Origin of the sequence: Paracoccus maritimus (assembly GCF_025195095.1) — a bacterium.
Classification (GTDB): domain Bacteria; phylum Pseudomonadota; class Alphaproteobacteria; order Rhodobacterales; family Rhodobacteraceae; genus Paracoccus; species Paracoccus maritimus.
The window spans coordinates 1-56,614 of the sequence record NZ_JANAVZ010000009.1 but is presented as its reverse complement, the minus strand read 5'-3'; the positions used below and the strand labels follow the sequence as shown (position 1 = coordinate 56,614).

Below are 56,614 nucleotides of genomic sequence, written 5' to 3'. Positions count from 1 at the left end.
CGGACGACGCGGCACCGCACCACCACCGCGGGCTGCACGTGGGACGGGCTTGCCAGGTCTGGCAGCGGCACCCGGTTTGCCCTTGTTCTTGCCCTTTGATCCCTTTGGCTTGTCGCCTTGGGTTGCGGCGTCCTTGCGAGGTGCATGGACCTTCTTCGACGGATCGCGCGGCGCAGGCGCAGGCTTTTTCGTCGTACGGGGCTTTGGTGCCTCGGACTTTGCAGGCTTTGGCGCGGCAGGTTTGGCCTGATCGCGATCCTCCGCGGCCTTCGCGGGGATTGGCGCAGGTTTCGCGCGCGCGGGCTTTCCGGTGCGTGGCTTGGCGGTGGGCGACCGGCGTTCAAGATCCGGCTCGGTCGCCAGACGCGTCATCGACAGGCCGGGTTCGACCTCCAACCCGTCGCCAAAGCGGGATGCCTCGCCGGTGGCGATCTGGACATAGGTTTCGTTTTCGCGAACGCGGATGGCGCCGATGGCATCACGGGTGATGCCGCCCGCCTCGCACAGCTTGGGCAGCAGCCAGCGCGCCTCGGCCCGACCGGTATGACCGACCGAAAGCGCGAACCAGACCGCCGCGCCGAATTCGCGGGGTGCGCGGGGCGCGGCGCTGGACGGCGGCGGGGCATCGGTCAGTTCCTCGGGCGGCGGACGACCCTCGCGCCACAATTGCACGAAGGCTGCCGCGACCTGCTCGGCCCCGACCCGCGCCAGCAGGTCCTGCGCGATCACCGTATCTTCCAGCGTCGCGCTGAGGGCCGGATGATCAAGCATGCGCAGATCGTCGCGCGCCCTGACCTCGTCGGCGGACGGCGCCTTGCCCCAGTCCGCCGTGACCTTGGCCCCCTGCAGAAGACGCTGCGCCTTCTTGTAATCCGCAGGCGTAACAATCAGCGCCGACACACCCTTCGCCCCCGCACGACCGGTTCGACCGGACCGATGCAGCAGCGTTTCGGAATTGCTGGGTAGATCCGCGTGGATCACCAGTTCAAGCCCCGGCAGGTCGATCCCGCGCGCGGCAACGTCGGTCGCGATACAGACCCGCGCGCGTCCGTCACGCAGCGCCTGCAGGGCATGGGTCCGTTCCTGCTGGGACAATTCGCCCGACAGGGACACGACGCGAAAGCCGCGATTGCCCATGCGCGCCAGAAGATGGTTCACATTGGCACGTGTCTTGCAGAACACGATGGCGGTGCGCGCCTCGTAGAAACGCAGCAGGTTGAAGATTGCGTTCTCGCGGTCGCGTGCGGTCACCGACAAGGCGCGATAGGCGATGTCGCCATGCTGCCGTGCCTCGCCCATCGCGGCGACCCGCAGGCCGTCACGCTGAAAATCACGGGCCAGCTTCTCGATCGCGGGGGGCACCGTCGCGGAAAACATCAGGGTGCGGCGACTTTGCGGTGCCGATTGCAAAATGAATTCCAGGTCCTCGCGGAAGCCGAGGTCCAGCATCTCGTCGGCCTCGTCCAGAACCGCGACGCGCAGCACGGACAAATCCAGGCTTCCACGTTCGATATGATCGCGCAGACGGCCGGGCGTGCCGACCACGATCCGCGCACCGCGGGCAAGCGCGCGCCGTTCGGTGCGAAAATCCATACCGCCCACGCAGGTCGCGATGCGCGCACCGGTGGCGGCATACAGCCAATCCAGTTCCGACGCGACCTGCAGCGCAAGTTCGCGCGTCGGCGCGATCGCAAGGGCCAGCGGTGCATCGCCTTCGGGCAGCACGTCGCCGCCATCCAGAAGGTCGGGGGCTGCCGCGATGCCGAATGCCACGGTCTTCCCCGACCCGGTCTGTGCGGACACCAGAAGATCCCGCCCCCGCGCATCCGGCGCCAGCACTGCCTGCTGCACCGCGGTCAAGGTCGTGTAACCCCTCTCGGCCAGGGCTGTGGCAAGCGGGGCGGCTATGTCGTTCTGGGTCATCAATTCTGCCTGCTGAGGGGCCCTTGGGCCGGGATCGGGGCGCGGTGCCGTCGATACGGCGATGCCGGCCAGCGCCCCGAGACGGCCGATCCGTCGCAGTATCGTCCCGCGCGGTCAGAGTCAAAGCAAGTTCGTCCGGATCGACAAGCCGATCGCCCGCACCGCGACAGCAGAAGGCCGGGCATGTCCGGTCATGGTGTCAACGGCCGCGAGGGCTCGCGGCCGTTGACATGCAGGTGACAGATCTTCCTAAGGCATCGCCGCCTCGGGTCAGCGGCACGAGATCACGACGCGTAGATCGGGAAGCGGTCGCAGAGCGCCTTTACCTCGGCACGCGTCGCGGCCTCGGTTTCCGCATCGCCGTCTGCATTGTCGGCCAGCGCGCGCAGCACCCGCAGGATCATCGCGCCGATCTGGCGGAACTCGGCCTCTCCGAAGCCGCGCGTGGTGCCGGCCGAACTGCCAAGCCGGATGCCCGAGGTCACGAAGGGCTTTTCCGGATCGAAAGGGATGGCGTTCTTGTTGCAGGTCAGGCCGGCACGCTCCAGCGCGATTTCGGCAGTCTTGCCGGTCACGCCCAACGGACGCAGGTCGCACAGTACCATGTGGCAGTCGGTGCCGCCCGATACGATCCCGACGCCGCCTTCGGTCAGCGTATCGGCCAGCGCGCGGGCATTTGCGATGACCTGACGGGCATAATCCTTGAAATCTGGGCGCAGGGCCTCGCCGAAGGCGACGGCCTTGGCGGCAATCACATGCATCAGCGGGCCGCCCTGATTGCCGGGGAACACCGCCGAGTTCAGTTTTTTCGCCAACGCCTCGTCATTGGTCAGGATGATGCCACCGCGAGGGCCGCGCAGGGTCTTGTGCGTGGTCGATGTAGTGACATGGGCATGCGGGATCGGGTCGGGGTATTCGCCCGCCGCAATCAGCCCCGCGTAATGAGCCATGTCCACCATCAGCCAGGCACCGACCTCGTCTGCGATCGCGCGGAAGGCGGCAAAGTCGATCTGGCGCGGATAGGCCGAGGCGCCGGCGACGATCAGTTTCGGACGCTCGGCCAGCGCCTTTTCACGGACCTTTGCCATGTCGATCAGGTGGCTGTCCTCTTCGACCTCATAGGACACCACCTCGAACCATTTGCCCGACATGGTGACCGGCGATCCATGCGTCAGATGCCCACCATGGGCCAGCGACAGGCCCATGATCTTGTCGCCGGGATTCAGCAGGGCCAGGAACACCGCCTGGTTGGCCTGCGCGCCGGAATGCGGCTGGACGTTCACGAAGCCCGCGCCGAACAGCTGTTTCAGGCGGTCGCGGGCGATATCCTCGACCTCGTCCACGAATTCGCAGCCACCGTAATAGCGCTTGCCGGGATAGCCTTCGGCATATTTGTTCGTCAGCACCGAGCCTTGCGCGGCCAGCACATCGCGGCTGACGATGTTTTCGGATGCGATCAGTTCGATCTGGTCCTGCTGCCGGCCCAGTTCGCGGCCGATGGCGGCGGCGATGGCGGCGTCGGAAATGGCGGGCGTCTTCGTGTCAAGCATCGGGGAACTCCGTTGAATTTGGGTGCGGATCACAGTCCGGTGGCCAGTTCGGCCTCGGCCAGCGCCATCAGGTTGCGGACATGAGGCAGGAAGCTGCGCCAGACATCCATGCGGAACACGGCCGGGCCATCACGCCACAGGGTCACGGTCGCGCTGTCAAAAACGGTGCGGCAGCCGCGCCCCACGGCCAGCGCCCCGACATCGCGGGGGCAGCAGGTCGCCAGCAGGTCCAGCACCGATGGACCGGAAAGATGCAGGGTGATCTCGCGATCGCTGATCTCGGTCAGGCTGTGCGGCGCGGTCGGATAGACAGCAGCGGCCGCGGCGATCAGGTCGGCAGCCTCGGGGGCAAGGATCAGCCATTCGTCGGGGCCGAGGCACAGCGCCTCGCGTCCGTCCGATGCCGCCCGATCGCCGATCCGCGCGGGCAGGTCCAACCCAAGCGCATCGGCCAATACGGCGCGATGATCCGGGCGGACGCGCAGCGAAAGCCGTGCGGCAGGCGCCAGTTCCTCGATCTGGACCGGGGCGGCGAAGTCGTGTTTCTGTGTCGTCATCGGTCTCTCCTTACGCCTTCAGCCGTTCGCCCGTCGGGTCATAGAACACGGTCGAGGTGATCCGCGCACGCCGCACGCCGTCGGGCATCGGGATGTGGACGACCTCGCCCATCCGGTCATGGCCGCCCTCGATCACCGCCATGGCGATGGGATGGCCCAACGCAGCAGAGTCATACGACGAGGTGACGTGGCCAACCATCTTCATCGGCAAGGGCTGGTTCGGGTCCAGCACGATCTGCGCGCCTTCTTCCAGCTTGCTGCCATCCTCGGTCAGCAACCCGACCAGCTGCTTGCGGCCCTTGGCGACGATATCGGGACGCGACAAGGACCGCTTGCCCACGAAATCGGGCTTGGCCTTGCCGATCGCCCAGTCCAGCCCCGCATCCTGCGGCGTGACGGTGCCATCGGTGTCCTGACCCACGATGATATAGCCCTTTTCGGCGCGCAGGACATGCATCGCCTCGGTGCCATAGGGGCAGATGTCATAGGGCTTGCCGGCCTCGATCAGCGCCGTCCACAGCGCCAGCCCGTGACGTGCGGGCACGTTGACCTCGAACCCCACCTCGCCGGTGAAGGACAGCCGAAACAGCCGCGCGGGCAGACCCGCCACGCTGCACTCGGCAACGGACATGTGCGGGAAATCGTCCCAGTCCACGCCTTCGACCAGCGGCTTCAGCAGCGCCAGCGCGTTCGGCCCGTTCAGGGCAACGGTCGCCCACTGCTCGGTCGTCGAGGTCAGCCAGACATTCAGATCGGGCCATTCTGTCTGAAGGTAATCCTCCATCATGTTCAGAACCCGCGCGGCGCCGCCCGTCGTGGTGGTGACGTGGAACAGATCGCTGGACAGCCGCCCGATGACGCCGTCATCGCGGATGAAGCCGTCCTCGCCCAGAAGCAGGCCATAGCGGCAACGGCCCGGCGCCAGCTTGGTCCAGGGGTTGGTGTACATGCGGTTCATGAATTCGACGGCATCGGGCCCCGCGACCTCGATCTTGCCAAGCGTCGAGGCGTCGAAGATCCCGACCGAGGCGCGCGTCGCGCGACATTCGCGGGCCACGGCCGCGTGCATGTCCTCGCCGGGCTTCGGGAAATACCAGCCGCGCCGCCACTGCGCGACAGGTTCGAAGACCGCGCCATTCGCCTCGGCCCAGGGGTCGATCGGCGTCGTGCGGGTCAGCTGGAATGTCTGGCCGCGCAGATATCCCGCGAAGGCGCCGAAGCTGGTCGGCGTATAGGGCGGCCGGAACGTCGTCAGACCGACCTGCGGCGGCTGTTTTGCCAGTGCGTCGGCGGCGATCATCAAGCCGTTGATGTTCGACATCTTGCCCTGATCGGTCGCCATGCCGTTGGTGGTATAACGCTTGACATGTTCGATCGAGCGCATGCCCTCGCGCACCGCCAGCCGCAGATCCTTGGCGGTCACGTCGTTCTGGAAATCGACAAAGGCCTTGGCCTTGCCGGCCGACAGATCGGTCGGCAGTTCCGTGTGGCTGACACCTGTGCCGAGGCGATCATTCTGTACAGGCAGATCGCGCGGATTGCCGCTGCGCGACAGTGCCTCGATGGCGGCCAGACCGGCGTTCACCCCGTCTTCAAGAACCGGGCCAAAGCCCCACAACCCGCGTCCGGCGCCGGCGATCTGGCAGGCCTCGGTCCTGCGGTCGGGCAGGAAGGTGTTGCTGTCGGCATCCCAGGCCAGCGAACCCTTGGTATGCGAGAAGAGATGCAGCGACGGTGTCCAGCCGCCCGACATCAACAGCGCGTCGCAGGCGATCTCGACCGGCTTGCCGACCGCGTCGTCCTGCACCGGATTGACCCGCACCGACTTGATGCGCAGCCGGCCCTTGGTGCCGGTCGCCGTGTGGCCCTGCATCACGCGGATGCCGCGCTGCGCGGCTGCATCCGTCAGGTCGGGACGAACATCGCGGCGCGTATCGATGATGGCCGCGATCCTGCTGCCCGCATCGGCCAGATCGAAGGCGGCATGATACGCGCTGTCATGGCAGGTCAGCACGGCCGGATTGTCGCCCACGCGCACGCCATAGCGGTTCAGATAGGTCTGGGCAGATCCGGCCAGCATGACGCCCGGACGATCATTGCCGTCGAACACAAGCGGCTTTTCCAGCGCGCCCTGCGCCAGAACCACCTGATCGGCACGCACGCGCCACATGCGTTCTCGCGGCGCATCCGCAGGCGGCGTGTCGAGGTGGTCGGTCAGGCGTTCGCACAGACCCACGAAGTTCTGGTGATAATATCCGATGGCCGTGGTGCGGGTCATCAGCCTGACGCCCGCCGCGCGCAGTTCGGTCAGGCTGGTGTCCAGCCATTCCCATGCGGGCGCCCCGTCGATCATCACCGAGGGATCGGACAGCAACGCGCCGCCCATCTCCGGGTTCTCGTCGACCAGCACGACGCGCGCGCCCGATTTCGCCGCGACCAGCGCCGACGCGATCCCGGCCGGACCGCCGCCGACGATCAGCAGATCAGTGTGCAGATAGCGCGCGGCATAGCGGTCGGGGTCGTTCTCGGTCGGCGATTTTCCCAGTCCGGCGGCGCTGCGGATGAACGGCTCGTAGACCTTGTCCCAGAAGGATTTCGGCCACATGAAGGTCTTGTAGTAGAACCCGGCCGAAAACAGCATATAGGCACGGTCATTGATCGCGCCGATGTCAAAGGACAGGCGCGGCCATTTGTTCTGGCTTTCGGTGACCAGCCCCTTGCGCAATTCCTGCACGGTGGCACGGGTATTGGGCTCGAACCGACCGGGACCGCGCGACGTGCCGATCAGCGCGTTGGGTTCTTCCGAACCCGCCGTCACCGTGCCACGCGGGCGATGATACTTGAACGACCGACCCATCAGATGCACGCCATTGGCCAGCAGTGCCGACGCCACCGTATCGCCGCGCAGACCCTGATAGGTCTTGCCGTCGAAGATAAAGCTGACCGGCGCACCGTGATCGACGCGTCCATGTCCGGGGATGCGGTAGCGGCTCATTCTGCGGACTCCTTCACGGTCAGGTCGGGGCGGGACTCGCCCGCCTTGTAGGTCACGAGGAAGCGGTCTGTGACAGTATCCCGCGCCGCATTGAAGAACCGCGCGCAGCCATGGATATGGCGCCAGCGTTCGAAATGCGTGCCGCGTGCATTGGTGCGGATGAACAGGAAGTCGCGCCATTCCTCGTCGGACAGCGCCGAGGGATCGACCGGGCGGGCGATATGCGCCTCGCCGGCATAAGCGAATTCCAGTTCGGGCAGGGTTTCGTCACAATAGGGGCAGTGGATCAGCAGCATGTCTCTTGCTCCTCAATGCGCGACGGCGGCGGCGGCGGCTTCGTCGATCAGCCGGCCGGTGGTGAAACGTTCCAGGGTGAATGGCGCGTTGATCGGATGCGGCTCGTCCTTGGCGACGGTCCAGGCCAGCGTATGCGCGGCGCCGGGCGTCGCCTTGAAGCCGCCGGTGCCCCAGCCGCAGTTGACGTAAAGCCCCTTGACCGGCGTCTTGCCGAGGATAGCGGACCGGTCCGGCGTCACATCGACGATGCCGCCCCATTTGCGCAGCATCCGCATGCGGGTGAAGATCGGGAACACCTCGCAGATTGCGGCGACGGTATGTTCGATCAGCGGCAATCCGCCACGCTGGCTGTAGCTGGTATACTGGTCGGTGCCCGATCCAATCACCAACTCGCCCTTGTCAGACTGGCTGATATAGGCGTGGACGGTGTTGGACATCACCACGCAGGGGAAGATCGGCTTCACCGGCTCACTGACCAGTGCCTGCAGCGGATAGCTTTCCAACGGCATCCGGACGCCCGCTGTGTCCATCACCACGCTGGTATGACCGGCCGCCGAGACGGCCACCTTCTTGGCTCTGATAAAGCCCTTGGCGGTCTCGACCCCGATCACCGCGCCGTCGGGGCCGCGACGGATCGAGGTGACCGGGCAGTTCTGGATGATGTCCACGCCCCGCGCCGCTGCCGCACGGGCATAGCCCCAGGCCACCGCGTCGTGGCGTGCCGTGCCAGCGCGCATCTGAAGTGCCGCGCCCATGACCGGGTAACGGGCATCGGGGCTGATGTTCAGCGGCGGACAGAAGGCCTTCGCCTCTTCCTTGGTCAGCCAGCGGTTGTCGACGCCGTTCAGACGGTTGGCATGGATGTGGCGCTGAAAGGACTGCACGTCATGGACGTTATGCGCCAGCATCATCACGCCGCGCTTGGAATACATGACGTTGTAGTTCAGTTCCTGGGACAGGTTGTCCCACAGATCCAGCGCGTGATCGAACAGCCGTGCGCTTTCATCATAAAGATAGTTCGATCTGATGATGGTCGTGTTCCGCCCGGTATTGCCGCCACCCAGCCAGCCTTTGTCGATCACCGCGACATTGGTGATGCCGTGTTCCTTGGCCAGGTAATAGGCCGCGCCCAGACCGTGTCCGCCCGCACCCACGATCACCACGTCATACTCGGCCTTGGGCTGACTGTCGGGCCATTGCTCGCGCCAGTTCTTGTGGCCGGTCAGCGCGTTCTTCAGCAGCGACATGGCGGAAAAATGGGTCATGGCACCTGTCCTTGCTTGGCGATTCCTGTGATCGATGGAAAATGCAGGATGCGACCAGGTCAGAACTGGATGGTTGCGTCTTTTTGATGTTACATTTGCGCCATGCGCGACGCGACCGCCCCACCTGACACTCCCCGATTGCGGGTCGGCTTTCTGCTGGCCCGAAGGTTCACCCTGTCCGCCTTTGCAAATTTCGTGGATGTGCTTCGTTTGGCTGCGGACGAGGGCGACAGATCGCGCCCGATTCGCTGCACGTGGCAGGTCATCGGGACCAACCGCGATCCGGTCCGCTCTAGCTGCGGCGTGGCGATCAGCGCCGACGAGAGGCTGGGCGATCCCTCGCGCTTCGACTACATCGTGGTGGTCGGCGGGTTGATGGACGAAATCGCCCGTATCCCGCCAGATTACGCGGCATTCCTGCATGAGGCGGCAAGACAGGGCGTGCCCCTGGTCGGCGTCTGCACAGGCGCGTTCATCCTGCACCGCGCAGGGCTGATGCAGGGCTATCGATGCTGCGTCAGCTGGTTCCACCACGACGACTTCCTGGAACAGTTCGACGGGCTGCATCCGGTGTCTGACCGCATCTTCGTGGTGGACCGCGACAGGCTGACCTGTTCGGGCGGTGCAAGTTCGGCGCATCTGGCCGCATTTCTGGTCGATCGCCATATCGGCAAGGCGGCTGCACAGAAAAGCCTGCACATCATGATCATCGATGAGGCAATGGCAGCCGACGATCCGCAACCCGGACTGCCGTTGGAGCTGAAATCGGACGATCCGCTGGTACGGCGGGCGCTGCTGATCCTGCAGCAGAACATGGACGTCCCGCCAAGTGTCGCCCAGGTCGTTGACCGGCTAGGGGTCAGCCGACGCAAGCTGGAACGGCACTTCAACAATTCTCTGGGACTGCCGCCGGCCGAAGCGTTCCTGTTGGTCCGCCTGTCTCAGGTCCGATTGCTTCTGATGCGGGACGACCGCACGATCAGTCAGATCGCCGCCGAAACCGGTTTTTGCGATGCCTCGCATCTAATCCGCATCTTCAAGGACCGAACCAGCACGACACCCGAAGCATGGCGGCGCGGCCATTTGTCCGATCCCATTCAGGCCCAGCCTCTCGACCTGAACACCTAGGATCGGCAAGGGCTCCTCGATCCACGCATCATCAGCCCGACCCGGATCGGTCGCAGGGCGCGGTGGGCCGCCCAGCTAAGCCCTTGGGTAACGTCACATTCTCGGCAGCAGCGAATCTTTTGCCATGCGAGAGGCCCATTGACGGCAGCACCAGAAAACGTTTGCGAACGCCCTGACCCTGCGAATAGCTACTGCACGATCAGGTCGGCATGAAGCGCACCGGCGGCATGAATCGACTTCAGAATATCAATCATGTCCCTCGGCCTTACTCCCAGGGCGTTCAGCCCTTCGACAAGATCGCTCAGCGATGTGTTTCCGGCAACTTCCGCAAATCCGATCCCTGGTTCCTCGCGCAGTTCGGCGAAGGTGCGGGGCACGGTCACCGTCTCGCCTTCCGCGAACGGATTGGGCTGCGACACCTCCGGCGCTTCGCTGACACGCAACGTCAGGCTGCCCTGCGATACCGCGACGCGAGAAATACGAACCCGCTCTCCCATCACGATCGTCCCGGCCTTGTGATCGATCACAACCTTCGCACGGTCCTCTGGTTCGATCAGCAGGTTTTCGATCCGGCCGACAACCCGCGCGGGATTGACGTCGCCCAGTTCACGAAATTCGACCACGACGGTGCCGCTGTCCTGAGTGATCGCCAAACGCCGATTGAAATCACGATTTATCGCATCCTCGATGCGCGTTGCGGTGGTGAAATCGGCATTGCGCAGCGCGATGCGAATGTTCTGCACCTCTGCAAAGTCGAACTCGACCTCGCGCTCGACCCGGGCGCCAACCGGGATCGATCCAGCCGTTGGAACACCCTGGACGACCCGCGCTGCCTCGCCCGAAATCGACACGCCGCCAGCAATGATCGACCCTTGCGCGACAGCGTAAATATTTCCGTCCGCAGCCTTCAGGGGGGTCATCACCAATGTACCGCCAAGCAGGCTTTTGGCATCGCCGATCGTCGACACACTCACATCGATCCGACTGCCCGAACGGGCAAAGGGCGGCAACGTCGCCGTGACGACAACGGCGGCGACGTTTTTTGAACGCAACGCGTCGTCGGTCACGTTGACACCCAGCCGTTCCAGCAGGCTCGCCAGCATTTCCTCGGTGAAAGGTGCGTTCCGAAACCCGTCGCCGGTCCCATCCAGGCCTACCACCAGGCCATAGCCGACAAGGTCATTTCCCCGGACGCCATCAAAATCGGCAAGATCCTTGACCCGAACCGGTGCCGCCGCAAGATTTGCGGGCAGCAGAAGCATCAGCAAGATGACAAAAATTCTGTTCACCGCAGGAAATCCACAAGTTTGAGAGAGGAAAGCCGGGCGGTGACGGCATAAAGCGCCTCGAGCTGCGCCTCGACCTGCTTCAGGGCACCCGCTGTCTCGTAGGGGTCCGCCGCACGCAGGTCATTCCTCGCGATCCGCAGCGTCGCAAGGGCTGATGCGCTTTCGGTCTGCGCGCGATCGACGATTTGCTGCCCAAGGCCGATGCGCCCCATCTCGCTCAGCAGGTTGCTGTTGTTGTCCAGCAGGATCTGCCCACCGATCTGCATCAGGTCACGTCGCTCTTGATGCTGGCCGGCCAGGACCCCGCGCTCCACCAAGGCGGCGGTCGCAAGCCCCTTGAGGACATCCCGCAAAGCCGGAGTTGCAGCGCTTGTGGATAGACCAATCGCCTCGCCCTCTCCGATCTCGATCCTCTGTGGTTGGCCAAGTGTCCCCTGATAGGCCACATCCAGAAAACCACCGCCCCCCTGAGGCGCGTCGAACCAGTTCGATACCGCCTGTGCGATATCAGCAGCGTTCGTCAGGCCCGTCGTTGCCAGTTCAAGCGCGTCCATTATGTCGGAGGCCTGCGCCAAGGCAGGCATATCGCTGTTCAATCCAGAAAACAGGAAGCGATCTCCGACCGACCGGCTGAAGCGGGCCACCGCCGTCTCGAAGGCTCCGCCGACCTCTCCGGCCCGCATCTCCAGAAGCGATTCGGTCTCGTTGAAAGGTTCTGCGACCAGCGACAAGCCCAACGCGCCCGCGTCCGACTGAACCGACACCAGCACATCCTGCATGCCCTGGACGATCAAGGCAGCTTCCGTCGCATTGCGCCTGAACTGGTCCAGACCAGTGATCCGCGCCTCGATGTGCCCCAGGACCTGGGTGTTTCCGTTCAGCCGCTGACCGAGATCAGCGACCTCGCCGCTTGCCATTTCATCGGTCAGCGTCGCCAGTGTCGTCTTGATACGATAGGACGCCGCCTGAAGCGCGAAGGCACGCGCCTGATCGCCTATGGAGTGAACGCTCATTGTCAAAGCCTCAGTATCTGATCCATCATCTCTTCGATCGCCTGGATAACCCGGGCGTTCGCGGCGTATGCCTGTTCGTATTGCAGCAGCCGCTGCATTTCGGCGTCACTGTCCACGCCATCCGCCATCAGGCGGCCCGAAATGGTTTCCGACCGGCTGTTTCGCACCGAACTTTCCGACTCGGCAGCGACCCGTCGAAGGGCGACGCGCGCTTCCAGTTCTGAGAACCGTGATGACAGTGAGCCATTTCCCTCGAAACCCGCGCCACCGGCGAACGCGGTCGACGCACTCAGCGCGTCCGCCATGGCAAGCAACAATGCCGAATCCGCGACGGGACCTGAGAACGCGGTTCCCAGCCCGTCACGGACACGAAAAAGCTCTCCTCCCGCGTCAGGATTCACAAGCGGGTTGAGCGTGATCCGCGCCGAAAGCCCCGCGATCGTCGGAAGAGACGCACGCGTGCCACCGTCCGCGAACAGGCCGGCTGCGGTTGCGGGATAACTCGCATCGACCGCCGGATCCACCAGTCGTTCGTGAAGATCGAAGGCTAAGGCGTCCAGTTCCTGTTGTATCTGCGGGGCCAGCTGATCACGCACCGCGAAATGCGCCTCCAGCGAGCCCCCCTCGAATAACTGCATCTGTGCAGCGGACAATTCGACCCCGTTCTGCACAAGCCGCATGACCGGTGGGATTCCGACCGAAAGGTCAGGCGTCATCTGTCCGACCGCCGAGAACTCGAACCGACTTGGTCGGCTGCCGTCCAGAAGAACGGCACCACCCGTCGTGAAAAGCGCGACCATCCCGCGGTCGCGCGCCACTTCCTGAACAGGAATGATTTCCGCGATCGCGTCGATCGCCGCCTGGCGCTGATCGAGAAGAGACGACGGATCGTTGCCTTCGCTTTCGATGATTGCGATGCGGCGGTTGAGATATGCCACCTGCTCAAGCTTGGCATTGATGGTTGCCACCTCGGATTCAATGGCCTTGTCGGCGGCGGCACGCGCATCCTGGACCGCACCGGACGCCGCATTCAGCCTTTCAGCAAGCCGTTCAGCGGCATCCACGACCCCGGCCAGCCGCAATTCGTCATCCGGGCGCGTCGCGGCCGCTTGGAGGGCATTCGTGAACTCGCCGAGGATTGTCGAAAGGGCACCCTCCTCGCCAGGCAATCCGACGATGTCACCCATCTGCAACAGAAAATCGAGCCGCGTCCGGGCGTCTGCGCTGCCTGACTGGGCAAGACGGGATTCGGCCACCAAAGTCGCGTTGACAACACGCGAAATGCCGTCGATCCTGACCCCACCGCCATAGCCCCCAAGGGTCTGCGCGCTCTGCGCAACCTCGCGTCTGGCGTAGCCTGGGGTCATGATATTGGCCAGATTAGACGCCACAGTCTCGGTTCCCCGCGCTGTTGCGGTCAAACCCGACACGGCGTTGTTCAGCGCCTTCGCAATACTCATCCCGGCTCTCCTGGGCTGGTGATCTTAGGATCCTCAGCGTTTGATATTGGTAGTTTCCTGCAGCATCTCATCGACGGTCTGAATGATCTTGGCATTCGACGAATAGGCGCGCTGCGTCTGGATCAGATGGGTCAGTTCGGCAGCAACGTCAGTGGTCGATGCCTCGCGTGCGAAACCAAGGATCGTCCCAGTCGGCCCGTCGCCCGCATCCCACAAGAAGAAGCTGCCCGAATCCTGCGACACCTTGAAAGCCTGAGCATCCAGTGAGATCAGGCCATTCGGGTTGGGCACATCGACCAGCGGAATCTGGTAGAGGGTCTTCACGAACCCGGTGTCGTATGTTGCCTTGATAAAGCCGTCCTCGTCGATCTCGACGCTGGACAGTTGTCCGACAGGTGACCCGTTCTTGGCGATGTTCGTCGGCGAGAAGCTGGCAGAAAGCTGTCGCAGGCCTGACGCGCCAAGGGGCGTGCCGATGAACATGTCGATGCTGCCGCCACCGGCCACAGCAATCGGCAGAACCCCCTCGACCGGATCGTAGGCGGCACCGGTGATCGTGGTCACGGCGGCAATACTGCCACCGTTGGTCGGCGTATCGTCGAAAGTGATTTCATAGCTGCCGGCCAGCGTCACCGGGTCGGTCGCCGTGTCGTGGACACTCATCGTCCAGGTATTCGCGGCACCGGCCACCGGGGTGAAATCTATGTTCAAGGCTTCGGACGTGCCAAGATTGCCGAAATATTCGACGCTCAGCGTTGGCAGCGGATCGCCCGTTCCGGTCGGGTTGGCCTGGGCGGCGGGCAGGTTGACGCCAAGATGGATCTCGGTGGTCGGATCGCCAGCCGTCTGATGGTCCGGAACCCGCACCGGTTCCAGCGATGCCATCGTGTCACGTCCGACAACGGGGACGGTCCCATCCTGCATCGCGGGCCAGCCCAACAGCACTAGACCGGATTCGGTTCGCAGCACCCCGTCCTCGTCCGTACGGAACGCGCCGGTCCGGGTCATCATGAACGGCAACTGCTCGAACCCGTTATCCAAATCTACGGACGATGTGACCGGCAGCATTCCACGCCCGCTGACCGCGATGTCCAACGGATGCGACGTCGTTTCCAGCGCGCCTCCGTCCATGATGTCGCGGTAGGTCGAGGCACGAACGCCACCGGCCGAATGCAATCCACCGACCTGGTTCTGGTTCAGAACGAAGGCGTTGAATTCCGTTTCCATCCGCTTGTAGCCATAGGTGCCCGAGTTCGCGATATTGTCCGAAATCGTGGCCAGGCGGGTTGAATTCGCCGCCAGGCCGGACACACCGGCGCTCATCGCGGAAGACATCGACATGGGCGTAGATCCTTTTCACATCAGCTTTGATGCCGACTATCGGCCAGACAGCTTAAGATTCGCCTAATCGCACCGGCGGGCGGCCGGTCATCTAAGTAAAATCACCTCGATCCGGTTGTTCGCCGGATCCATCGGGTTGGCCGACCGGTTCTTGCGGTCCGCGTAGCCGGTCACACGATGAATGCGACGTTCATCAAGGTCGGTGCGTTCCAGCAGATTGCGCACCGCGTGCGCGCGGGCATCGGACAATGCCCAGACGGGCGAGGCCACCAGCATCTCGGGATAGGATCGGACATGGCCGGCGATCGCCAGGTCATTGCGCACGCGACCAAGAACGCGCGCCAGGATCCTGGACAGCTCGACCAACGCGGGCTGGGGCTGGGCGGTGTCGTCAACGAACAGCGGCTCTCCGGTGAGGTCGGTCAGCTCGATCACCAGCCCCTCGTCAGTCATGCGGGTGACGACGTGTCGCAGAAGGTTCGACAGTTGCATGGATTCGGCCCCAGTGCCGGTCAGCTGCTGCTGGACATGCTGGGCAAGCTGGTCGAAATCGGCAGACTTCTCGCTGTCGGGCACCTGTTCGAGGATGGCATGGCGGACACCCTCCTCAATCCCGTCGCCCGCAGCGCCGGGCGTGTGGACGATGGTCGGGTTGAAATAATCGGCAAGCCCCGCCCGCTGTTTTTCGGTCGTCGCGTTCAACAGCCACATCAGCAAAAAGAACGCCATCATCGCGGTGACGAAGTCGGCATAGGCCACCTTCCACGCGCCACCGTGATGCCCGGCATCTGCCGCGGCGACACCCCGCTTTATGATGATCGTGGGTCCGTTCGGACCTTTTGCCGCCGCCATGTCGCCACCCGTTTCCAAGACTTCGGAAACCAATGTTGCTGCGGCGCGGCGGCCAAACAAGTTAACGGATCAAATGCATTTCATTCAATCATAGCTGCGGCGATCCTCGATGACCTTGCCATCATTGGGCAGGCTGCCCGGCGCGACGATCTGCACCCGGCCCTTCATCTTTAATGTATCCACGACCGAGGCCGCATAGTTGTCGGCCGAATCGGCAGGCGATTCCAACTGCACCGTCATGATGTCCATCTCGCCCTCTCGGTCGGCGATGACGCGGGCGCGCGCGATCTCGGGGTGGCGCGACACCAGTGCAGCAACCTGTTCCGGGCGCACGAACATGCCCTTGATCTTGGTGGTCTGGTCAGCGCGCCCCATCCATCCCTTGATTCTCATATTCGTGCGACCACAAGGGCTTGTGCCCGGCAGGACCGCCGAAAGATCACCGGTCGCGAATCTGACCAGCGGATAGTCGGGGTTCAGCGTGGTCACCAGCACCTCGCCGACCTCGCCCTCCGGCACAGGATCGCCGGTGCCGGGGCGCACGATCTCGACGATCACGCCCTCATCGACGATCAGCCCTTCGACCGCCTCGCTTTCATAGGCGATGTTGCCAAGATCGGCGGTGGCATAGCACTGCCGCGTGACGATCCCGCGATCCGCATAGCCCTGGCGCAGCGACGGAAAAAGCGCCCCGCCGCCGACAACGGCGCACGTGATCGCCAGCCGCTCGCCCATTTCATCGGCGCGGTCCAGGATGACTTTCAGGAAATCGGGCGTCCCGGCATAGCAGGTGGTCCCGATATCGACGGCCGCCCTGACCTGCAGATCGGTCTGCCCGGTGCCGGCGGGCAGCACCGCCGCATCGACGGCCCGCGCGGCACTGTCGAACATCATGCCCGCAGGCGTCAGGTGATAGCCGAAGCAGTTCTGGACGATATCGCCACGCCCGATACCCGAGGCGTGCAGGAACCTTCCCAGCCGCCACCAGTCGCCCTCGCGTCGGCCCGGTTCATAGATCGGGCCGGGGCTTTGAAAGATATGGTCAAACTCCGCTGCCAGACGGGTGGTATAGCCGCCGAAGGGTGGCGATTTCTTCTGCGCCTCGGACAGTTCCGCCTTGCGCACCACCGGCAGGCGCGCCAGCGTCGCCCGGTCCCTCACCTTGTCCGGATCGACCTCGCGCAGCAGCCTGGCCAGCGCGGGCGCTGTCTTGGCTCGCGCCAGCGTCGCAGGCAATTCCCGCGCCAGCGCCTCTTGCCGCTCGGCGTCATCGCGGGTTTCCAGATCATCGTAATGGGATGGCATCGCGATCTCCTCAGGCCAGCCAGCGTTTGCGGCGGCGATAGCTGCGCACGTCGCGGAAGGATTTTCGGCCCTCGTCCGACATGCCCAGATAGAATTCCTTGACGTCCGGGTTCTCGCGCAGTGCCGCCGCCGGCCCGTCCATCACGATGCGACCGTTTTCCAGGATGTATCCGTAATGGGCATAGCGCAGCGCGACATTGGTGTTCTGTTCGGCCAGCAGGAAGGTAACGCCCTCGCCCTCGTTCACGGCCTTCACGATCTGGAAGATCTGCTCGACCAGCTGCGGCGCCAGCCCCATCGACGGCTCGTCCAGCAGGATCATCTCGGGGCGCGACATCAGTGCGCGGCCCATGGCGACCATCTGCTGCTCACCACCCGATGTGTAACCCGCCTGACTTTTGCGACGTTCCCGCAGACGCGGAAAATAGTCATAGACCATCTCAAGGTCGCGCTTGATCGCGGCCGTGCCATCCGCACGAGTATAGGCGCCGGTCAGCAGATTTTCCTCGACGGTCAGATGTTCGAAGCAGTGGCGCCCCTCCATCACCTGAATGACCCCACGCTTGACCAGCGCAGCCGGGTTCCGGTCGGCGACCCGTTCGCCGCGATAGACGATCGACCCCTTGGTGACCTCGCCCCTCTCGCTTGCCAGAAGGTTCGAGATCGCTTTCAGTGTCGTGGTCTTGCCAGCACCGTTGCCGCCAAGCAGCGCGGTAATTCCGCCCTTGGGCACCGACAGGCTGACACCCTTCAGCACCAGGATGACGTGGTTGTAGATCACCTCGATATTGTTGACTTCCAGCAGCGTCTCTGGCGTGTCGGCATCGAACATGGCGGCCTCCGGATTGCGGTGCCCCGGCGGCGCAAGGCCGCCGGGGACGGTGATCAGTTACACTCGCGCGGGGTGATCCCGGCTTCCTTGGCATAGGCCTCGGAATCGGCGGCAATCAGCGGATCCAGAACCTCGTTGTCGGGCTCGGTGAACTCGGTGATCAGGTTCCAGGTCTTGGCCGAGGCGTCCCATTGCTGGATCCGAGCCATACCGCTGCCACCGTGATTGGAACAGCTCAGCGCGATCTCGGGACCGAAATCGGGCAGGCCGATTTCGGCCAGGCGCTCGGTGCTGATCTCAAGATTCTCGAACCCCTCACGCAGCTGCTCGGGATTGATCTGCGCCGTTCCGGCCAGTTCCTGCGCCTTGCGGATCGCCTCGGCGATGACGACAGCGGCATACATGCCGCGCGAATAGACGGCCGAGCCGACATGTTCGCCGCCCTGGCTGGCCTTGCCCGTATCCAGAACATGGGTCTTCAGATCGTCATACAGCGGGTAGTCCATGCCGACCCCGTTGAAGGTCAGCGACTTGTAGCCATCGGCCCCCGCACCCGCCGGTCCGACATCGATTTCCGAACCCGCCCACCAGATGCCGATGAAATTCTCCATCGGGAACCGGATATTGGCGGCTTCCTGGATCGCGACCTGGTTCATCACGCCCCAGCCCCACATCAGGACATAGTCCGGCTTGTCGCGACGGATCTGCAGCCACTGGGATTTCTGCTCCTGCCCGGGCGCCTCGACGGGGATCGCGTTCAGTTCGAACCCGTGCTTGGCGGCAAGTTCTTCCAGCGTGCGGATCGGCTCCTTGCCATAGGCGCTGTTGTGATAGACCAGCGCGATCTTCTTGCCCGACAGGTCTCCGCCGTTCTCCTCCAGCAGATACTTGATCGCGACCGAGGCACCGTCCCAGTAGTTCGCAGGGGCATTGAAGACCCACTCGAACACCTTGCCGTTCTTCGCCGAGGTGCGCCCGTAGCCCGGCGTGTAAAGAACCTTCTTGTCCACGCCAACCTTGGGGATCAGCTGATATGTGATGCCGGTGGACAGCGGGTTATAGACCAGCGCGCCCGTATCCTTTGTGGCCTCGTAACACTCGACGCCCTTTTCGGTGTTATAGGCGGTCTCGCATTCGGGCACCTGGATGATCTCGCCGCCGATGCCGCCATCGCGTTCGTTCAGCAGCGTGAAATAGTCGTTGAAACCATCGGCATATTGCGTCCCGTTCGCCCCATAGGGACCGGTCCGATAGCTGAGATTGGGCACGACAAGGTCGGCCAGCGCGGGCGCGGCGGTCACCATGCCGGCCAACACGAAAGCGGTCAGTTTGGTCTTCATTCGGGTCTCCTCCCAATTTTGTCTTCTGCCGGTTGCCCGGTCTTGTTCAGGTCAGTGCGGGAACGGCCACAGCCGCAGCTTTTCCTTGGTCAACGACCACAGCCGTGCCAGTCCGTGCGGCTCGACGATCAGGAACATCACGATCAGCGCGCCGACGATCATCAATTCGATATGAGCGGCCAGATCGGTGGGCCACCCCAGCGAGCCGACCAGAACGTTCTTCAGGAAGACCGGCATCATCACCATGAATGCGGCGCCGGCGAAACTTCCGAAAATGCTGCCCAGCCCGCCGATGATGACCATGAAAAGAACCAGAAAGCTTTTGTTGATGCCAAAGGCCTCGCCGACCTCGGCCGCGCCCAGATAGACCGCAAATAGCAGCGCCCCAGCGATGCCGATGAAGAAGCTGCTGACGGCAAAGGCCGACAGCTTGGCGGTCAGGGGGTTCACGCCGATGATCTCGGCCGCGATGTCCATGTCGCGGATCGCCATCCACTTGCGCCCCAGCGTGCCGCGCGTCAGGTTGCGCGCGATCCAGGCCAGCGCGAAGACGAAGACCAGACAGATCAGATATTTCGCCGATGCCGTGCTGGCCGGTCCCGTCACCGCCTGTCCCAGGATCGTCCGCTCGGGCGCGGTGATCTGGCCCGAGGCCGAATAATTGTAGAACCACGGCACCTTGTTGAACAGCCAGACCAGAAAGAACTGCGCGGCCAGCGTCGCGACGGCCAGGTAGAATCCCTTGATGCGCAGGCTGGGCAGGCCGAACAGCACCCCGACCATGGCGGTGATCCCGCCGGCAAGCAGGATGTGGATGACGATGCTGATGTCGGGGAACGCAGTCATCAGCTTGTAGACCGCATAGGCACCGACCGCCATAAATCCGCCCGTGCCAAGGCTGACCTGTCCGGCATAGCCCGTCAGGATGTTCAGCCCCAGTGCCGCGATCGCGTAGATCAGGAACGGCACGAAAACCGCGCTGGCCCAGTAATCGTTGATGACGAAGGGGATGATGCCGAACGCCACAGCCAGCGTGACATAGTATCCCCAGCGATCCAGCCGGATCGGAAAGGTCTGGCCATCGTCGCGATAGGTCGTCTTGAAATCGCCCGCCTCACGATACAGCATCGAAGCCTCCCGCCACATCCGTCATGTCATTGGTGTATTCATGCGAAGAAGCTGTCGGCTTCGTCGTTGTCCAAATACCGGTTCTTCCATCAGCCTCGCGCGCCATCTTCAGACCCTCTCGATGATGCGTTCGCCGAACAGGCCCTGTGGCCGGAAGACGAGGAAGATCAGCGCCAGCACATAGGCGAACCAGTTCTCGGTCGCGCCGCCGACCATCGGACCGATGAAGAATTCGAACAGCTTTTCGCCCACGCCGATGATCAGCCCACCGACGATGGCACCGGGGATCGAGGTGAAGCCACCCAGCATCAGCACCGGCAGCGCCTTCAGCGCGATCAGCGACAGGCTGAACTGCACGCCCGACTTGGTGCCCCACATGATGCCCGCGACCAGCGCGACGAAGCCCGCGATCGACCAGACCATCACCCAGATGAAGCGCAGGCTGATGCCCACCGACAGCGCCGCCTGGTGATCGTCGGCCACGGCCCGCATCGCCCGGCCTTGCTTGGTGTATTGCGCGAACGCGACCAGCGCCGCGACCAGCAACGCCGCGATCACGGTGGCCCAGATATCCAGCCGGTCGATGAAGAAACCATAGCCGAACCACTCGGCCGTCGCGCCCTCAATGCTGTCCGAGATGCCTTGCGGCAGCCCGACATCCAGCGTCTTGATGTCCGCGCCCCACATCACGTCGCCCAGGCCTTCCAAGAAATAGGCCAGCCCGATCGTGGCCATGAACAGGATGATCGGTTCCTGTCCGACCAAATGCTGCAGAACCAGCTTTTCGATCAGGAAGGCCAGAGCCACCATCACCCCGGCGGTCAGCGCGATGGCCAGCACCGCAGGCACCGTCCAGCCGAAATGATGCAGACTTGTGCCGAAGGCCGCGTTGATCAGATGCGCAAAGGGGATCTGCCCCTGCTGGATACCGACCAGCGTCAGCGCCGCAAACAGTGCCAGAACACCCTGCGCATAGTTGAACACGCCCGACGCCTTGAAGATCAGCACGAAGCCAAGGGCCACCAGCGCATACATGACCCCTGTCATCAGCCCGTTCGCCAGCACCTCGGCGGCAAAGAAGAACTGGTCCATCATTCGGTCCCTCGCTTGGTGTCGTCAGTCATGTGCCACCCCCAGATAGGCGTCGATCACGTCCTGATTGCGCCGCACCTCGTCCGGGTTGCCGTCACCGATCTTTCGGCCGTAATCCATCACCACCACCCTGTCGGACAGGTCCATGACCACGCCCATGTCGTGTTCGATCAGCGCGATGGTGGTGCCGAATTCGTCGTTCACGTCCAGGATGAAGCGGGACATGTCCTCTTTCTCCTCGACATTCATGCCGGCCATCGGCTCGTCCAACAGAAGGATCTGCGGCTCGGCGGCCAGCGCGCGCGCAAGTTCTACCCGCTTCTTCAGGCCATAGGGCAAACGCCCGACCGGCGTCTTGCGAATGTTCTGGATTTCCAGAAAGTCGATGATCTTCTCGACCTGCTCGCGGTTCTCGTTTTCCTCGCGCTCGGCGGCGCCCCACCACAGCGCCTGGCTGAGAAGCCCCGATTTCATCCGGTTCAGGCGGCCGGTCATGATGTTGTCCAGCACGCTCATTCCGTCAAACAGCGCGATGTTCTGGAAGGTGCGCGCAATGCCAAGCCGCGCAACCTCATAGGGTTTCATCGGCCCACGGCGATAGCCCTTGAACCAGACCTCGCCCTCTTGCGGATGATAAAAGCCCGAGATCACGTTCAGCATCGACGACTTGCCGGCGCCGTTCGGGCCGATGATCGCGCGGATCTCGCCCTGCCGGATGTCGAAGCTGATATCCTTGATCGCGACCACACCGCCAAAGCGCAGCGTGATGTTCTTCATTTCCATCAGCACGCCACCGATCTGGCGGCCATCGGCGGTGCTGTAGCCTTCGGTCTTGTCCAACATCGGCTCAGCTCCCCGCGATAAGGCCGATGATGACGCCGTAAAGCGCCACGGCAGGGCCGTACTGGATCATCTGTTTCAGCGGCAGTCCCGGCCACAGCCGGCTGGCGGCGGCCACGCCGAAGCCGCCGGTCAGCGCGCCGGCGACAAGATCGCTCATCCAGGCCGGAAGGAAGCCCGGCAGCAACCAGGCCAGGACCAGACCCGCCAGCGCGATCAGGCCGCCGCTGACATAGCTGGGTTTGTAGGTGATCACCGCCCTGTTCATTCCGCCGCCACCTTCTGCCCCTGCGCATCGCCGAAGACCTGCGCATCCTCGATCTTCAGCGTCGCGGTGATCTTGCCCTTGCGGCCATCCTCGTAGGTGACCTCGGTTTCGGTATAGATGCTGTCCGACCCGTCATAGAGCGCGGCGACAAGATCGGCGAACTTGTCGTTGATGACCGCGCGGCGGACCTTGCGCGTCCGCGTCATTTCGCCGTCGTCGGGGTCCAGTTCCTTGTGCAGCACCAGGAACCGGTGGACCTGGCAGCCCGACAGCATCGGATCCTCGGCGACGGATCTGTTCACCGCCTCCACATGCTCCCTGATCGTCGCATAGACCTGCGGATGTCCGGCCAGTTCCTGATAGCTGGCATAGGCGATATTGTTGCGCTCGGCCCAGTTGCCGACCGCGTTCAGGTCGATATTGATCATCGCCGTGCAGTAATCGCGACCATTGCCGATCACGACCGCTTCCAGGATGTTGGGATAGAACTTCAGCTTGTTCTCGACATATTTGGGCGCGAACATGTTGCCGTCGGCCATCTTCCCGACATCCTTGGCGCGGTCGATGATCCGCAGGTGCCCGGTCGCATCCTCGAAGAACCCCGCATCGCCGGTCGCCACCCAGCCCTGCGCGTCCTTGGTCGAGGCGGTGCTGTCGGCATTCTTGTAGTATTCGACGAAGGTGCCGGGGCTGCGATAGAAGACTTCGCCATTCTCGGCGATCCTGACCTCGACGCCCGGGCTGGGCACCCCGACCGTGTCGGACCGCACCTGCCCGTCTGGCTGCTGGGTGATGAAGACCGATGCCTCGGTCTGGCCATAAAGCTGCTTCAGGTTGATGCCCAGGCTGCGATAGAAATCGAAGATCTCGGGTCCGATCGCTTCGCCCGCTGTGTAGCCGACCCGAACGCGCGACAGGCCCAGGGTATTCTTCAGCGGACCATAGACGAACAGATTGCCCAACGCATAGGACAGCCTGTCGCCTGTCCCGACCTGCTTGCCGTCCAGCAGCGCCGGACCAACGCGGCGCGCGACGTCCATGAAATGCCGGAACAGCCAGCGTTTGACGCGTCCGGCATCCTCCATGCGGATCATCACCGTAGTCAGCTGGTTCTCGAAAACGCGCGGCGGCGCGAAGAAATAGGTCGGCCCGATCTCGCGCATGTCGGTCATCATCGTATGCGCGCCTTCGGGGCAGTTCACCGTGAACCCCGCCCACAGCGCCTGCCCGACCGAAAAGATGAAATCGCCCACCCAGGCCATCGGCAGATAGGCGACGATTTCTTCGCGCTGGCTCAGATGATCGAACTGGGCGCTGTTCTTCGAGGTCTCGATGATATTGCGGTTCGACAGCACCACGCCCTTGGGCTTGCCGGTGGTTCCGCTGGTATACAGCATCACGCAGGTGCTGTCGTAATCCAGCGCCGCGATCCGTGCGTCCAATTCGGCGCCCAGACGCTGCGCCGCAGCCCGACCTTCGTCCTGCACATCGGACAGCGCGTTCATGCGCGCATGGTCGTATTTCCGCATCCCGCGCTTGTCGGTGTAGATGATCTGTTCGATGCCGGTCACGGTCTCTTCGACCTCAAGCACCTTGTCGACCTGTTCCTGATCGCCGCACAGAACAAAGCGCGCGCCGCAATGATCCATCACATAGGCCATCTCTTCGGCGACGGCGTCCTGATACAGCGGCACCGGAATGGCCCCGCACATCTGTGCCGCGATCATGCCCCAGTAATGGGCGGGCCGGTTGCGCCCGATGATCGCCACATAGTCACCCGGCTTCAGGCCCAGGACAAGCAGCCCCAGCGCCAGGGCGCGGATCTCATCGGCTGCCTCGGCCCAGGTCCAGCTTTGCCAGATGCCGAATTCCTTTTCGCGATAGGCCGGCCGATTGCCGAAACGGCCCACGTTCCGCGCCAGCAGCGCAGGAATCGAATGCAATTCGCCGGTCGGCGCCTGCGGGTCCGTCATGTTTCCTCCCTTGTCGCGGTCTCTTGCCGCGTTGTCCCGGACACCTCCTCCGTGCCCCGGACGCGCCCACTGTTGCCGCCAATCATTGCCGCAGTTTTTCGGAAATCCAACGAAATGTTACGGCGCTTTTGCGGATCGCGCCGCAGTGCTATCGCTGCGCAGGGGAGGATCCGACGTGACACGCGAAAGCATGGGGCAGCGCCCTGAAACCAGCGGACGGCATCGATGACATCGGAACGGCTGCGCGCCGATCTGACCCGGTCCGGGCTGAACCTGATCGGTCAGGCGCTGTCGATCTTCGACGCCGATCTGAGGCTGGCCGTCGCCAATGATCAGTATCAGGCCATGTTCGACCTGCCCGAACCGCTGACCCGCCCCGGCACCAGCTTCGAGGATACGATCCGTTTTCTGGTCGAACGCGGCGAATACGGCCCACAGGACGATCCGGACGCCGCCGTGGCGTTCCGCGTGGAACAGGCCCGGACCTTTCAGCCGCATTATTTCGAACGGATGCGCGCGAATGGCCGCTGGGTCGCGGTCGAGGGCGCGCCGTTGTCGCAGGGCGGCTGGGTGACGGTCTATACTGACATCACCGACATGAAGCGGCAGGAAGCATTGCTGCGCGCCCGGTCCGAGGAACTTAGCGAACAGGTTCTGGATCACGCCGAACGCCTGGCCGCTGCCAACCGCGAACTGGCCGCCACCAACGCCGCCCTGCAAGAGGCGCAGCGTGTCCTGACCCGGACCGAGGCGCGGACCCGTCAGGTGACGGAAATGGTTCCGGCCCACATCGCGCATGTCGATGCAGATTACCGCTACACCTTCTCGAACCGCCGCCTCCCGTCGATCTTTCCCGGTGCGGCGGGCGAGATCGTCGGTCAGACCGTCAGGGACGCGCTGGGAACGGAGACGTTCGCCACGTTGCAGCCTTGGCTGGACAAGGCGCTGGCCGGTGATCCGCAGGTGTTCGAGATCACGCACCCGACCTCGGGCCGCCGCATCCGCATCGCGTTGACCCCCGACAGGGCGGGGCAAGGCGTCTATATCCTGTCGACCGATGTCAGCGCCGAGGTGCAGGCCCGCGAGGCGCTGGCCCATGCCGGCAAGCGCAGTCTGGCCGCGCAGCTGACCTCGGGGATGGCGCATGATTTCGGCAATCTTCTTACCATCATCCTGGGGCTGCAGGGCCGGCTGGCGGCGCTGAACCTGCCCGCCGCCGCCGCGCAGGACGTGCAGGCGACGCTGGCCGCCGCCCGGCGTGGCGCGACCTTGCTGGACCGGCTGGCCAAAATCAGCGGCCAGCGCGAATTGTCGCTGCAGCCCGTCGATCTTCCCGCGCTGCTGCGCGATCTTGGCACGCTGGCGCGCCCCTCGCTGACCAAGGGCACCACCTTGATCCTGCGTCTGGACCTGCCCAAGGACCAGGTGCTGCTGGACCCCGGCGCGCTGCAGGATTCGCTGCTGAACCTGATCCTGAACGCCAACGCGGCGATCAACGGGCCGGGCTGCATCACCCTGACCGCCCGCGTCAGTGGCGAATGGATCGAACTGGGTGTCACCGACACCGGGCCGGGCTTCTCGGACGAGGCGCTGACCCGCGCGACCGAGCCGTTCTTCTCGACCAAGAAGGGCCAGGGTTCGGGGCTTGGCCTGTCGATGGTCTATGACCAGACAAAGCTGGTCGGCGGCACGATGCGGCTGGACAACACCGACAGCGGCGCGCGTGTCACGCTGCGCCTGCCGCTGCGCCCTGTCGCGCGCCAGATGGTGCTGCTGGTCGAGGATGACGACACGATTCGCGCCGATATCCGCGAGATGCTGACAGGGCTGGGCCACGCCGTGCTGGAAGCCGCCAGCCTTGACGAAGCGCGCAGCATGACCGACCTGCCCGGCCTGACGATGATCCTGTCGGACATCCAGCTTGGCGACGGGCTGGGCCTTGATCTGGTTTCGGGTCTGCCGGTCGTGCTGATGACCTCGCTGCCCGCCACGGACCCGCTTCGCGCCGGTGCCACCGTGCCGGTGCTGACCAAACCCTTCACGCCCGCCCGGCTTGCTACGGCGCTGGCAGATGCAAGGATGCCCGCATGACCGACACCCCGCTGATCGCCATTCTGGATGACGAGCCCGAGATTCGCAGGCTTCTGTCGGCGGCGCTGGAAGATGCCGGTTTCCGCACCCAAAGCTTTGCCCGCGCCACCGAATTCGAGGCCGCACTGCGCCGCATCACCCCCGATGCCTGCCTGATCGACCTTGGCCTGCCCGACCGCGATGGGCTGGCGCTGGTCCACCGGCTGGCCACCGAATCGGGTGCGGCGATCATCATCATCTCGGGACGTGCCCAGGTGCAGGATCGGGTAACCGGGCTGGAACTGGGCGCAGATGACTACATCATCAAGCCGTTCGAGCCGGCCGAGGTCGTGGCGCGCATCCGCGCCCGCCTGCGCCGCCCCGCACAGACCCCGCGCGGCAGCAGCAGCACGGTGCGGTTTGCGGGCTGGACGGCGGATTTCGACCGCTACCTGCTGATCGCGCCCGACGGGCGCGAAACCCCGCTCAGCCATGCCGAGGCCGAGGTTCTGAGGATGTTCACCGACAATCCCCGCCGGCTAATCACCCGCAGCCAGATGCTGGAAACCCTTGGCGGAGCGGCGGGCGACAGCTTCGATCGCGCGATGGATGTGCGGATCTCGCGGCTGCGCACCAAGCTGGGCGAAGACCCGAAGAACCCGCGCCTGATCAAGACGATCTACGGCGCGGGCTACATCTTTCTGGCCGAAACAGGATGAGCGGGGATCAGTCGGCAATCCGGTCGAACATCTCGGCGGCACTGCGCCGGGCAAGATCCTCGAATGCCTCGACCCGCGCCATCCAGCCAGCCGGATAGCTGTCCAGTTGCCGACGCGCCAGATCCCAGAAGCGGCCCGCATTCCCATCCTCTGGTGTCCCGATCAGGATGTCGGGCAGGTCGATTTCTTCGGCAAGCTGCCGCAGCTTGGCGGTGTTCGATTCCAGCGCCACGACCGGCTGGCGATGACGCAGCGCAAGGATCGTTCCGTGATAGCGGCCGCTGATCCAGAAGCCCGCATCCTGAAAATCCTCCGGTTCGAGAACCTTGGGCAGCCGCAGAGGATCGCCGCCCGACATGATTTCCTGCTGAATCTCGAACAGATGCCGACCCATCACGAAGAACGGGCTGGTGGTCTTGCGCGCCGCGTCAGCAAGGATCCTGCAACTGTCGCGCAGGACATTGTCTTGAACCCGTATCCCCGCGCTGTCGCCGTTGGACCCGGCTGGCAGCACAGGATGGCTCCAGGACAGGTCGGGGACATAGCCGGCCCTGATGTCCGCCCGCGCAAGCGCCGCCGCAGACGCACGGTCCCGAACCGTCACGGACCGGAACTGCCGAACGGGTTCAAGGAAATGCGCGGGGTTTTCTTCCCAGATCGAGTTCACAAGATGCACGGCCTTTCCGCGCCGTGCCAGGGCCTGCCCCATCATCAGGATCTCGAACGCCCGCGGCCTTGCGTGATGCAGCGTGCCTTCGCCGTTGATGACGACAGTATCGAAATCCAGGTCGGGGTCGGACGACAGGATCCTGTTCAGCCCCTCAAGGCTGTTTGCCCATCCGGCGATCTCGAAGCCACGCACGGTCAGTTCCTGCTCGATCCGCTCGGACACGATCCGGCAACCAAGATGCTGGGCATTGGGCTTCAGCCAGACCGTGTGGTTCAGGATCAGGACCCTCCGCATGGTGTCGGACCCGCGCACGGAATAGGCGCCGTGATCACCGAAACGCTGGTCGAACGCGCGCATTCCCACGGTGAAATCGACGGGTTCCAGAATCCGGCTTGCCCCTTTCAAGGGCATCAGCCGGTATCCGTCCGGTTTCTGCGGCACGATCACCTGCACCTGCGCGTCGGAATAATCCTGATGATCCTCGGCCGCGACCTCTGCATCCAGCAGAAGACGCAGGTTCCTGCCGACATGACGTGGCTCGAACCACAGCGCATATCTGGTCAGTTCGGCCGACAATTCGGTATCGCCCTCGTGGAACGCCGATTTTGAAAGCAGGTTCATCAGCGACGATCTGTCGGCATGCATGAAGTCGAACCCCTGAGGAATCATGTTCCGCAGGTTCGACCGCACCCGATCATCGGCGGGACGATAGGGCACCACCTGCGCATCCTGATCCACGCAGAACAGATCGCGCCTGCCTTCGTAATAGGCTTGTTCGAATGCGAAATCGTGGCGAACGAATACGGCATGCGGATAGGCACCGGTAAAGCCCGCCAGCACGATCTGATGCGCGGGCAGTCCGCAGGCGACGCGAAGCCGGTTGATGTGCAGAAGCAGAAGAACGGCGGTGAAGCCGATCGACGGGATGATCCGCGCCGGGATCGCAGCGGCCGATTCCGCGATCAGCGCATCGTAATCCAGCAGCGGAAGGCGTTGGTCGTTTGCCCGCGCGATCGCATCGGGGCTGACGAAGCGGCTGCCGTGGCAGGCGATCGCGACGGGCTGCCCCTGTGTGAAGTCATTCCTGCCGATCCGCCGGGCCAGCACGTCGCCGCCGATGATCCGGCCCCCGACCGGCCGGACATGCAGAAAATAGATCAGTTCGGCCGCCGAACCCTGGAAGCTGTCGAAATGCCGGCAACCGTTGAACTGAACCACGAGGTCGCGGTCGCTTGCCTGTCGGGCAATCCGGTCCGCACAGTCCAGTTCGCCGTTCGAGATCACGAAAATCCGCCGGCTATCAGCACCCGAAAGGCAAAGTCCCAGAGGTGTCGGCACGACCCCCGCCGTCTCAAGCGCACGGACCATTGCGCGCCTGCCCTGATCGCCGTGCGCGCGGCGAACCCATTCGAAAAGCCCCATCACGCCCCTGCCCTGATGTGTCGAAACATCGCTAGCAGACCGGCAGGATCATGGCCATATCGCAGCCGTCCCACCAAAAGCCGGAAAAAGCGCGGCGGCCAACACCGCCGCGTTTTCGCGCGACCTGCTCGCACAGGGGTTCAGGCGTCGCGGTCCCAGCCGCTGATCGCCTTGCTGTCCATGAATTCCTCAAGGCCCATGACGCCGCCCTCGCGGGCGCGGCCCGATGCCTTGACGCCGCCGAAGGCCGAACCAGCGCCGCGCGAGATGCCGTTCATCTCGACCATGCCCGACCGCAACTGCCTTGCCACCCGGTTGCGCTTCGCGCCGTCCTGAGTCTGGACATAGTTGGTCAGACCATAGGGCGTGTCATTGGCGATCCGGATCGCCTCTTCCTCGCTGTCGAAGGGAATGATCGACAGCACCGGTCCGAAGATTTCCTGCTGCGCGATGGCCATGTCATTGCTGACATCCGCGAAAACCGTCGGCCGCACGAAATAGCCGCGGTTCACGCCCTCGGGCAGGCCCGGTCCGCCGGCGACCAGGCGCGCGCCCTCGTCTATGCCGGTCTGGATCATATCCTGGATCTTTTCCCACTGCCCCCTGCTGACAACCGGGCCGATATGCGCGCCCGGCTGATGGGCCGCGGCCACGGCGGTGTCGTTGGCGACCTTCGCCGCCGTCTCGACCGCGCGATCATACACCGACCGTTCAACCAGCATCCGCGTGGGCGCGTTGCAGGACTGGCCGCTGTTATAGAAACAATGCGTCGCACCGCGCGCCACCGCCTTGTCGTCGGCATCCGCAAACACGATGTTCGCGCCCTTGCCGCCCAATTCAAGGCAGACCTTCTTCAAACTGTCGGCAGCGGCCTTGGTGATCGCGATTCCCGCGCGGGTCGAGCCGGTGAAGCTGATCATCTCGACATCGGGATGGGTGGACAACTGCGTGCCGACACCCGTCCCGTCGCCGTTGACAAGATTGAAGACGCCCTTCGGCAACCCGGCCTCGTGGATGATCTCGGCGAATACCATCGAGGACAGCGGCGCGATCTCGGACGGTTTCAGCACCGCCGTATCGCCGACCAGCAGCGCCGGGATGACCTTCAGCGTAACCTGGTTCATCGGCCAGTTCCAGGGTGTGATCAGGCCGACCACGCCCACGGGCTCCCACGCGGTCATGCTGGTCGGCGCGTGGTCACCCAGCGGCCTGACGAACTGGAAGTCCTTGAACGCGTTGATGAAATTCTTGATGTGATAGATCCCGGCCCCGGTCTGGTCTTCCAGCGACATGTCCTGCGGCGCGCCCATTTCATGGCTGATCGCCCACGCCATGTCCTTGGCCCGGCTCTTGTAGACCTCGAGGATCTTCTCGACATGGGCCAGCCTGTCGGCCGGGCTGGTGCGCGACCATGCGGGAAAGGCGCGCTTGGCGGCGGCGACCGCAGCGTCGGTATCGGCCTGATCGCCCAGGCTGATCACCGCCACCGGCTCTTCGGTCGAGGGGTCGATGACCTCAAGATCGTTGGCCCTGACCGGGTCGACCCATGTCCCATCGATATAGAATTTGCGCTTGTCCAGCAGCGTGTTCATCGCTGTCCTCCTGTAGGCTGTTGCTGGGAAGGTGGCACCGCGCCCTGCCGTCTGCAAGGCCGCAGCGCGCGGCACTTCGCCCAAGGCCCTGTCAATCTGTCACGCCCGGACCTCTGGCAATCCCCGGCGCGGCGCATATGTTCAGGGCAACGCAACCAACCGGAAAGGACGTCCCATGGCCCTGCGCATCAACGATATCGCCCCGGACTTCACCGCAGATTCGACCGAAGGCGAAATCCGCTTTCACGACTGGCTGGGCGACAGCTATGCGATCCTGTTCAGCCACCCCAAGGACTTCACTCCGGTCTGCACGACCGAATTCGGCGCCGTCGCGCAACTGGCCGCCGAATTTGAAAAGCGCAACACCAAGGTTCTGGGGATCTCGGTCGACTCGGTCGACGACCACAAGAAATGGAAGAACGACATCGCCCAGTTCGCCGGCACGCCCGCGAATTTCGCGATCATCGACGACACGTCGCTGAACGTCGCAAAGGCCTATGACATGCTGCCCGCCGAGGCCTATCTGCCCGATGGCCGCACCCCCGCCGACAGTGCGACCGTGCGCAGCGTGTTCATCATCGGCCCCGACAAGAAGGTGCGGCTGATGATGACCTATCCCATGTCCATCGGCCGCAACTTCGCCGAGATCCTGCGTGCGCTGGACGCGGTCATCAAGACCGACGGCGTGCCGCTGGCCACCCCCGCCAACTGGGTGCCGGGCCAGGATGTGATCGTGGCGCTGTCGCTGGACGACAAGGCCGCAGAAGAGAAGTTCGGCGCGCTGGACATCCGCCTGCCCTATCTGCGCTTTGCCAAAGACCCCGCCTGATCCCTGCCGATCCGCGGCCCAGACCGGCCACCAAACGCCCCGCGATCGGCGGGGCGTTTGCGGTCAGGGCCAGCCGTAATGCCCGATCATCGCCGCGATGGCCGCATCGTTGCCGCTGTTCTGCCTGTTCGCCGTGCGCAGGTTTCCGGCCTGTGATCCCGACCATTCCAGAATCCGCGCCCGCCCGCCGATCTTCTGCGCCTCGACCCCGGCAAGGCGGTGCATGAAGTAAAGCCATACATCGTCAGCCGAAGGCGCCAGCCGCGTGAACAGATCGTCACGCGTCACGTCGGAATGAAACACATCCGGGGCATAGATCACCCCGGAAACGCCAGTCAGGAAGACATCCGGACCGCGCGCCGGTGCGGCAAGATTATGTTGCCATTCCTCATAGGGCGCGGGCTGGCCCGGCCCTGCCATGACCACCTTGTGCGCACGCAGGCAGGCGATCGCGGCCCCGTCCCGTGCCGCCCCGACAAGCCGTTCCAGCCAGTCGACGGGATAGTAGCAGTCGTCGTCGGCAGTCACGATATGGGCGCCCGGCGCCGCCAGAAGCGTCGGCACGATCTTGGTGTAGGACCGGAAATTCGGCGCGCCACGGATCTCCAGCCGCTCAAGGGCGCGAATTTCCGGGGGCAGTTCACCGATATCCTCGGGAGCCAGCCACAAGATCACCCGATCCGGGCGCACCGTCTGGCGCAGGATCGCCTGCAGCGTCGGCATCAAGGTGCCGAACCGCGCAGGATAGCTGGTCAGCGACACCACCAGTTCGGACCCCAGCCCATGCGCCTGTCCGCCACCTTCGGGCCGCGCCGCGATCTCGGCCAGCGCCCGCGCCTCGCGGCGGCCATGCTTCCACGCGCGGAACGCCGACCGGATCACGGGTTTTCCCATGCCTTGCGCAGCCAGCCGATATCACCGATGCGGCGATACCATTTATGGCCGCGACCGGCGAAAACATCCTCCATTTTCGGCGCGCCCGCGAACAGCACGATCTTCGCACCCTCTGGCAGCATGGGGTCGCGCAGATAGCTGGCCAGGTTGCGCGGCACACAATCGTTCTTGAAGCTGACGCACCACCCCTTGGGCCAGTAATGCAGATGCCCGTTCGCGGCCAGTTGCGCCGACTGGAACTGCTGGCTGATCTCGTAATCGCGGGTCGCGGCGGCAGGATCAGCCAGATAGGCGTCAAGGATATATGCGTGATCGCCGATCCGGTAACGGAAGACGCTGGAATTGCCGACGCTGTGCAGGAACCGGTCGCGGGCCGGGTTGATCTTGCGCAGAGGTTTCTTGCGGAACAGGTCATCGTCGCGAATGATGAAGAAATCGCCCGGAAGATCGAAGAACGGCGACAAATCGTCCACCACCACCAGATCGATGTCCAGAAACAGCGCCGTGCCCGTCAGCGGCGCATCGGGACCGCCCAGATCGCGGCGGAACAGGCCCAGCTTGCGCCAACGCGTATCGCCATGCCCCGGCGGCAGGCCCAGCTCGGGCAGTGGCAACGCCTCGATGCGGGGATCAAGCCCGGTCGGATCGTCGGTGAAGCAGACGAACCGATGCGGGCGCGGCAGGTGGCGGCGCACCTGCGCGGCCAGCCGGTTCACATCGTCCGAACTGTAGATCGTGCCCCAGCGCATGCACAGGACGTTGACGGTTTCTTCGGTCATCGCATCCGGCCTTTCATTTTCGTCCGCGCAGCATGTGCAGCATCCGCAGCACGGCAGGCGACCTGCGCGCCGCCGCCGTCACCTGCCGCAGCACCGGCAGCCGGTCCCAGAACCGCAACTCGGCGATGTCGCTGCGCGACGATCGCTGCACGGCCAGCGGCTTGCGGGTGCCCAAAATGGTCAGGTCGGGGCGATCCGCCCGCAGCCAGCAATAGGCCCCGTCGACATGCATCGGCCCGCCCGCCGGATCGCCCGGTTTGCGCCCGTAGATTGCCTCAAGATAGGGAACGGCGGTTTCGGAAAACCGGCGGCTGAAGCCGACGAAATGCGCCAGCGGGAAAGTGTGGTCCGGCGACAGCCGCAGCAGATGCCGTCCCACCGCCTCGTCCCCCGGTTGCTGGTCAAGCGGCGACACCGAATACAGCATGTCCCAATCGACCCAGCGCAGGTCGTCGCCAATCGCGGCCAGCAGCGCGCGGAAATCCGGCACGAAGCTGGCGTCGTCCTCCAGCATCAGGGCGCGGGTGACCCCGTCGGCCAGGATCGCCCGGTGCACGCCAAGCTGGCTTTCAAAGCAGCCGCGCGCGCCACGCGTCGGGAAATCGCCCTGATCTGGCGGGAAACTGGCCGGAAACATGCGGATGGCCGGGTGATCGAGGCTCAGTCCGATGCGCCGCAGTTCAGCATCCATCTCGCGGCGGCGGTCATCGCGATGCGCAAGGTTGATGATGTAGATGCGGTCGAAGATCGACAGCAGTTCGTTCGACTCGGATCGCACCTGCGGGCCTCTTGTGACAGCCTCGTAACCCCGGCGGGCTTCGCCTCTAAGGCCTACAGCACCGGCGGCGCCGTCTCAAGCACGCCTTGCGCCCGGGCCAGCGCGCCGGTCGGAACGATCCCGACAGTCACCGCTGCCCCTTGGCGCGCCCGACGCGAACCGAAATCCGCGACCGCAGCCAGCGCAGGAACCCGCCCGGGCGCCGCGCTTTCGACGTCCCGGCGGCAGGACGGCCCTTGTCCAGATGCGACACCCTGGCCCCGGGCGCATCGTGGCGCGCCAGACGTGGCACCATCAGCCACGCGCCAAGCTCAAAAAGTTCGCAGGGCCAGTCGGCAGGGTGGCTGACAGGTGAGGTCCGATCCAGCAGCCGAACCGCCGCGCCAGCCGAAACGGAATAGGCGGTTGTCACCGTCGCCTGAACCGCAGCGCGATGCAGATGCCCCCCCGCGACCTTGCGGCGCAGCAGCGGAAATGCGCGCCCGAAGGCGAAATCAATCAGCACCATGGGGACCGATTGATAGTCCCGCGACGCCACGAAACGAGAAAAGTCCGGATCAAGCCTGGCGTCGTCTTCAAGAACGATTGCGCCCGGCAACCCGGATTTCCGCACATGGTCATAGATCGCACGGTGCGACAAGGCGCAGGCAAATTCGCCATCGCTCATATCGCGACCCAGACGCGCACGCGCCATCGCGCGATCGATCATGGCTTCGTATTGCGCCGGAAGACCGGAACGCCCGTCGACGCCCATGAAAAGTTGATAGGACAGTCCGAACCCCGCCAACTGGTCCAGCAAAGGCGCACGGCGGGTGTCATCGCCCGGCAAGGTCAGCACCAGGATCGGCCAATCGGTCATATGGCTTCCCATGCAGGGTGGTCACCGGCCCCACGCATGCGGGGCCGGCACGCCGAGGTCTTACTCGGCGTTCTCTTCTTTCTTCTCGGTGATTTCCTCACCGGTCTCCTGATCGACCATCTTCATGCCAAGGCGAACCTTGCCACGGTCGTCGAAGCCCAGAAGCTTGACCTTCACTTCCTGACCTTCCTGCAGCGCCTCGCTGGGATGTCCCAGGCGCTTGTTGGCGATCTGGCTGACATGCACCAGCCCGTCACGCTTGCCGAAGAAGTTCACGAAGGCGCCGAAATCGACCAGCTTCACCACCTTGCCGGTGTAGATCTGGCCTTCTTCCGGCTCGGCCACGATCGAATAGATCATGTCATAGGCCTTCTTGATCGCGTCGCCATTGGCCGAGGCGATCTTGATGACGCCGTCATCGTTGATGTCGACCTTGGCGCCCGAGACCTCGACGATCTCGCGGATCACCTTGCCGCCCGAACCGATCACTTCGCGGATCTTGTCGGTCGGGATCTGCATGGTCTCGATGCGCGGCGCGTGGGTCGAGAAGCTGCCCGCCTCGCTGATCGCCTTGGACATCTCGGCCAGGATATGCATCCGGCCGTCCTTGGCCTGGGCCAGCGCCTGGCTCATGATCTCGGGCGTGATGCCCGCGACCTTGATATCCATCTGCAGGCTGGTGATCCCGGCTTCGGTGCCCGCGACCTTGAAGTCCATGTCGCCCAGGTGATCCTCGTCACCCAGAATGTCGGTCAGAACCGCATAGCGGCCATCGTCTTCCAGGATCAGGCCCATGGCCACACCCGCGACCGGCGCCTTCAGCGGCACGCCCGCATCCATCATCGACAGCGAACCGCCGCAGACCGACGCCATCGACGACGAGCCGTTGGATTCGGTGATCTCGGACACCACGCGGATCGTGTAGGGGAAATCGGTCCCCGCCGGCAGCACCGCCTGCAGCGCGCGCCATGCCAGCTTGCCATGGCCGATCTCGCGGCGGCCGGGCGAACCGACGCGGCCAACCTCGCCGACCGAGTAGGGCGGGAAGTTGTAGTGCAGCAGGAAGTTCGACCGGAAATTGCCGTGCAGCGCGTCGATGATCTGCTCGTCGTCGCCGGTGCCCAGGGTGGTCACGACCAGCGCCTGCGTCTCGCCGCGGGTGAACAGGGCCGAACCATGGGTGCGCGGCAGGAAGCCGACTTCGCTTTCGATTCCGCGCACGGTCTTGGTGTCGCGGCCGTCGATACGCGCACCACCATTGATGATGTCGCCGCGCAGGATGCCCGATTCCAGCTTCTTCAGCGCCGAACCCAGATTGGGATTTTCCAGATCCTCGTCCGACAGGCCTTCCTTGACCTTCGCCTTGGCGGCGGCCACGGCGTCCTGACGCTCGGACTTGTCCTTGATCGCGTAGGCGGCGCGCATGTCGGTCTCGCCCAGATCCTTCACGCGGGCATACAGCGCGCTGTAATCCGGCGACTGGAAGTCGAACGGTTCTTTCGCGGCCGACTCGGCCAGGTCGATGATCATGTCGATCACCGGCTGCATCGCCTCGTGGCCGAATTTCACGGCGCCCAGCATCTCGTCCTCGGACAGCTCATAGGCTTCCGATTCGACCATCATCACGGCGTCCTTGGTGCCCGCGACGACCAGATCCAGACGCTGCTCGGGGTTGTTGCGCAGCCCCTGCATGTCCTCGACCTCGGGGTTCAGGACGTATTCGCCATTCGCGAAGCCGACGCGCGCGGCACCGATCGGGCCCATGAACGGCACGCCCGAAATCGTCAGCGCGGCGCTGGCGGCGATCATCGCGACGATGTCGGGATCGTTGACCAGGTCGTGGCTCAGCACGGTGCACATCACCAGCACTTCATGCTTGAAGCCGGCGGCGAACAGCGGACGGATCGGCCGGTCGATCAGACGCGCCGTCAGCGTCTCTTTCTCGGTCGGACGCGCCTCGCGCTTGAAGAAGCCGCCCGGCACCTTGCCGGCGGCATAGTATTTTTCCTGATAGTGGACCGTCAGCGGGAAAAAGTCCTGACCCGGCTTCGGTTCCTTGGCGAAGGTCACGTTCGCCATCACGCTGGTCTCGCCCAGCGTGGCGATAACGGTGCCATCAGCCTGACGGGCAACCTTGCCCGTTTCCAGTGTCAGCGTCTCCTGCCCCCACTGGATAGATTTCTTCACTTCATCAAACATCTGATTTCCTCTGGGCGCGTGTCCGGCCCTCCGGTCGCGCCATGTCAAATGGCGGCCCCATTGCCGCCGCCCCGATCCTTATGCGTCGCCCCGGGGCCGGGCGTCACGTCACAGATTGCTGGGCAATACAGGAAAAAAACCGACTTGGAAAGTGTGCCGAACCGGCGCTGAAACGCCGACGCAATGGCCGGGCCAATCACACGAAAGTGTCAGAAACAGCAAGCGCCCGGCACGCGTTGGGCCATGAATTCCTGCGGGAAACTACAAGGAGGATCCGCATGACGACCGATACAATCGCACTGAACGTCAAGGACAGCGGCGGGCACGGCCGCCCCGTCATCCTGATCCACGGCTGGCCGCTGTCCAGTGACGCATGGCAGGACCAGATGCCCGCGCTGGTCGACGCCGGGCTGCGGGTGATCGCCTATGACCGTCGCGGTTTCGGCCGATCGGAAAAACCCGATGTAGGCTACGACTATGACACGTTGTCCGACGATCTGGCCGGGTTGATCGAACACAACGATCTGCGCAACGTGACGCTTGTCGGCTTTTCGATGGGTGGTGGCGAGGTCGCGCGCTATGTTGCGCGCCACGGGCAGGATCGGCTGCATTCGGTGGTATTCGCCTCGGCCGTGCCGCCCTTCCTGATGAAAGGCGACGACAATCCCGACGGCCCGCTGACCCCCGAACAGGCACAGGAATTCGAGCGCAACCTGCGCGCCGACCGGCAGGCGTTCTTCGACGGTTTCACAACCGATTTCTTCTCGGCGAACGGCGATCTGAAGGTGACGCCCGAACAGCGTCAGCAGGCCCTGCAGCTTTGCCTGCAATCGGACGAAGACGCCGCGCTTGGATGCATGAAGGCCTGGGCCACGACCGATTTCCGCGACGACCTGACCCAGGTGACGGTGCCGACGCTGGTGATGCATGGCGACGCCGACGGCATCGTTCCGATCGAAGGGTCCGGCGAGCGCACGCATGAAACGATCGGGCACAGCAAGCTGCATGTGCTGACCGGCGCGCCGCATGGCTGCAATGTCAGTCACGCGAGTGAATTCAATCGGGTGCTGATCGATTTCCTGCTGAACTGATCCGGTATCGTCAAAGGCGCGCGGGCAGGCTGGACAGGCCCTTGCCCGCGCGCCAGACTGCCGTCATGACCAAGCCGTCCGCACCGAACCTGGCCGACCAGTATTTCGCCGGTTTGATCGACTGGCGGGAACAGCTTCTGGCGCTGCGCGCCGTGCTGCTGCAGTCGGATCTGACCGAGGATTTCAAATGGTCCTCGCCCGTCTACACGCTGGACAATGCGAACGTGGCGATCCTGTGGGGGTTCAAGGATCGTGCCACGATCGGCTTTTTCAAAGGCGTTCTGCTGACCGATCCTGACGGCCTGCTGACCGCACCGGGCGAGAACTCGCGCTCGTCGCGGGTCGCGAATTTCACCGACAGCGCGGCAATCTCGCGGGCCGAACCTGCCCTGCGCGCGCTGATCGCCGAGGCGGTCCAACTGGAACGCGAGGGTCGCAAGGTCGATCTGCCCAAGGACGACCTGACCTATCCGGACGAACTGACCGACCGGCTGGATGCCGATCCCGATTTCCGCGCCGCGTTCGAGACGCTGACCCCCGGCCGCAGGCGCGGCTGGGTGCTGCATTTCGGGTCCGCCAAACAGTCCGCCACGCGAACCGGACGCATCGACAAGGCCGCGCCGCGCATTCTTGCCGGTAAGGGCATGCAGGACCGCTGACCTGATCGATCCGTGCCGCGGGGGTGCGCAACGCCCACCGTTCGCAAGCGGTGTACAGCCTGTGCACAGCCTGTGTCGCCCCGGCGCATGCGCGGTGACCCTGAATTTCCAGCATTTGCTGGTCCGCCTCGCGAAGAACCCATCCGACCGGCATCACGCAACGCGCGCCCCGTCGCGCAACAGCAAAACGCCCGCCGCTGTCGCGACGGGCGTTTTCTTATCCGGTAACCGGAAAGCTCAGCGGCGGATGCCGAGGCGCTTGATCAGGTCCTGATAGCGGGCTTCTTCCTTGCCTCTCAGATAGTCCAGCAGCTTGCGGCGCTGTGCCACCAGCTTCAGAAGGCCACGACGCGAGTGGTTGTCCTTCTTGTGGGTCTTGAAATGCTCGGTCAGCGTGGAAATGCGCGAGGTCAGGATCGCGACCTGAACTTCGGGCGAACCGGTGTCGCCATCCTTGGAACCGAATTCCTTGATGACGCGGGCTTTTTCTTCGACAGTGATCGACATCGGGGTCTCCTTTCGGGTTAGGGTCATGGCGCAGGCCGGGATGTCGTCCAGCACAGGCCCGTGGAGCACCGCCCGGCCCGACCGGACCGCGCGGATAGGCGCCTATAAGAGAATTCGTCTCAAAAGAAAAGCCCCTGCGCGCGACGCCGAGATCAGCCTGGCGCCCGCACCACGACGATGTCTTCGACCTGCAATCCGCCGGACTGCAACAGTCGGCCGATCGCTGTGCCGTTGACCTCGATCAGCGTGGTTCCGTCCAGATCCTCGTGCAGGGTTATCGCGGGATCGTCGCCAATCCCTGCCGACAGATGCAGATGTATCTGGTCCTCAGCGGCGCTGAAATCGGCGATGACCGGCAACGCCCCATCGACCTCGCGAAGCACGAATTGATCTGCGCCTTCAAGGCCTTCCGCGAAGTCACCCGCACCGGGCATCAGCGTGTCGTCCCCCTGCCCGCCATGCAGCCACGCCATGCTGTCGTCGTCGCCGCCGATCAGCAGGTCATCGCCGGTGCCGCCATCCAGATCGTCCGCGCCGCCGCCCGAGATCAGCACATCGTCGCCATCATGACCCGAAAGCCAGTCGTTGCCCGAGCCGCCGTCCAGTGTATCGCGGCCCTCGCCGCCAAGCAGAGTGTCGTTCCCGTCGCCACCGGCGATCCGGTCGTCTCCCCCCTGTCCACACAGGGAATCATTGCCGACACCCCCGTCAATGACGTCGTTCCCGCCGGGACCATAGACCGCATCACCCTGCACCCAATCGTCGCCAGCGCCCGCAAGGATCGTGTCGTGGCCCAACCCGCCGCGCAGATCGTCGGCACCGCCATGCCCCAGCATCACATCGTCACCGTCGCCACCCATCAGCAGATCGACAAGATCGCTGCCGGCGATGGGATCGGGTCCCGAGACATGATCATCCTCGACCGGATCGGCAATAATGTGGGAACCATCTTCCGTGCCGGCACCGCCTGCGGCGTCTTCGTCTGTATCGACTGAGGGATATGTGTCGTCCGGCAATTCATCTTCGGCCGGCACCTCGTCCAGAACGCCCTCCGGTTCCGGGCTTGGATCGCCGGGATCCTGATCCGTGTCATCCAGCCCCGGCGCGTCATCACCGGCGTAGTCCTCTGGATCAGGCATGATCGGTGGCAGGAAATCGTCATCGCCGTCGCGCCCCATCGGGGGTATATCGTCCTGATCCGGCTCTGGCTGGCTTGATGTCAATCCGGTCATGTCAACGGCAACGCCCGCGACCAGAAGCCCCATAAGACCCGCAAGCATCAACATCGAAACTACCCCTGGAAAAGCCCACGATCGGCGGGTCAGGATCTTAATATACCGTCAACGGCGGCACGGATAAAATGATTTCTTAAGAGAAGGTTAACACCACTCGGACGGACGAACCGCATAGCTGGTGTAAAGCGGGTGCCGAGGCATTCCGGTACGAGTGAGGCCAAGGTGCCACAACCTTGCCGCGCATTCCCGCAATAGTGCCTCGACCTCTGCACCGCGCCCGCGCAGAACCCCATGCGCGCCCCAGGCGCACAGAACCAACTGTGCCCGCTTGGCGGCGATCTTCAGCACCCTGTCGTTGCCGGCACCCACGGGATCGTCCACGGATCTGAGCACACGCGGATCGGTCGCGCGATAGGCAAAGATGTTCACCACCTGCATCGCGCCGAAGCCCATCTGCTGCGCGCGACGCTGGCAGCGTTCGACGGTGGGATCATTGCGTCGCTCGTCGGCAGTGGACGGGTTCAGCATCACAAAGACCACCCTTCCACCATCGCCCCACCTGCGCGTCAGGGAATAGCGATAAGCCTCGCACCGCGAATAGACGGCCGAGGATCGCACAGCTTCATTCTGATGGGTCCGTGTCTTCATCTGCGCCAGATCATGAAAAAACCCGCCTGCAAGGGCGGGTGATTTCGTTCTCGGTCCAGTGATCGCGGCAGCCGGATCAGCCCTGACGGGCCTTGAAACGGCGGTGCGTCTTGTTGATCACGTAGATGCGGCCCTTGCGGCGCACGACCTGGCAGTCGCGGTGCCGGCTCTTGAGCGAGCGGAGCGAGTTGCGAACCTTCATCGGTCTTCTCCATCGTCGCGGCGCGTCGCAGCCGCTTGGAAAACGAAATGCCCCCGACAAACGGCCGGGGGCGGCGAAACAATGGTGGGCGGTACTGGGATCGAACCAGTGGCCACTACGATGTCAACGTAGTGCTCTACCGCTGAGCTAACCGCCCGTCCTTCGGTGATTCTGTCCTGATTCCCTTCGAAATCTGGGCCGAACCGCCTCGGTCCGCGTTCCTATATAGACCGTGTTCAGGGGATTCAAGACCTATCCGCACGCTATTCTTATGTCTATAAAAGGCCAGTATTTCTGGCGCCGGGGTCCGATCTTGACGATCTCTGACCTTTCAGTATCGATTTGCCGCCCCGACCGCTGGGTCAGCGGCGTGATCTTCGCGTCTCCGCATTCGGGTAATGTCTATCCCGACTGGTTTCTGAAGAACACCCGCCTGACCATGCCGCAGCTGCGATCGTCCGAGGACGCATTCGTGGACCGGCTAATTGGCTGTGCGCCCGAATTAGGCGCCGTCGCGCTCTCGGCGCAGGTGCCCCGCTGCATTATCGACCTCAATCGCGGCGCGGACGAAATCGACCCGTTGGTGGTGCGCGGCGTACCCCGTCACCCGCTGAATCAGCGGACCCTGGCCGGGCTGGGGGTGATTCCGCGCGTGGTATCGCAGGGCCGCGCGATTCATGAACGTCCGATCGACCGGGCAGAGGCCGAGCGCCGCATCGCGGCCTATTGGCGTCCCTATCACCATACCCTTGGCGGCCTGATCGCCGAGGCGCGCGCCCGTTTCGGCCAGGCGATCCTGATCGACATGCATTCTATGCCCCATGACGCGCTGTCTCACCTGCACGGCACCCGTCCCGACATGGTGTTGGGAAATCGCCACGGCCTGTCCGCCGCGGCGCGCGTATCGGATGCCGTCAGCGCCGCACTTGAGGCCGAGGGGTGGCGCGTCCGGCGAAACTCGCCGTTCTCGGGCGCATATATCTGTTCGGCCTATGGCAGGCCGGGCCAGAACATCCATGTCGTGCAGGTGGAAATCGACCGCTCGCTTTACATGGATGAGGCGACGATCACGCCTCGGCCCGATTTCGCCGATTTCAGCGCCAGGATCCGCAGGGTTGTGGCGCGTCTTGCCGCGATCGAGGCCACGGGCGGCACCGGCGACGCCATCGCAGCCGAATGATGCAGCCGCGCGCAGCGCGGCCAGACCCGGATCCGGGAGAGCCGTTTCACGGGTCGAAACTGTTCCTGACACACGGCGATCGGATGCTGACCTGCCTGCGCGACGATTACGCCCATATCCCCTACCCAAACCACTGGGATCTTCCGGGCGGCGGGCGCGAGGCCGACGAATCACCCGCCGCTTGCGCCTTGCGCGAACTGCACGAGGAATTCGGGCTGACATTACCCGCATCGCGCCTGCACGGTCGCAGCTTTCCGTCACATCAGGCGCCGGGCATGACATCATGGCTGTTCAGCGGCGTGCTGGATCTGCAAGAGATCGCGGCAATCCGCTTTGGCGATGAAGGACAGGAATGGCGGATGATGCCTGTTGAGCAATTCATCGCCCATCCCCGCGCCGTGCCGCATTTCCGGGAACGGGTCAAAATGTTGTGGCAGCCGTCACACCGCGGATCAACCGACGCGCCTTGGCTCTGATCCCTATTGCGCCAACCGGTGCGCAGTGACGGGCCCCATCTCGGTCAGGATCGCGTGCGCGGCGGCCTTGGGATCGGCGGCTTGCCAGACCGGGCGCCCCACAACGATGTGATCGGCGCCCGCCGCGATCGCGCTGGCCGGCGTTTCCACCCGTTTCTGATCCCCCAGATCGGCGCCGGCGGGCCGGACGCCGGGCGTGACGATCAAACCGGCCCCGGGCAGGGCGCGGATCGCCTGCGCCTCGCGCGGCGAACAGATGATCCCGTCGGCACCGGCATCGAAGGCACGGGCCGCCCGCTCGACGGTGATCTGATGAATGTCGCCCGGCTGGATCATGCCCGCATCCAGATCCGCACGCTCCAGCGACGTCAGGATCGTCACGCCGAGAATCTTGAGGTCGGTGCCGGCAGCCCCCTGCTTTGCGGCATGGACGACATGAGGGTCGCCGTGAACGGTCAGGAAATCCAGATCGAACTGTGCCAGCCCGCGCACCGCAGCCTCGACCGTGGCACCGATGTCGAACAACTTCATGTCCAGAAAGATGCGCTTGCCGTGCTCCTGCTTCAGTTCGTTGGCCAGGGCCAGCCCGCCTCCGGTCAGCATGCCCAGCCCGATCTTGTAGAAACCGACGGTGTCGCCAAGCTTTTCGGCCAGTGCCAGCCCGTCAAGCGCGTTCGGCACGTCCAGTGCCACGATCAGCCTGCTATCCATCCCTGCCCCGTTCGTCACGAAATCGCGGCGTTATGCCACAATCAGAAAGCGCTTGAAAGCACCGTGAAACATCCCAAATCATAACCGAAGACCCGAACCGGGGCGTGCCGCAACAGGGCGCCCGCGACACGGGGGCTAGTGAAAAGGAGAACATGCCGATGAACATGGAAAAGTTCACGGAACGGTCGCGTGGCTTCCTGCAGGCCGCCCAGACCATCGCGATGCGCGAGGAAAACCAGCGCGTCGTTCCCGAACATCTGCTGAAGGCGCTGATGGACGACGACCAGGGGCTGGCGGCCAATCTGATCAACCGATCAGGCGGCGACGCCAAGCGGGTCCAGCAGGCGGTCGATCAGGCCGTGGCCAAGCTGCCCAAGGTGTCGGGTGGCAACAATCAGGTCTATGTCGATCCCTCGATGGTCCGCGTGCTGGACGAAGCCGAAAAGGTCGCCAAGAAAGCCGGCGACAGTTTCGTTCCGGTCGAACGGATCCTGATGGCGTTGGCGATGGTGAACACCAACGCCAGGGACGCGCTTGAGGCCGGGGCGGTGAACGCCCAGAACCTGAACAGCGCGATCAACGACATCCGCAAGGGCCGCACCGCCGATTCGGCCAGCGCCGAAGACAGCTATGAGGCGTTGAAGAAATACGCGCGCGACCTGACCGAGGCCGCCGAACAGGGCAAGATCGACCCGATCATCGGCCGGGACGAGGAAATCCGCCGTGCCATGCAGGTCCTCTCGCGGCGCACCAAGAACAACCCGGTGCTGATCGGCGAACCCGGCGTGGGCAAGACCGCGATCGCGGAAGGGCTGGCGCTGCGCATCATCGACGGCGATGTGCCCGAAAGCCTGCGCGACAAGCGGTTGATGGCGCTGGACATGGGTGCGCTGGTCGCCGGGTCCAAATACCGCGGCGAATTCGAGGAACGTCTGAAGGCGATCCTGAAAGAGATCGAGGCAGCCGCCGGCGAGATCGTGCTGTTCATCGACGAGTTGCACACGCTGGTCGGCGCCGGCAAGACCGACGGCGCGATGGATGCCGCGAATCTGATCAAGCCTGCGTTGGCGCGGGGCGAGTTGCACTGCATCGGCGCGACCACGCTGGACGAATACCGCAAGTATATCGAAAAGGATGCGGCCCTGGCCCGGCGTTTCCAGCCGGTCATGGTCGAGGAACCCACGGTCGAGGACACGATCAGCATCCTGCGCGGCATCAAGGAGAAGTACGAGCTTCACCACGGCGTTCGCATCAGTGACGCGGCGCTGGTGGCGGCTGCGCAATTGTCGAACCGCTATATCACCGACCGTTTCCTGCCCGACAAGGCGATCGATCTTGTCGATGAGGCAGCCAGTCGCCTGCGCATGGAGGTCGACAGCAAGCCCGAAGAGCTGGACCAGCTGGATCGCCAGATACTGCAGATGCAGATCGAGGCCGAGGCCCTGAAGAAAGAGGACGACGCGGCCAGCAAGGATCGCCTTGAACGGCTGGAAAAGGATCTGTCCGATCTGCAGGAACGCAGCGCGGAAATGACCGCCCGCTGGCAGGCCGAACGCGACAAGCTGGAAGGGTCGCGTAACCTGAAGGAACAGCTGGACCGCGCGCGGGCCGAACTGGATCAGGCGAAGCGCGAGGGCAATCTGGCGCGTGCGGGCGAGCTGTCCTACGGCATCATCCCCGGTCTGGAAAAGAAATTGTCCCAAGCCGACGACGCCGACGATGACGGACTGATGGTCGAAGAAGCCGTGCGTCCCGAACAGATCGCCGAGGTCGTCGAACGCTGGACCGGCATCCCGACCAGCAAGATGCTGGAGGGAGAGCGCGACAAGCTGCTGAAGATGGAAGAGGAGATCGGCCGCCGCGTGATCGGTCAATCCGAGGCCGTCACTGCGGTCAGCAACGCCGTCCGTCGCGCCCGCGCGGGCCTGAACGACGAGAACCGGCCGCTTGGCAGCTTTTTGTTCCTTGGCCCCACCGGCGTCGGCAAGACCGAACTGACCAAGGCGCTGGCCGAATACATGTTCGACGACGATCAGGCGATGGTCCGCATCGACATGTCCGAGTTCATGGAAAAACATTCCGTGGCTCGGCTGATCGGGGCGCCTCCGGGCTATGTCGGGTATGACGAAGGCGGCGTGCTGACCGAGGCGGTGCGGCGCAGACCCTATCAGGTGATCCTGTTCGACGAGGTCGAAAAGGCCCATCCCGATGTCTTCAACGTGCTGTTGCAGGTGCTGGACGATGGCGTTCTGACCGACGGTCAGGGCCGGACGGTGGATTTCAAGCAGACACTGATCATCCTGACCTCCAACTTGGGGTCTCAGGCCTTGTCACATCTGCCGGAAGACGCCGATTCGACCGAAGCACGGCATCAGGTGATGGAAGCGGTGCGGGCACATTTCCGCCCCGAATTCCTGAACCGGCTGGACGAGATCATCATCTTCCGCCGTCTCTCGCGCGAGAATATGGATGGCATTGTCGATATCCAGCTTTTGCGGCTTGAACAGCGGCTTGCGCAACGCAAGATTGTTCTTGATCTGGACGGCGACGCACGCAAGTGGCTTGCTGATCAGGGTTATGATCCGGTCTTCGGCGCGCGTCCGTTGAAGCGCGTGATCCAGCGCGCATTGCAGGATCCGCTGGCCGAATTGCTGCTGTCGGGCGAAGTGCTGGACGGGCAGACGGTTCATATCGGTGCGAATGAAGACGGGTTGATGGTCGGCAATCGCATCGGCAAGGCCGGTCACAAGCTGGGCGCGGTGGGCGAAGGGCCCAAGCCTGACGCAACGCTGCACTGAAGATCAGGCTTTCCTTCGGACCGAGGCGGTTCACCCTGCGTGAACCGCCTCACCTGAAGCCGGGCGAACGGGGCGCGGCGTCATCAGCCCCACCACCCGCACAACCAGCGGCAACGAAAACCGTTCTTCCGCCGCTTATTCCAGGATGAAATTGCTGCACATCGCGGCCTCCTGCCTGCACATCAGGGTCCAGGCCGTCTGCATGTGTTCGGCCATGACGGGGCGTGCCCGGTCGGCGTCACCGGCCCGCAGCGCCTTGACCAGATTCCTCTGGTGATCGCGTCCCCGCTGCCACAGTTCAAGATTCGGTCGCGAATACAGCCGCCGTTAGACCGTCAGGTCGGCCAGCAGGTTCACCATGAAATCTATTGCGAAATCCAGCAGGGATCGCGGGCTTTTTTTGGCAAGGATCGCATGAAATCGCAGCGACGCGACATGTTGCTCGGGTTCTTCCTCGATGGTTCTGGCGGGATGCGAATATTCCAGGATATTGGCTTCAAGCGCCCGCAGGATATCTTCGTCAAGCTGCCCGGCCAGCGACAATTGGCGGCGCTTGACCTGCGCGGAAACACGGGTGTCTTTACCGGCGGCCGGAACACCCCCGAAACCGGCAGCCGTGTGTTTGAAGGCGGCGTTACCACCGGAAAGATGCTGGCGCGAGCGGATGTTGTCGACACGCTGGCAGAAACGTTTCAGCCAACGCCTTCTGACCGCCCTGCGCGCCGCCCTGACGCGCGGCGGGGGCTGTTCTCGGCCGCGCTGCTGGTCCTGCATCCCGACCACGCTCCGCTGACGCTGCGGGTGGATCATCCCCCGACCGGTCCGATCTGCGCTCTGACCGACCTGCACCGGCTTGCCACGACCGGCGACTATGCACGATGGCTAGGCCATGTGCCGGTCCTGAGCGACAAGGAGCGTGGACTTGACTGATCGGGGCGCCAGCGCGGCAGATCTGTTTGGCTGAACTTCGCGCATTTCGGCCTTCGGGCCGGGCTTGACCCGCCTGCCCTTCACCACGCAGCATCGCGCTTGGCTTGATCCGCTTTCAGCACCGACGCGGCACGTCGGTCTATGGATGCTCGGCCGCAGCCGTGGATCATCAGCCTATTCCGCCGCGTCCGCAGCCAGAAAACCGCCCGACTGCCGCGTCCAGAGCCGCGCGTAAAGCCCGCCTTGCGCAAGAAGCTGGCCGTGGCTGCCTTGTTCCACGATCCGGCCCGCATCCATGACGATTAACCGGTCCATCGCGGCGATGGTGGACAGCCGGTGCGCAATGGCGATGACGGTCTTGCCTTGCATCAGCATGTCCAGCCGGGACTGGATGGCGGCCTCGACCTCGCTGTCCAACGCGCTGGTCGCTTCGTCCAGGATCAGGATCGGGGCATCCTTCAGGGCCACGCGGGCAATCGCGATGCGCTGACGCTGACCGCCCGACAGCTTGACGCCGCGCTCTCCGACATGTGCATCCAGGCCGTAGCGGCCGTAACTGTCGGACAATCCCGGCACGAAGCCATGCGCCTCGGCCATCCGCAGGGCATCGGCGATCTCGTCCTCGGTCGCATCGGGCCTGCCGTAGGCGACATTGTCGCGAACGGAACGGTGCAGAAGCGAACTGTCCTGCGTCACCACCCCGATCGCGGCACGCAGACTGTCCTGTGTCAGGCCCGCGATATCCTGACCGTCGATGGTGATCCGACCGCCCTCGATATCGTGAAAACGCAGCAGCAGGTTCACCAGCGTCGATTTCCCCGCCCCCGACCGGCCGACCAGACCGACCCGTTCGCCCGGCGCAACATGCAGCGTCAGATCGTCCAGCACCGCCAGCGGGCGCGCACCGTCAGGCCCTGCATAGCGGAAGGTGACATGATCGAAGCTGACCGCACCGGGGCCGGGTTGCAGGGCGCGCGCATCCGGCGCATCCAACACTTGGCGTGGCAGGGCAAGGCTGGCGATGCCGTCGCGAACTGTGCCGATATTCTCGAACAGCGAGGCGAACTCCCACATGATCCAGTGCGACATGTTGTTCAGGCGCAGCGCCAAGGGCACCGCGACAGCAACCGCGCCGACAGCCACGCGCCCCTCTGTCCACAGCCACAGTCCCAGCGCAGTTACCCCGCCGACCAGTGCAACGTTCAACACATTCAGCGCCACGTCCTGGATGGTGGACAACCGCATCTGCCGGTGGACGGTGTGCAGAAAGCCATCCATGCCGTCACGCATCCAGGCTTCTTCCCTGGTTGAATGCGAGAACAGCTTGACGGTCGCGATATTTGTATAGCTGTCAACGACCCTGCCCGTCATCTGCGACCGCGCGTCGGCCTGTGCCTGAGCCACCCGCCCCAAGCGCGGAACGATCTGCCACAGCATGATCGCATAGCCCGCAGCCCAGGCCGCGAAGGGCAGCGCAAGACGCCAATCCTGCGACCCGGCCAGCACCAGCGAACCGAGAAAATAGATCAGGACATAGCTGCCGACATCCATGATCTTCATCGCCACTTCGCGAACCGCCAGCGCGGTCTGCATCAGGCGCTGCGCGATCCTGCCCGCGAACTCGTCCTGGAAATAGCCGATCGACTGGCGCAGCAGATAGCGATGCGCCTGCCAGCGGATCCGCTGCGGGAAATTGCCCATCAGCGATTGGTGCAGGACCAGCGACGCGAGAAGGTTCAGCGCGGGCAGGCCGATCAGCAGCACCACCGCCATCATCGTCAGTCGCGCGCCTTCCTGCTGCCAGAACACCTCGCGCGGGGTGTCAGCCAGTTGGTCGACCAGATCGCCCAGCCAGCCGAACAACATCACCTCGATGACCGCGATCACGCCCGAGAACAGCGCCAGCGCCACAAGCCAAGGCATCGCGCCATGGCTGTAATGCAGCAGGAAGCGCCACAGTCCCCGCGGCGGCATGGCGGGTGTTTCGGACGGATAGGGATCGATGCGTCGTTCGAACCACGCGAACATGAAGCTTACCCGGAAAATACATGCGTGAGATTTGCAGAGGCCACTTGCTGGCCCGCTGACCGGGGCAAGTCAAGCCCGCCCGGCGGGGTTCGACCGGTTCGGCTTGATCTTTGATGCGTGATGGAACGCGCCCGGCGTCGGCAGGGTTGGTCCGCCGAATGCCGCGCCCATCGCGCGGCAACGAAATCCGTCAAGGAGGACAACATGGCCATCAAGAATCTGAAGGACCTGTATCTGGACCAGTTGAAGGATCTGTATTCGGCCTGCAAGCAGTCCATGCCCATGGTGACCGAACTGGGCCGCGCCGCCAAGTCGCGGGACCTGTCCGAGGCGCTGATCGCCGGCAACCAGGGGATCGCACGCGGCATGGAAGTGCTGTCCGAACTGTGCAATCGCCACGGTGCCGACCCCACCGGCGAACATTGCCGCGGCATGGAAGGTCTGATCATCGAGGCGAAGAAACACGCCATCGAGACCGAATATGCCGACGAGGACGCGCAGGATGCCGCGATCATCACGCAGTATCAGCGCATGATGCATTATGCGATCGCGGGTTACGGCTGCGTTCGCAGCTTCGCCAATCGCCTTGAACTGGACAGCGATGCGGCGGCCTTGCAGGAATGTCTGGACCAGACATGGGAAGGCGATCGCCACATGACGAAGATCGCGGAAGGCGGCGTTAACATGGCCGCGGTGGACGGACGCTGACATTCGGTCAGAATCCTTCGCAAAAAATTCTGATGCCCGAACATCAGACCAAGCCCCTTCGCATCATCACCGCGAAGGGGCTTTTCCTTTTCCAGCGCAGGACGGTCGCTGTCACAGATGGCGCGTTTCGGGGGCCGATTGCCACCAATTGTCGTGCGCCCCGTCCGCCCAATGGACGGGCGCCGCAATCAGTTCTGCCTCGCTGGCATCATCCAGTGCGCTGACGCAAACCTGGACGAAGCGCCCACCAAGTTCCGCCATTTCACCGTCCGTCCAAAGGCGCGTCCCGCAGCGGGCGCAGAAATGGTGGTGCATGTCGATCCCTTCATCCTGCATGCGGGGTGTCCGGGCCAGGTCCTGTGCGCCGCGCATCAGGCGAAAGCCGTGCGGATCTGGAAGGCGCATCTCCCAATAGCGCATCTTGCGGCAGAACCGGCAGTTGCAGCGCATCGTGCCATCTGCAAGATCGCCATCGGCCTGAAACGCGACCGCGCCGCAGAAGCAGCTTCCGTGATAGGTCTTCATTCCGCTGCCCCGCCGTGATTGACAGCCTCGATGTTGTTGCCGTCGGGGTCCAGGACAAAGGCGCCATAATAGTCGGGATGGTATTCGGGGCGCAGACCCGGCGCACCGTTGTCGCGCCCCCCCGCCGCCACGGCGGCCCGGTGGAATTCGTCCACCGTTGCACGGTCGGGCGCGACAAACGCGACATGGGCCGACCCCGAGGCCGTCTTTCCGGTGCCGATCCAGAAGAATGGCTTGCCATCCTTTCCGAAACCCGTATGCGCACCATGTCCACCGGTCATCTGTTCGGTCACATCCATCAGCACCAGAATGCCAAGCGGCGCCAGCGCGCGTTCATAAAAGGCACGTGCAGCTGACAGATCCGAAACTGCAAATCCGATATGGTCGATCATCTCGAAGCTCCTCTGGCGTGATGCTGCGATGATGGTTCGACCATGCTGACAATTCGCGTCAGCAACAGCATGACCGCCCCACAGTTGCGGGTCGGTCAAACGATGGATCGGGCGTGATCAGATGTTGCCTGCAGCCATTTCCTTGGCGATGTGGTCTGCCTGCCTGATCGCCAGCGCCACGATCGTCAGCGTCGGGTTTTCCGCGGCGCCCGTGGTGAACTGGCTTCCGTCGCTGACAAACAGGTTCGCGACATCATGCGCACGCCCGTTCCGGTCCACGACCCCATCCTCGGGCTTTTCCGACATCCGGTTGGTGCCCAGATTGTGGGTCGAGGGATAGGGCGGCGTCGGCAGGGTCCGCGTCGCGCCGACGGCGTCGTAGATCGCCACGCCCTGCTTGTAGGCGTGGTTGCGCATGGCGACATCATTTGGATGATCGCTGAAATTGACGTTGGCGACCTTCAGCCCAAAGCTATCCTCGGCATCAGACAGGGTGACGCGGTTATCGGCTTGAGGCATGTCCTCGCCCACGATCCACATGCCGGCCATGTTCTCATAGCTGTCCAGCGCAGTCGTGAATTCACGACCCCAGGCACCCGGGTCAAGGAAAGCCGCCATGAAAGGCAGGCCCAGTGCCAGCGTCTCCAGTTCATAGCCGCCCACGAAGCCGCGCGAGGGGTCGTGTTTGGCCTCATCGCGGATGATGCCTGCCATGGTCGTACCGCGCCACATCCGCACTGGTCTTTCGAAGGTCGCATAAACCGATCCTGTGGTGTGTCGCATATAGTTCCGCCCGACCTGACCCGAGCTGTTCGCCAACCCGTCGGGAAACATCGACGAGGCCGAATTCAGCAACAGGCGCGGGCTTTCAAAGCTGTTGCCGGCGACGCAGACAATCCGCGCCTTCTGCATCTGCAGATTGCCGTCCTTGTCGAAATATTCGACCCCTGTGACCTTTCCGCTATCGTCGTGCAGAATGCGGGCAACATGCGCGTGGTCGCGCACCTCCAGGTTACCGGTCGCCTCGCCGCGCGGAATGTCGGTATAGGCGGAAGACCATTTCGCCCCCCATTTGCAGCCCTGAAAGCAGAAGCCAGTCTGCTGGCATGACATCCGGTCGTCGTATTCGACGCTGTTGATCGCCATGTTCCCAGTGTGGACCTCTTGGTAACCCAGCGCTTTGGCGCCTTTCTCGAAGACCAGGTAGTTGTTGTTGCCCGGCAGCCGCGGACGCCCGCCGACGCCGGTCACGCCCAGCTTTGCCTCGGCCTTGTCGTACCATGGCGCCATCTCGGCGGCGTCAAGCGGCCAGTCCAGAAGGCTGGCACCTTCAACCTCGCCATATGTCGTGCGTGCCCTCCACTCGTGATCCTGAAACCGCAGGCTGGCGCCGGCCCAGTGAATCGAGGTGCCGCCAACCGCCTTCACGATCCATGCCGGAAGGCCGGAAAAATCCTTTGCCACCCGCCAGTCGCCGCTGGTCGTGCGAGGATCGGTCCAGGCAAGCTGTCCAAAGCTTTCCCATTCGTCGTTCACATAGTCCTCGGGCAGATAGCGTCCGCCCGCCTCCAGCGCGACCACCTTGACGCCCTTCTGCGCCAGTTCGTTGGCCAGCACCCCGCCGCCAGCGCCGGTTCCCACGATGACGACGACGCTGTCGTCGCCCAGTTCGAATTTCGCTGCCTCAGCCATGATCTTTCCCCCTCACAGCCAGTCGATGTCATCGAAGCCGCGGTTGATGTAACCGCCTTCGGAATAGGACTCGCCCTGATATCCAAAGATCGGCCAGACTTCCTTCTGGTTATACAGTCCGGTCACCAGCCCGCCCCGGACGGTCTGGAAGAATGGCGTGTCCTCGATCCGGCGCAGGATCGCGACCCGGTCGGCCTCCCACCCCGTCGAAAGATAGTCTTCAAAGCCCGCCTCTTTCGCAGCGGCGTCCAGCGCGGCGATCCCTTCCGCGACCGCCTGTTTCTGTTCCTCGCTGTCATAGGACTTTACGGCGATCGCATAGAAACGGTCGCCGACCTTGTCATGCGGATAGATGTCACGCGCCATCTGCAACAGCGTCGCCATTTCATGTTCGCTGACATTGCTGACTTCGACCGCCCATGCGGCGTCGGGTGCGGCGATGAAGCCTGCGCCCGCCACCGCCAGCGCACCTGCCGCCGCAGCGCGCGACAACAATGCACGCCGGGACAGCCCCTGCTTGCTAATCTGAGACATTTCCTTGCTCCTCCCTGGTCTTGCAACGCGCGGCGGATGCCCCTCCTCATCCGCCGCGCGCATCACTTGAAGCGGCCACCCCGCTTCAGAACCTCGATCTGATAGCCGTCCGGATCGGCGATAAAGAAAAAGCGCGCGATCAATTCCCCGCCCGGCGCGAAATCGACCAGCTTGCGCGGCGCGAACCCCTCGGCCTCGAGGCGCGCGTGCAGCGCATCCACATCCTCGACCGAGAAGGCGACATGGCCATAGCCGTCGCCCAGGTCATAGGGTTCTGTCCGGCTTTTGTTGATCGTCAACTCAAGCTCGGACTCGCTTTCGTCGTTGGACAGATAGACCAGCGTGAAATCGTCGAAATCCAGCCGGTCGGCGATCTTCAGCCCGAAACAGCGCTGGTAGAAACCGACCGAACGCGCTTCGTCCAGAACCCGGATCATCGAATGGATGTATTTCGCCATGAAGGCCGCCTCCTTGATTGCCCGTCTTCCGACAAGTCTAGATGGCGGTGCGCGAGGCCGGGTAGTAACGGCTTACTACAGGTGCGTTTTTCGCCTATTCGGCGGCGATGGCAGTGATCTGCTGATCCTCGCCCAGATGTATCGTGCAGGCGCAACGCAGCAGCGAGGTGAAGTTCCGCGCCTCGCCATGCAGTTCCAGAACCTCGGCGTGAAGCTTGGAAATGAAGGCAGGCGTGCTGACACCCTCGCGCGCGGCGATGTCATCGAGGATCCGCCAGAACGCCCGTTCCAGCCGGATCGAGGTCGATTGACCGTTCAGCCGCAGGCGGCGGGTTTCGGATTCATAGCGGTCGGGGTCCTGCCCCGCAAAGATCTGGCACATCAGCTTGATCTCGGGTGATGATGGGTGCCCGATCTTGCTGCAGATCGCGGAATGGGTCAACGCCACCTTTGGTCAGGTATCGCAGCATTCGGTGTCTTCTTTATGGCCTGCTGAACGCCGCCTGCGTTAACGAAAAAAAAGACCATGCTGGACAGCGTTGGGCATAGCTGCTGCGATGTCGGGGTTTCCCAAACTCTGGCGTATCCAGCATGGTCAAGAAAGCAACGCTCCTTTCGCGTTTCATTGCGCCGGTTGAGGATCGGCCAGTTCTTGTCGGTCTGGATGTTCACAACAAGACCTATACTGTCGCCCTCTTCGAGCCGCAGGACGGACTGGTCGAGACCTGAACTTGCCCGGAGGGAGAAGAAGCCCTTGCGAACCAGCTTGCCGGACTGGTTTGCCGGATCGCGCATGTCGTTTATGAGACCGGCCCGACGGGTTTGCCTTGACGCGGGCACTTGTACGCGCAGGTTTCGCCGTTTCGATGATCGCCGCGTCACGCATCCCAGCGGGATATACGGCGGCGGCGAAGACGGATCGGCTTGATGCGATGAAGCTGGCAGATTACCTCGCACGAGGATGGACCTGGCGCGACCCAGAGGCCAAGGCGATTTACAACCACAGTTTCGCGAAGCATGGGATTGGGCAAAAGGCTATCGTTGTTGTTGCCCGCGAGCTTGCGATCAAGCTCTGGCGCATGACGGCGGATATACCGTCAGCGACAGCCGAGGGTGCCGCGCGTGGGCCCCGGTCGGGATAACCGACCGCAAAAAAAGGGCGGCACCTTCATCTCTCGGCGCGTACCAAAAGCGATACTTGGTGATCCTGCATCCTGACAGGCACGAATAAGACAAGGCTTGCGCACGCCGGCGAACAACTTGGGTATAGGCTCAATCCGGCGGCGCTTCGCGTTTGCAGGGTTGGTTTGCGTGACCTTGGCGCAGGCTGGTGCGCGGGACAGAGCAGGCCTTCGCAATGGTCATTTCCAAGGTCGGCTCCGTTCTCCTTACTATTGACGACTAACATAACACGTTAGCTACATGTCAAACAGCTGGTAAACGCCAGCCTTCCGGGCTGCCGCCCATGTCTTAATGAAGTTCACCGCAAGTTAGGCATGACCTTGCGAGGATAACACAAGGCATATCCACAAATCTTAATTCCAATGGTTGGTCATGGGCGCCGGGCAAGGGCAGAATCCGAAGCCTCGAATAGTAGAGTTCGGAGAGCATTGGCGTCCTTCACCTGTTCGAAAAGGACGGGAATAACGCCCCGGACGCGGAGAGGACTCCATCCTGAGTGCGTCAGTCCGTAGCCGAAAGGTTGGACCACGTCTTCCGACAATAAAAAGCCGACCGTCAGCGAAGAATAGGGGCGCCCCTCTACGATCCCATAGGGAAAGTCCTTTGCATGCCAGCAGGAGATTAGGTAATCGCGCATTGCAAGCAAGTGGTTTCGGCCGGTTCGAAGGACGATCGCCCGTTCATTGGTCACCGCGTAGTGTAGGTGGCTAAGTATGTAGGCCCGTGTCGTCGCCATGTAGAATGCAACAAGTGCAAAGACTATCGTGACCGCACCATAGACCCAGATCGCGTCGGTCGCGCTAGGTGATTGCTTTTCATCAATCATCGGCCATGTGAGCCACATCAAGATCGTACCGACTAGCATCACCAACTGCCATGTTTTCTCTATACCGCTGAACTCGCGAAAGCGACGGCCGTGATCCGGCTGTCCGCTCCATAGAAGGACTTCGCCGGGTCCGAGATAGCGGCTCCAGCCATCATCTCGGTTCACGGCTGTTTGGGTAGATACTGACACTTTCAATCTGGGAACCAACGCTCCGAATTCTTACGCTTCAAAGCTTTCACAATTTGCTGGGGGACTGGAAAGCCTCTGACACCTCGCGGCCGGTCGAGCATTTCTGCCATTCGTACCGATCGCGGCATCGGTCAAGTTGGGCTCAATCCGGCCATCGGTGGGCCGATCGAGCCCTCGCAGCATCAACCGACGCGCTTGACAGACGTCCACATAAGCAAGGGGCCGTCCTTCCGGACGGCCCCTCAGTCGCGATATCCTTGCGGATCACTCGATGATTTTGGAGACGACGCCTGCGCCGACGGTGCGGCCGCCTTCGCGGATGGCGAAGCGGAGGCCGTCTTCCATGGCGATCGGGGCGATCAGTTCGACGGTGAACTTCAGGTT

At 63.5% G+C, this 56,614-nt stretch carries 52 protein-coding genes and 1 tRNA gene (1 of these 53 cut by a window edge); 11 read left to right on the top strand and 42 right to left on the bottom strand.

Translation table 11 applies throughout. The features are described from left to right. The 6 genes from MU516_RS15100 to MU516_RS15075 form a co-directional block, all read right to left on the bottom strand. Window positions 1–1,923, bottom strand: partial view of a DEAD/DEAH box helicase gene (locus MU516_RS15100; protein WP_260278109.1) — the 5' portion only. 15 nt of this gene lie to the left of the window's left edge; the window shows 1,923 of its 1,938 coding nt (coding positions 1–1,923); it begins with the start codon at window positions 1,921–1,923; its stop codon lies off the left edge, out of view. Window positions 1,924–2,207: 284 nt separating this feature from the next. After that, complete coding sequence (gene glyA / locus MU516_RS15095; RefSeq protein ID WP_260278108.1) at window positions 2,208–3,473, bottom strand: serine hydroxymethyltransferase; 1,266 nt, start codon at window positions 3,471–3,473, stop codon at window positions 2,208–2,210. 29 nt (window positions 3,474–3,502) lie between these two features. Next, window positions 3,503–4,030, bottom strand: a complete 528-nt coding sequence (locus MU516_RS15090; protein ID WP_260278107.1) for a sarcosine oxidase subunit gamma — start codon at window positions 4,028–4,030, stop codon at window positions 3,503–3,505. Between the two features lie 10 nt (window positions 4,031–4,040). After that, entirely contained in the window at window positions 4,041–7,025 is a 2,985-nt protein-coding gene (locus MU516_RS15085; RefSeq protein WP_260278106.1) for a sarcosine oxidase subunit alpha, read from the bottom strand. Further along, entirely contained in the window at window positions 7,022–7,321 is a 300-nt protein-coding gene (locus MU516_RS15080; protein WP_260278105.1) for a sarcosine oxidase subunit delta, read from the bottom strand. Before MU516_RS15080 ends, MU516_RS15085 begins: the two co-directional genes overlap by 4 nt. A 12-nt stretch (window positions 7,322–7,333) precedes the next feature. Beyond that, window positions 7,334–8,587, bottom strand: a complete 1,254-nt coding sequence (locus MU516_RS15075; protein ID WP_260278104.1) for a sarcosine oxidase subunit beta family protein — start codon at window positions 8,585–8,587, stop codon at window positions 7,334–7,336. A gap of 102 nt (window positions 8,588–8,689) precedes the next feature. Between MU516_RS15075 and MU516_RS15070 the strand changes: the two genes are divergently transcribed. Then, a complete protein-coding gene (locus MU516_RS15070; RefSeq protein WP_260278103.1) occupies window positions 8,690–9,715 on the top strand; it encodes a GlxA family transcriptional regulator in 1,026 nt (341 codons plus the stop codon). A 188-nt stretch (window positions 9,716–9,903) separates the two neighbouring features. Here the strand turns inward: MU516_RS15070 and MU516_RS15065 are convergent, their stop codons facing one another. From MU516_RS15065 to MU516_RS15005, 13 genes are all read right to left on the bottom strand, one after another. Beyond that, window positions 9,904–10,977, bottom strand: a complete 1,074-nt coding sequence (locus MU516_RS15065; protein WP_260278196.1) for a flagellar basal body P-ring protein FlgI — start codon at window positions 10,975–10,977, stop codon at window positions 9,904–9,906. A 23-nt stretch (window positions 10,978–11,000) separates the two neighbouring features. Next, a complete protein-coding gene (locus tag MU516_RS15060; protein WP_260278102.1) occupies window positions 11,001–12,017 on the bottom strand; it encodes a hypothetical protein in 1,017 nt (338 codons plus the stop codon). A gap of 2 nt (window positions 12,018–12,019) precedes the next feature. Then, window positions 12,020–13,477: a flagellar hook-associated protein FlgK gene (flgK, locus tag MU516_RS15055; RefSeq protein ID WP_260278101.1), complete on the bottom strand. Its 1,458-nt coding sequence runs from the start codon at window positions 13,475–13,477 to the stop codon at window positions 12,020–12,022. A gap of 33 nt (window positions 13,478–13,510) precedes the next feature. Then, window positions 13,511–14,818, bottom strand: a complete 1,308-nt coding sequence (locus tag MU516_RS15050) for a flagellar hook protein FlgE (protein ID WP_260278100.1) — start codon at window positions 14,816–14,818, stop codon at window positions 13,511–13,513. A gap of 87 nt (window positions 14,819–14,905) precedes the next feature. Beyond that, window positions 14,906–15,670 carry a flagellar motor protein MotB gene (locus MU516_RS15045; protein WP_260278099.1) on the bottom strand — a complete coding sequence of 255 codons (765 nt, stop codon included), beginning with the start codon at window positions 15,668–15,670 and terminating at the stop codon, window positions 14,906–14,908. Between the two features lie 84 nt (window positions 15,671–15,754). Further along, a complete protein-coding gene (locus MU516_RS15040) occupies window positions 15,755–16,975 on the bottom strand; it encodes a phenylacetate--CoA ligase family protein (RefSeq protein WP_260278098.1) in 1,221 nt (406 codons plus the stop codon). A gap of 10 nt (window positions 16,976–16,985) precedes the next feature. Continuing rightward, the gene (locus MU516_RS15035; protein WP_209057726.1) at window positions 16,986–17,807 is read right to left on the bottom strand and encodes an ABC transporter ATP-binding protein; all 822 of its coding nucleotides are present in this window, start codon (window positions 17,805–17,807) and stop codon (window positions 16,986–16,988) included. Window positions 17,808–17,860: 53 nt separating this feature from the next. Further along, a complete protein-coding gene (locus tag MU516_RS15030; RefSeq protein WP_260278097.1) occupies window positions 17,861–19,147 on the bottom strand; it encodes an ABC transporter substrate-binding protein in 1,287 nt (428 codons plus the stop codon). A gap of 51 nt (window positions 19,148–19,198) precedes the next feature. Next, complete coding sequence (locus MU516_RS15025) at window positions 19,199–20,275, bottom strand: branched-chain amino acid ABC transporter permease (RefSeq protein WP_260278195.1); 1,077 nt, start codon at window positions 20,273–20,275, stop codon at window positions 19,199–19,201. 108 nt (window positions 20,276–20,383) lie between these two features. Further along, window positions 20,384–21,370, bottom strand: coding sequence for a branched-chain amino acid ABC transporter permease (locus MU516_RS15020; RefSeq protein ID WP_260278096.1), 987 nt, complete (start codon window positions 21,368–21,370; stop codon window positions 20,384–20,386). Between the two features lie 21 nt (window positions 21,371–21,391). Further along, window positions 21,392–22,210, bottom strand: coding sequence for an ABC transporter ATP-binding protein (locus MU516_RS15015; RefSeq protein WP_260278095.1), 819 nt, complete (start codon window positions 22,208–22,210; stop codon window positions 21,392–21,394). Window positions 22,211–22,214: 4 nt separating this feature from the next. Beyond that, complete coding sequence (locus MU516_RS15010; RefSeq protein WP_260278094.1) at window positions 22,215–22,475, bottom strand: hypothetical protein; 261 nt, start codon at window positions 22,473–22,475, stop codon at window positions 22,215–22,217. Next, window positions 22,472–24,448 carry an AMP-binding protein gene (locus MU516_RS15005; RefSeq protein ID WP_260278093.1) on the bottom strand — a complete coding sequence of 659 codons (1,977 nt, stop codon included), beginning with the start codon at window positions 24,446–24,448 and terminating at the stop codon, window positions 22,472–22,474. The genes MU516_RS15010 and MU516_RS15005 overlap by 4 nt, the downstream gene beginning before the upstream one ends. Window positions 24,449–24,673: 225 nt before the next feature. On the opposite strand from MU516_RS15005, the gene MU516_RS15000 reads away from it, so the two are divergent. Together MU516_RS15000 and MU516_RS14995 are read left to right on the top strand one after the other, a co-directional pair. Then, on the top strand, window positions 24,674–26,539 hold the full coding sequence (locus tag MU516_RS15000; protein ID WP_260278092.1) for a hybrid sensor histidine kinase/response regulator: 1,866 nt from the start codon (window positions 24,674–24,676) through the stop codon (window positions 26,537–26,539). Next, window positions 26,536–27,237 carry a response regulator transcription factor gene (locus tag MU516_RS14995; protein ID WP_209057713.1) on the top strand — a complete coding sequence of 234 codons (702 nt, stop codon included), beginning with the start codon at window positions 26,536–26,538 and terminating at the stop codon, window positions 27,235–27,237. Before MU516_RS15000 ends, MU516_RS14995 begins: the two co-directional genes overlap by 4 nt. A gap of 7 nt (window positions 27,238–27,244) precedes the next feature. Here MU516_RS14995 and MU516_RS14990 read toward each other — a convergent pair whose 3' ends face one another. Beyond that, window positions 27,245–29,332, bottom strand: coding sequence for a hypothetical protein (locus tag MU516_RS14990; protein WP_260278091.1), 2,088 nt, complete (start codon window positions 29,330–29,332; stop codon window positions 27,245–27,247). A gap of 137 nt (window positions 29,333–29,469) precedes the next feature. Continuing rightward, window positions 29,470–30,921, bottom strand: coding sequence for an aldehyde dehydrogenase family protein (locus MU516_RS14985; protein ID WP_425606866.1), 1,452 nt, complete (start codon window positions 30,919–30,921; stop codon window positions 29,470–29,472). A 175-nt stretch (window positions 30,922–31,096) separates the two neighbouring features. Between MU516_RS14985 and MU516_RS14980 the strand changes: the two genes are divergently transcribed. Beyond that, window positions 31,097–31,750 carry a peroxiredoxin gene (locus MU516_RS14980; protein WP_260278090.1) on the top strand — a complete coding sequence of 218 codons (654 nt, stop codon included), beginning with the start codon at window positions 31,097–31,099 and terminating at the stop codon, window positions 31,748–31,750. A 63-nt stretch (window positions 31,751–31,813) separates the two neighbouring features. Here MU516_RS14980 and MU516_RS14975 read toward each other — a convergent pair whose 3' ends face one another. From MU516_RS14975 to pnp, 5 genes are all read right to left on the bottom strand, one after another. After that, on the bottom strand, window positions 31,814–32,644 hold the full coding sequence (locus MU516_RS14975; RefSeq protein ID WP_260278089.1) for a glycosyltransferase family A protein: 831 nt from the start codon (window positions 32,642–32,644) through the stop codon (window positions 31,814–31,816). After that, on the bottom strand, window positions 32,629–33,423 hold the full coding sequence (locus MU516_RS14970) for a hypothetical protein (protein ID WP_260278088.1): 795 nt from the start codon (window positions 33,421–33,423) through the stop codon (window positions 32,629–32,631). The genes MU516_RS14975 and MU516_RS14970 overlap by 16 nt, the downstream gene beginning before the upstream one ends. Window positions 33,424–33,436: 13 nt before the next feature. After that, window positions 33,437–34,201 (bottom strand): glycosyltransferase family 25 protein, encoded by a 765-nt coding sequence (locus MU516_RS14965; protein WP_260278087.1) that lies wholly within the window; start codon window positions 34,199–34,201, stop codon window positions 33,437–33,439. A 127-nt stretch (window positions 34,202–34,328) separates the two neighbouring features. Further along, window positions 34,329–35,060, bottom strand: coding sequence for a glycosyltransferase family 25 protein (locus tag MU516_RS14960; RefSeq protein ID WP_260278086.1), 732 nt, complete (start codon window positions 35,058–35,060; stop codon window positions 34,329–34,331). A 60-nt stretch (window positions 35,061–35,120) separates the two neighbouring features. Beyond that, on the bottom strand, window positions 35,121–37,259 hold the full coding sequence (gene pnp / locus MU516_RS14955) for a polyribonucleotide nucleotidyltransferase (protein WP_260278085.1): 2,139 nt from the start codon (window positions 37,257–37,259) through the stop codon (window positions 35,121–35,123). A 278-nt stretch (window positions 37,260–37,537) separates the two neighbouring features. Here pnp and MU516_RS14950 point away from each other — a divergent pair, with 278 nt between their 5' ends. Then, entirely contained in the window at window positions 37,538–38,350 is an 813-nt protein-coding gene (locus tag MU516_RS14950; protein ID WP_260278084.1) for an alpha/beta fold hydrolase, read from the top strand. A 65-nt stretch (window positions 38,351–38,415) separates the two neighbouring features. After that, window positions 38,416–39,009: a YdeI/OmpD-associated family protein gene (locus tag MU516_RS14945; protein ID WP_260278083.1), complete on the top strand. Its 594-nt coding sequence runs from the start codon at window positions 38,416–38,418 to the stop codon at window positions 39,007–39,009. A 237-nt stretch (window positions 39,010–39,246) separates the two neighbouring features. On the opposite strand, the gene rpsO is transcribed toward MU516_RS14945, so the two are convergent. From rpsO to MU516_RS14920, 5 genes are all read right to left on the bottom strand, one after another. Then, complete coding sequence (gene rpsO, locus MU516_RS14940) at window positions 39,247–39,516, bottom strand: 30S ribosomal protein S15 (RefSeq protein WP_260278082.1); 270 nt, start codon at window positions 39,514–39,516, stop codon at window positions 39,247–39,249. Window positions 39,517–39,668: 152 nt separating this feature from the next. After that, complete coding sequence (locus tag MU516_RS14935) at window positions 39,669–40,802, bottom strand: calcium-binding protein (protein ID WP_260278081.1); 1,134 nt, start codon at window positions 40,800–40,802, stop codon at window positions 39,669–39,671. A gap of 93 nt (window positions 40,803–40,895) precedes the next feature. After that, a complete protein-coding gene (locus MU516_RS14930) occupies window positions 40,896–41,399 on the bottom strand; it encodes a DUF1643 domain-containing protein (RefSeq protein WP_260278080.1) in 504 nt (167 codons plus the stop codon). Window positions 41,400–41,475: 76 nt separating this feature from the next. Continuing rightward, window positions 41,476–41,601 carry a type B 50S ribosomal protein L36 gene (gene ykgO / locus MU516_RS14925; RefSeq protein ID WP_209057686.1) on the bottom strand — a complete coding sequence of 42 codons (126 nt, stop codon included), beginning with the start codon at window positions 41,599–41,601 and terminating at the stop codon, window positions 41,476–41,478. Window positions 41,602–41,683: 82 nt separating this feature from the next. Next, window positions 41,684–41,758 (bottom strand) — tRNA-Val (locus MU516_RS14920). A 156-nt stretch (window positions 41,759–41,914) separates the two neighbouring features. Between MU516_RS14920 and MU516_RS14915 the strand changes: the two genes are divergently transcribed. Then, window positions 41,915–42,781, top strand: coding sequence for an N-formylglutamate amidohydrolase (locus MU516_RS14915; RefSeq protein ID WP_260278079.1), 867 nt, complete (start codon window positions 41,915–41,917; stop codon window positions 42,779–42,781). Then, complete coding sequence (locus tag MU516_RS14910; RefSeq protein ID WP_260278078.1) at window positions 42,781–43,257, top strand: NUDIX hydrolase; 477 nt, start codon at window positions 42,781–42,783, stop codon at window positions 43,255–43,257. Before MU516_RS14915 ends, MU516_RS14910 begins: the two co-directional genes overlap by 1 nt. A 3-nt stretch (window positions 43,258–43,260) precedes the next feature. On the opposite strand, the gene pyrF is transcribed toward MU516_RS14910, so the two are convergent. Further along, a complete protein-coding gene (gene pyrF, locus MU516_RS14905; protein ID WP_260278077.1) occupies window positions 43,261–43,968 on the bottom strand; it encodes an orotidine-5'-phosphate decarboxylase in 708 nt (235 codons plus the stop codon). Between the two features lie 158 nt (window positions 43,969–44,126). On the opposite strand from pyrF, the gene clpB reads away from it, so the two are divergent. Both clpB and MU516_RS14895 read left to right on the top strand, forming a co-directional pair. Further along, window positions 44,127–46,766 (top strand): ATP-dependent chaperone ClpB, encoded by a 2,640-nt coding sequence (clpB, locus tag MU516_RS14900; protein WP_260278076.1) that lies wholly within the window; start codon window positions 44,127–44,129, stop codon window positions 46,764–46,766. A gap of 414 nt (window positions 46,767–47,180) precedes the next feature. Next, complete coding sequence (locus MU516_RS14895) at window positions 47,181–47,696, top strand: DUF1028 domain-containing protein (protein ID WP_260278075.1); 516 nt, start codon at window positions 47,181–47,183, stop codon at window positions 47,694–47,696. Between the two features lie 174 nt (window positions 47,697–47,870). On the opposite strand, the gene MU516_RS14890 is transcribed toward MU516_RS14895, so the two are convergent. Further along, on the bottom strand, window positions 47,871–49,724 hold the full coding sequence (locus MU516_RS14890) for an ABC transporter ATP-binding protein (RefSeq protein WP_260278074.1): 1,854 nt from the start codon (window positions 49,722–49,724) through the stop codon (window positions 47,871–47,873). A gap of 204 nt (window positions 49,725–49,928) precedes the next feature. On the opposite strand from MU516_RS14890, the gene MU516_RS14885 reads away from it, so the two are divergent. Then, on the top strand, window positions 49,929–50,432 hold the full coding sequence (locus MU516_RS14885) for a DUF892 family protein (protein WP_260278073.1): 504 nt from the start codon (window positions 49,929–49,931) through the stop codon (window positions 50,430–50,432). 111 nt (window positions 50,433–50,543) lie between these two features. Here MU516_RS14885 and MU516_RS14880 read toward each other — a convergent pair whose 3' ends face one another. From MU516_RS14880 to MU516_RS14840, 9 genes are all read right to left on the bottom strand, one after another. Further along, window positions 50,544–50,957: a GFA family protein gene (locus MU516_RS14880; RefSeq protein WP_260278072.1), complete on the bottom strand. Its 414-nt coding sequence runs from the start codon at window positions 50,955–50,957 to the stop codon at window positions 50,544–50,546. Then, window positions 50,954–51,349, bottom strand: a complete 396-nt coding sequence (locus tag MU516_RS14875) for a VOC family protein (RefSeq protein ID WP_260278071.1) — start codon at window positions 51,347–51,349, stop codon at window positions 50,954–50,956. Before MU516_RS14875 ends, MU516_RS14880 begins: the two co-directional genes overlap by 4 nt. 117 nt (window positions 51,350–51,466) lie before the next feature. Beyond that, entirely contained in the window at window positions 51,467–53,041 is a 1,575-nt protein-coding gene (locus MU516_RS14870) for a GMC family oxidoreductase (protein ID WP_260278070.1), read from the bottom strand. Between the two features lie 12 nt (window positions 53,042–53,053). Then, window positions 53,054–53,575, bottom strand: coding sequence for a Twin-arginine translocation pathway signal (locus tag MU516_RS14865; protein ID WP_260278069.1), 522 nt, complete (start codon window positions 53,573–53,575; stop codon window positions 53,054–53,056). 62 nt (window positions 53,576–53,637) lie between these two features. Continuing rightward, a complete protein-coding gene (locus MU516_RS14860) occupies window positions 53,638–54,033 on the bottom strand; it encodes a VOC family protein (RefSeq protein ID WP_260278068.1) in 396 nt (131 codons plus the stop codon). Between the two features lie 94 nt (window positions 54,034–54,127). Further along, on the bottom strand, window positions 54,128–54,415 hold the full coding sequence (locus tag MU516_RS14855; protein WP_209057821.1) for a ribbon-helix-helix domain-containing protein: 288 nt from the start codon (window positions 54,413–54,415) through the stop codon (window positions 54,128–54,130). 56 nt (window positions 54,416–54,471) lie between these two features. Then, window positions 54,472–54,828, bottom strand: coding sequence for a hypothetical protein (locus tag MU516_RS14850; RefSeq protein WP_260278067.1), 357 nt, complete (start codon window positions 54,826–54,828; stop codon window positions 54,472–54,474). 757 nt (window positions 54,829–55,585) lie between these two features. Then, window positions 55,586–56,236 (bottom strand): hypothetical protein, encoded by a 651-nt coding sequence (locus MU516_RS14845; RefSeq protein ID WP_260278066.1) that lies wholly within the window; start codon window positions 56,234–56,236, stop codon window positions 55,586–55,588. Between the two features lie 258 nt (window positions 56,237–56,494). Next, window positions 56,495–56,614, bottom strand: a 120-nt coding sequence (locus MU516_RS14840) for an EF-Tu C-terminal domain-related protein (RefSeq protein ID WP_260277027.1), incomplete at its 5' end; no start/stop codon positions are given.

What these genes read in the sequence shown, in the direction of transcription:
- glyA (WP_260278108.1), bottom strand. Translation starts at nt 3,473, where the DNA reads ATGCTTGACACGAAGACGCCCGCCATTTCCGACGCCGCCATCGCCGCC.
- MU516_RS15090 (WP_260278107.1), bottom strand. Translation starts at nt 4,030, where the DNA reads ATGACGACACAGAAACACGACTTCGCCGCCCCGGTCCAGATCGAGGAA.
- MU516_RS15085 (WP_260278106.1), bottom strand. Translation starts at nt 7,025, where the DNA reads ATGAGCCGCTACCGCATCCCCGGACATGGACGCGTCGATCACGGTGCG.
- MU516_RS15080 (WP_260278105.1), bottom strand. Translation starts at nt 7,321, where the DNA reads ATGCTGCTGATCCACTGCCCCTATTGTGACGAAACCCTGCCCGAACTG.
- MU516_RS15075 (WP_260278104.1), bottom strand. Translation starts at nt 8,587, where the DNA reads ATGACCCATTTTTCCGCCATGTCGCTGCTGAAGAACGCGCTGACCGGC.
- MU516_RS15070 (WP_260278103.1), top strand. Translation starts at nt 8,690, where the DNA reads ATGCGCGACGCGACCGCCCCACCTGACACTCCCCGATTGCGGGTCGGC.
- MU516_RS15065 (WP_260278196.1), bottom strand. Translation starts at nt 10,977, where the DNA reads ATGCTTCTGCTGCCCGCAAATCTTGCGGCGGCACCGGTTCGGGTCAAG.
- MU516_RS15060 (WP_260278102.1), bottom strand. Translation starts at nt 12,017, where the DNA reads ATGAGCGTTCACTCCATAGGCGATCAGGCGCGTGCCTTCGCGCTTCAG.
- flgK (WP_260278101.1), bottom strand. Translation starts at nt 13,477, where the DNA reads ATGAGTATTGCGAAGGCGCTGAACAACGCCGTGTCGGGTTTGACCGCA.
- MU516_RS15050 (WP_260278100.1), bottom strand. Translation starts at nt 14,818, where the DNA reads ATGTCGATGTCTTCCGCGATGAGCGCCGGTGTGTCCGGCCTGGCGGCG.
- MU516_RS15045 (WP_260278099.1), bottom strand. Translation starts at nt 15,670, where the DNA reads ATGGCGGCGGCAAAAGGTCCGAACGGACCCACGATCATCATAAAGCGG.
- MU516_RS15040 (WP_260278098.1), bottom strand. Translation starts at nt 16,975, where the DNA reads ATGCCATCCCATTACGATGATCTGGAAACCCGCGATGACGCCGAGCGG.
- MU516_RS15035 (WP_209057726.1), bottom strand. Translation starts at nt 17,807, where the DNA reads ATGTTCGATGCCGACACGCCAGAGACGCTGCTGGAAGTCAACAATATC.
- MU516_RS15030 (WP_260278097.1), bottom strand. Translation starts at nt 19,147, where the DNA reads ATGAAGACCAAACTGACCGCTTTCGTGTTGGCCGGCATGGTGACCGCC.
- MU516_RS15025 (WP_260278195.1), bottom strand. Translation starts at nt 20,275, where the DNA reads ATGCTGTATCGTGAGGCGGGCGATTTCAAGACGACCTATCGCGACGAT.
- MU516_RS15020 (WP_260278096.1), bottom strand. Translation starts at nt 21,370, where the DNA reads ATGATGGACCAGTTCTTCTTTGCCGCCGAGGTGCTGGCGAACGGGCTG.
- MU516_RS15015 (WP_260278095.1), bottom strand. Translation starts at nt 22,210, where the DNA reads ATGTTGGACAAGACCGAAGGCTACAGCACCGCCGATGGCCGCCAGATC.
- MU516_RS15010 (WP_260278094.1), bottom strand. Translation starts at nt 22,475, where the DNA reads ATGAACAGGGCGGTGATCACCTACAAACCCAGCTATGTCAGCGGCGGC.
- MU516_RS15005 (WP_260278093.1), bottom strand. Translation starts at nt 24,448, where the DNA reads ATGACGGACCCGCAGGCGCCGACCGGCGAATTGCATTCGATTCCTGCG.
- MU516_RS15000 (WP_260278092.1), top strand. Translation starts at nt 24,674, where the DNA reads ATGACATCGGAACGGCTGCGCGCCGATCTGACCCGGTCCGGGCTGAAC.
- MU516_RS14995 (WP_209057713.1), top strand. Translation starts at nt 26,536, where the DNA reads ATGACCGACACCCCGCTGATCGCCATTCTGGATGACGAGCCCGAGATT.
- MU516_RS14985 (WP_425606866.1), bottom strand. Translation starts at nt 30,921, where the DNA reads ATGAACACGCTGCTGGACAAGCGCAAATTCTATATCGATGGGACATGG.
- MU516_RS14980 (WP_260278090.1), top strand. Translation starts at nt 31,097, where the DNA reads ATGGCCCTGCGCATCAACGATATCGCCCCGGACTTCACCGCAGATTCG.
- MU516_RS14975 (WP_260278089.1), bottom strand. Translation starts at nt 32,644, where the DNA reads ATGGGAAAACCCGTGATCCGGTCGGCGTTCCGCGCGTGGAAGCATGGC.
- MU516_RS14970 (WP_260278088.1), bottom strand. Translation starts at nt 33,423, where the DNA reads ATGACCGAAGAAACCGTCAACGTCCTGTGCATGCGCTGGGGCACGATC.
- MU516_RS14960 (WP_260278086.1), bottom strand. Translation starts at nt 35,060, where the DNA reads ATGACCGATTGGCCGATCCTGGTGCTGACCTTGCCGGGCGATGACACC.
- pnp (WP_260278085.1), bottom strand. Translation starts at nt 37,259, where the DNA reads ATGTTTGATGAAGTGAAGAAATCTATCCAGTGGGGGCAGGAGACGCTG.
- MU516_RS14950 (WP_260278084.1), top strand. Translation starts at nt 37,538, where the DNA reads ATGACGACCGATACAATCGCACTGAACGTCAAGGACAGCGGCGGGCAC.
- MU516_RS14945 (WP_260278083.1), top strand. Translation starts at nt 38,416, where the DNA reads ATGACCAAGCCGTCCGCACCGAACCTGGCCGACCAGTATTTCGCCGGT.
- rpsO (WP_260278082.1), bottom strand. Translation starts at nt 39,516, where the DNA reads ATGTCGATCACTGTCGAAGAAAAAGCCCGCGTCATCAAGGAATTCGGT.
- MU516_RS14935 (WP_260278081.1), bottom strand. Translation starts at nt 40,802, where the DNA reads ATGTTGATGCTTGCGGGTCTTATGGGGCTTCTGGTCGCGGGCGTTGCC.
- MU516_RS14930 (WP_260278080.1), bottom strand. Translation starts at nt 41,399, where the DNA reads ATGAAGACACGGACCCATCAGAATGAAGCTGTGCGATCCTCGGCCGTC.
- ykgO (WP_209057686.1), bottom strand. Translation starts at nt 41,601, where the DNA reads ATGAAGGTTCGCAACTCGCTCCGCTCGCTCAAGAGCCGGCACCGCGAC.
- MU516_RS14910 (WP_260278078.1), top strand. Translation starts at nt 42,781, where the DNA reads ATGCAGCCGCGCGCAGCGCGGCCAGACCCGGATCCGGGAGAGCCGTTT.
- pyrF (WP_260278077.1), bottom strand. Translation starts at nt 43,968, where the DNA reads ATGGATAGCAGGCTGATCGTGGCACTGGACGTGCCGAACGCGCTTGAC.
- clpB (WP_260278076.1), top strand. Translation starts at nt 44,127, where the DNA reads ATGAACATGGAAAAGTTCACGGAACGGTCGCGTGGCTTCCTGCAGGCC.
- MU516_RS14895 (WP_260278075.1), top strand. Translation starts at nt 47,181, where the DNA reads ATGAAATCGCAGCGACGCGACATGTTGCTCGGGTTCTTCCTCGATGGT.
- MU516_RS14890 (WP_260278074.1), bottom strand. Translation starts at nt 49,724, where the DNA reads ATGTTCGCGTGGTTCGAACGACGCATCGATCCCTATCCGTCCGAAACA.
- MU516_RS14885 (WP_260278073.1), top strand. Translation starts at nt 49,929, where the DNA reads ATGGCCATCAAGAATCTGAAGGACCTGTATCTGGACCAGTTGAAGGAT.
- MU516_RS14880 (WP_260278072.1), bottom strand. Translation starts at nt 50,957, where the DNA reads ATGAAGACCTATCACGGAAGCTGCTTCTGCGGCGCGGTCGCGTTTCAG.
- MU516_RS14875 (WP_260278071.1), bottom strand. Translation starts at nt 51,349, where the DNA reads ATGATCGACCATATCGGATTTGCAGTTTCGGATCTGTCAGCTGCACGT.
- MU516_RS14870 (WP_260278070.1), bottom strand. Translation starts at nt 53,041, where the DNA reads ATGGCTGAGGCAGCGAAATTCGAACTGGGCGACGACAGCGTCGTCGTC.
- MU516_RS14865 (WP_260278069.1), bottom strand. Translation starts at nt 53,575, where the DNA reads ATGTCTCAGATTAGCAAGCAGGGGCTGTCCCGGCGTGCATTGTTGTCG.
- MU516_RS14860 (WP_260278068.1), bottom strand. Translation starts at nt 54,033, where the DNA reads ATGGCGAAATACATCCATTCGATGATCCGGGTTCTGGACGAAGCGCGT.
- MU516_RS14855 (WP_209057821.1), bottom strand. Translation starts at nt 54,415, where the DNA reads ATGTGCCAGATCTTTGCGGGGCAGGACCCCGACCGCTATGAATCCGAA.
- MU516_RS14850 (WP_260278067.1), bottom strand. Translation starts at nt 54,828, where the DNA reads ATGCGCGATCCGGCAAACCAGTCCGGCAAGCTGGTTCGCAAGGGCTTC.